The following is a 57,509-nucleotide window of genomic DNA, read 5'->3' as shown; positions in this document are numbered from 1 at the left end:
CGTTTCCCACTTACCGAGTTTTTTTATGAATACATTCTATAGAGCAGTCAATAGCAGCGATCGCTGTTTTGAAATAATTAAGACAGGCTGGTTGTTGTTTGTGGTGAGGATATGAGTCAAGATCGCAAAACATCAGGCCGTTGGTCTGCATCAGAATCCTTGGAGTCAACAAAGGATACTTCGTCGCTGGTGCGGCTACCAGCAAGGAAAAACCGGGCTGAACGACTTAAAGAGCTTCGAGAATTGGTTACTTCGGGAAAACTGCCGGGAGGGCATCTGGAACTACCGCCGAATTTGTCTGGGGAAAACTCGCAGCCGCCGGGGGAACACAATCCGTTGTGGCGGAACTGGTCGAATAAGTGGCAGTTTTGGCTGGCGCTGAGTTTGATGCTATCGGTGGGTATGGGGTTTGTGGCAATTGCCTCTTTACTCAACCTGACCTCGCAGTCCAATTGCTCAAAGATTTTTTGGCCGACGGCTTCTGCTAACGATCGCTTTTTTTGCGCTCAAGAAGCAGCAAGCAAGCGGACGGCGGATGATTTGCTCAGGGCGATCGAATTAGTGAATGCTTTGCCACAAGACCATCCGCTGCGGCCGAGAATTAACACTCAAATCGATCGGTGGTCGGAGGATATTATTAGGCTGGGAAATGCTAGTTTCCAAGAAGGAAAGCTGGAGGAGGCGATTGCGATAGCGAACAAGGTTCCTAAAAACGTTCCCGCTTACCCGAAGGTGGAAAAGCAGATTGAAAAGTGGCAGTCGATATGGAGCGATGCAGAGAAAATTTACCGCACGGCTGAAGACCACTTGCGTCAGGAAGAGTGGCCGCTGGCTTTCCGCCAAGCTACTCTGCTTTTGGATTTGGGAAATACTTTCTGGGAATCGGCTAAGTACGAGGAATTGACTAAGCTAATTCAGACGACTCGGGCTGAGGGCAATAAGTTGGTAAAAGCCCGGAATAAAGCCTCCGAGGGAGGTCTCGACAATCTGGTGACGGGCATTAAGCTGGCTGAGGGAATTGATCAAAACAGTTATTTGTATCAAGCTGCCAATAAGGCGATCGCGGAATTTAGCAAGAAAATTATGGAGATCGCCCAAAAACGCTTGCAGGCTGGGGATTGGCAGGAGGCGATCGCGATCGCAAACAAGATTCCTGAGTCGGCAAATTTAAGGGAACAAGTACAAGATTTTAATGAGTTGGCGAATGCTACTTCTCAGGCTTTGACTGGCTCTGTTGAGGGTTTCTCCAAGGCGATCGAGATTGCTCAAAAGTTGAAGTCCGGCCGCCCTTTATACAAGCAAGCTCAAGATTTAGTCGGCCGCTGGCAACAAGAAATGGCTGATATAAAAGTTTTGGATATGGCAAGCAGGCTGGCGGCGCCGGGTGGGGTCAATGATTTGAGGGCTGCGATCGCGCAATTGCAAACAGTCCCGGAATCAAATCCCCGCGCTTCGGAAGCTCGCCGTCAAATTAGCACTTTGAGCCGTCAAATCGAGCTGCTGGAAGACAGTCCGTATTTGCAAAGAGCGAACGATTTGGCGAGTACGGGCGATCCGAATGCTCTGGAAGCGGCCGTTGCTCAAGCTTCTCGGATCGCTAGAGGTAGGGCGCTTTACGTGGAAGCTCAAACCAAAATTCAAGCTTGGATCGAGAGGAGACAGCGGCTTGTTGACCAGCCGTTTTTGGATAGAGCTCAGCAGCTAGCGGCGGGCGGCAATTTGGCGGGGGCAATTGAGATGGCCCGCCGGATTCGATCGGGACGGGTGCTTTATGAGGAAGCTCGATCGAACATTCGGACTTGGGAGGCTCAATTTCAGGGCGAGCAAGGTTTGCAGAACGCCCGTCAAACCGCCCGATCCGGGACTGCTGACGCTTTGCAAACGGCAATTGGGCTGGCAAGTCAGGTTCCGGAGTCGAGTTCGCTCCGGTGGCAGGCGAGTGAGGCGATTGATGAGTGGAGTCAGCGGATTTTGGCGCTGGGTGTGGAAGAGTCGTCGTCGGATCTGGCTGGGGCGATCGCGACTTTGAAGAAAATTCCTTCGGGTACTCGGGCTTTTGAGCAAGCTCGATCGCAAATCAAAGTTTGGGAGGAGTCGCTGAATTCTCGGGATGCGGAATCTCCGGCTCCCGAACCGCCGGAAACTGAGCCTCCGACCAGCTCTAGGAGTCGCTAGGTTAACTGGTTTGCCCGACATTGGGCGGGGGTTTAAACCCCCGTCTCACAGCTTGCATTCGGTTAAAACTCACATCTTGCACCATTGTCAATAAGCCTTTTATGAACAGGCAAGATGCCTGTTCCACAAAGAGTGAATTTTCTTGTGGAACAGGCATCTTGCCTGTTCTTGAGAATGCTGCAAGATGTGAGTTAAAACAAACTAAGAATTCATCAATTGCCAGCGGATTTGACAAGATATCCTTAATCGTTAATCGCCAACATTTAAAAATTGGTAAATAAATTCTTTGTATTCCTCTTTCACGGGGAGCTCTTCATCGACTTTGAGTCGCCGCCGCACTGCCACAACTTCTTTGCGTTCGATCGGGTTATAACCTGGTTTATCGTATTTTTCCCAATAAACTCCCGTTCCCCGGCGCTGCCAAGCCGGCAGTTCGTTAAAGTTAATTCCGTTTTGAAACAGCAATTCGTTTTTGAAAGCCACCGATTGTTTGTCTAATATAACTGCTGCATTTTCACCCGTTTCGCCATTTTTTCGCAGCATCCAATAACTCCAGCCATTCAAAGCGCAGCGCGCTGCATCTGCTTGGCGCCATAGAAAATAATCTACTACTTGCGATTTGTTTGCTGCAGAACAAATGCGGCTGTCAAAACTGACGGCTGTTTGGGCGGCGCGAGTGAAAGTTGCACTGGCAATACTGGCAGAAATAGAGACAATTTTTTCTAAGCTGCGGTCAAATAAATCCCAATCTGGAGGAAACAAAACTGAGATTTCGTCACTTTCGGTATAAGCGTAAATGCCGTCTAGTTCTGACAGGAGCGCTTTGGCAGTTTCCACCATTAATTCGTGGAATTTTAAGTCGAAAGGCTTATCAAAACTGGAGGAAGTAAATTTGGAAAAGCTGCGACCGTCGGCGCGAATTACTGTGTGAGTTCCCGGCAATAAACGCAGGCTGTGAAAATATTCAAGCTCGCGCATTTTTTTTTCAAATGTCTGATTGTCCATGAATAACTTCCTCTGCGGGCCAGGTTTTTACTTCAAAGGTTAAGTTTTCTGCTATGCGGGCCCAAAACAGCCGTTCAAACCCTTCGCCGTAACTGGGAAATACCATTTTTTTTATAGTAGCATAAATTGCTATGTCGGGAACTTGAGATTTGCCCGATCGCTTTTGATTTCGAGCTAAACAGTCGCTGACTGTAGATTCAAAGTAGTAACCGATGATTTGGGCATTATAGGTGCGACCCATATCAATCAGCGGCTTGCGATCGAGAACTTCGGGATTGGTATTATCAACTGCGACTGAATGACCTGCTTGCAGTGCATTTTCAATTAATTGAATTTGTCGGCGCGATTTATTTTTATTGTTTCGCATTAAATCTTTGCTGACCAAAACGTGCGTGGCAGCTAAATAGTCGCGAAAAAATGTGCTTTTTCCCGATGCTTGCAATCCCATTAAAATGACTAATTCCATGAGAGGCTAAACATCCGCCGGATTCAGGTGCATCATTACCCAAGTGGTGTAAGTGCCGATCGGACTCCAAAGTATGTAAGGTAGTAATAACAGGGCGGCTGGCTCGGAAACTGGCAACACAGTTAAAGCTAGGATTACGCTTAAAATAGCGCCCGTTCCGCCGATTATTGTGCCGACTTTTAGGCTCCTAACTTTGCACATAACCGACGTGTAAGACATAGTTACTATTTCTAAAAGCAGGTACAAACCCATTCTCAGCCAAGTCTCCTGAGTTCCTGGTTGTTTTTCCCAGACAATCACTGCTGACCAAGCTGCACAAATAAAAATTACTGTCCAAATTAGGGGAATTGCTCTTTCAAATACTAGCCATCTCGGACGCTGCAAGCGGTTGAACCATTGGATGTCCCTGGGCGGGATTAAGCTAGCAGCTAAAGCTACTACAAAGGCGACGCCTCCAATTACCATCCAGGATTTAATCATTTTTTTACCTTGGGCGAGGTTGACAGGTTCAATTCTGCAGATATTATCTCTAATTTGGGCGATCGCGCAATCTGTCCCTAGTTATACTAGATTGAACCCAGTCGCAAAACCCAACATCAGTTGACAAGTAATTTAGACTTCTGGGAAACCTCAATTTATTCTCTTCTATTCCCCTTCATAATATAAAAAATGTGACCGAAAGCATCCAGGATACAAGCCCCCGGGTTCATCCGTCCAGAAATAAAAAACCTGTATCCGATGAAACTTGCCCCCCAATTTACAGCATATTCCATATATGTGTAGCACAAAGAAACCGGGTTTCGAGCAACAGAATCAGTTTAGAGTCTAGAACTGTAAAGAAACCCGGTTTCTGGGGTGTATTTCATAAGTCTGGAATCTGCTGTATCTGTGGGGTCAATGCTTCAATTCTTTAATCTAAAATCTAAAATCTAAAATCTAAAATCGATTGACTCTTGCTCCCTCCCCTTGACAAGGGGAGGGTTCTGGTCTGCTTTTCAGTAAATTTGACCAGTAAATTGAACGAAAAGTCTCTTAGCCTTTCACAAAAATCGGCTGCTAGCCGAGCCGATGATGCTGTTCTAATTCTAAACTAGAGTCATCCTCTTTTTTGGGAACCAGAAGCGTATTTTCGCTGCTCGGTTGCAACACAGCTTTAATCACTTGGAGAAAACGGTTAGGCTTTTTAGTTTGACCGTTGAGAGTGCGGCGGTCTTTCACTTTTTGAGAAAGATGCCGCATCACAGACAAATCGAGTTCATCTATGAAATGGTCTGCTATACGTTCTCCCATTAAATCTATAGCTTCAGCATACTGATCTGTCAGCGTTTCTATGGCATCGTATGCTTCGTCAGCAACTTGACTTGCTACTGTTTTATTTTGGTCGCCCGGTGTCTGGGAATGGGTTCGGCGGCGGTCTAAAAGACTTTGGTAGTCAGCAATGCTCATTCCCAAATTGTAAAGATGGTGATGAGCGTGATCCATCAAATCTACTTCACTGGGATAGAAGAAACCGCGAGTGCTGTTAATGCCGTGCAGTTTTGCCCAACGCCGCAGATTTGTCTCATCTTGCAGTTGGTATCGCTCTAACATTTGAGCTGTATTCAGCTCTACTTCTGGCGTAACTTTGAAATCGCTCATCGGTAAATCCTCGCTGGTGAGTAAATAAATAAAATTGAAACTTAGAATCTGTGATTGGCGTACAGTCTGAAAATCACGATCGATCCTGTGACGGCATTGAGGGAAGTCTTGCGGGCATTTGCTAGCCGTCGATCGTGCGATCGTGCGATCGTGTCAGAGGATTTCAGGGTAGGGTACTTTTGGGCTGTGTCTCGATCGCATCCGGGAGCAAGCACACAGGGTTAATAATATAGCTGATTTAAGGTTTCAACAACCGTTAAAAATAGTAAAGTTTGATTCTTAGGGTTGAATTTTTAGTAATGTTGAGCTATAATATTCTCAATTACCGTGCAATTAGTAATTTTAGTAGTTGCAAACGAGATTCTTAGTATGCCTGTATACGATTATTTGTGTCCCGAAAACAACCAGCAGTTAGAAGTTTGGCACAGCATGAACCTGGAAGTTTCGACTTGGGGTCAACTGTGCGAGTTGGCTAAGCGCGAACCCGGCGAGACTCCCGCAGATGCTCCAGTACGCCGACTGCTGAGCGCTCCGAGGTTGATGAAGCCGACATCGGACACCGATTATAAAAATCAGGGGTTCAGCAAGTACGTGAAGCGGGATGAAGGGGTTTATGAAAATGTCACGGCTAAGGATGGTGAAAGCCGTATTGTCAATCGAGATGGCAAGCCGATTAAAGACTGAACTCGGTAATTGGTAATTGGTAATCGGTAATTGGTAATTGGTAATTGGTAATTATTCCTAATGACTAATGACTAATGACTAATGACTAATGACTAATGACTAATGACTAATGACTAATGACTAATGACTACTGACTACTGACTACTGACTACTGACTACTGACTACTGACTTCTAATATTATTAGCCAAACCAATCTTTCATTTTTTGTTTGGCTTGTTCTTTAGTATCAGCATTAATGTATACTGAAACAGTAGCTATGGCCGCCAGTAACACTCCCAAATCGTCTGTAAATCCGATGCCGACTAATATATCGGGAATGGCATCAACAGGAGATATAAAATAGGTCAAAGCTCCAACTACAACTCCTTTTGCCCAAGCAGGCACGTTGGGGTTCTGAGCCGTATAGTAGAGAATCAAAGCTTTTTCAACTACTTCTCTTCCTGCGGTTAAAGCAAAGTTTTTAAGTTTAGTCCAAAAACTTTCATCTGAATAGTTAATTTTGGGGTTGCTGAGGTTTGTTGTGGTTCCTTTCCGGTCGATTAAATCGAGAGGAATACCCTTAGTTTTAAGCTGGGAAACAGCAGACTTGAAGGAGGCTGAAACCTGATTTTTATTAGGGGCAGCCTCCTGTATTTGTTTCATGTCTGCGATGAATTCCTGCATGGCTGGGATTTGCAAGTCAGAAACCGCCAGCAGTTTTTTTGCGGATTGGATAGCCTCGCTTTCTGCGGGATGCAGCGTCTTATTTGCCCCAGCAATGTTAATTAAAAAATACATGACTCCCAAACGCAGCGGTTCTTCTGACTTGCTGAGTGTTTGCAAACAGTCGCCCAGTGATGGGGGACTGGCTGTGTAGGATTGGATTTGAGTCTTTGCAGAGTCAGAAAATTTGTCTAAATTTATGGTTTTAAACAACAAATCTAGTTCGTCAATATCAACGGAACCATCGGCGGCTGCGATCGCAAACAAAGAACCATAAAAAGCTAAAAGTTCGCTTTCTGAGGATGTGGCAAAAATATCTCTCTCGGACACGATGCTACTCCGATCGATAACGACGCTTTGCATTTTACCACAAAAGTCAGCGGGCCATGATTGCAGAAACCGGCAATAATTTTAGAGAGCATGACACAATGGAGAATTTTTTATGAAAGTTGCGATCGTCGGCTGCGGCTATGTGGGTACTGCGACAGCCAAACATTTACGCGACAAATCTGATTGTACCGTGACGGCGACAACTACGACGGCGACGCGAGTAGTTGAGTTGGAGGGTGTCGCGCAGCGGGTAGCCGTGCTCAAAGGAAATGACAAAGATGCAATGACGGCTGTACTGCAAGAACAAGATGCTGTTATGCTGTGCGTCGGTGCTCCAAATCCTCATACTTATCGGGAAAGTTATATAGATACTGCGACAACTTTAGTATCGGTTTTACAGCAGATACCGACAGTAAAGCAGGTTATTTATACGGGTACTTATTCTGTGTATGGCGATCGCCAAGGTGAATTGGTAAATGAAGAATCACCCGTAGCGCCGGCTAATCCAAACGGTGAAATTCTCGCAGAAACAGAACGGATTTTATTAGCAGCATCGAGTCCCAATCTTCACGTCTGCATTCTCCGTTTGGGAGGAATTTATGGGCATGGCCGAGAATTAGTTAAAATCTTTGGAGGCTGGGCTGGGAGCACTCGTCCCGGTAGGGGGGAAGATGCTACTAATTGGGTGCATCGAGATGATATTGTTGGGGGGTTAACCTTTGCTTTGGAAAATCGATTGCAGGGAATTTACAATTTAGTCGGGGATGTGTCGCTATCCAGTGGTGAATTGCTCGATCGCATTTTTGAAGCTAATAATTTGCCTAAAGTTTCTTGGGATGGAAGTCCTAGCGTGCGGCCTTATAATGCTAGGGTGTCGAATCAAAAGATTAAGGCGGCTGGTTATCAGTTTATCCATCCTGAAATTAGGGAGTTTTAATAGTCCTGGGCGCAGCACCTAATTATGTAGGGTGTGCACGGCGCACCTTGCTAGAGAATATTATATTTTCCCTTTAACCCAAGTTCTAAAGGATTTCAGCAAAGCAATTTCTCCTATCGTTTGAGTGCGACTGAAAAACCCAGCCATTTCTGCTGCCGATACAAAGGGAAAAGCAATACTAAAGTCGCGCTCAATATATTCAGTTTCTACCAACTGATAAAATTTCAAAACTCGCCCGTTATATAGCCAGAGTTCCGGGACGCGAAGTGCGGAGTAAATGGCAAACTTATCAACTGAACTGCTGGTAATATCTATTTCAATTGCTAAGTCGGGCGGTGGGGCAGTTTCTAAATCTAGTTCTTGCCTGCCTCTAACTGCTGCTTCATTTTGGATATAATAACAGTTATCTGGTTCTATGCCTTTTTTGGCATTTTTGAGTTTGAGAGTAGTTGAGCCAGCACTTTTAATTTCAATGTCGAGTTCTTCTGCTAAAGCCAGGATGAAATTACCGAAATTGCTCTTGTAGTTCTCATGTTCAAATAGTGGCGCCATAATTTCCAGTCTCCCTTCATCGTAAGCTATGCGATAACCTCGCTTATCGCCTATTTCTTTGAGCAACGTTTCAAAGGTCTGCCAGCTAATGTTTTCTAGCAGTGTTCTCTGTTCGGCTAAACTTGAAGTAGTAGCAATCATCTCAAAATCTCCTTGAGCTGAGAAAACTCTAGTTTTATTTTACCACAGGCCCAGATACTATCAAAAAGGGGGTTCTTTTTTTGAACCGCAGATGCAGGCGGATAGACGCTGATGAACGCGGATGGATGAAAGGGCGATCGCACTTCACTTAGGTTGTGTTAAATCTTATTTGATGACACCGCTAATTCTTTCTCTTCTTCCCAAGACAGTGATATTTGAAGTTGTCCTGATACTGTAAATCTGTGAGCTGCCAACAGTGCCGTCTCTAAATTTACACACATCCGGGCGGAATAATTACCTTCTTGTCCGCCGATAACTAGCTTTTCTATTGCATCTGGTTTTGATGGCTCTACTAAATTATGGAAGCTAACGTTATCAAAAGTTACGTTAACAATATATTTGCCGGATTCGCCGCCACCAATGCTCATATAACACTCGTCATCTGCACCCAAGGTAACTAAAGTTTTAGTTTTCCCATTTAACTCGCGGATGGCTTGTTCTATTTGACTCCAAGTAGGACTTTCTATTAAGTCACCTTCATCCTGGTTGCCCACCCAATTTTCTGCTGATAGGTTTAACACAAACATTATCGCCTCCTTATATTTGGGATTGCGATCGCTCTCTTCTTCATCCGCGTTTATCCGCGTCAATCCGCCTTCATCTGCGGTCAAAAAAAGGGCGATCGCTTCTCAATTTCTACCCGCGCACCATCACCTACCAAATTACCCCATAATCCCACCAAAAAAGTCGATCGTCTCTTTCAACGCTTTCACAAACACATCAATTTCCTCGCGAGTATTGTAAAAATACAAACTCGCCCGCGCCGTAGATGAAACGTTCAAATAGCGGTGCAAAGCTTGCGTGCAGTGATGCCCGGAACGAATCGCGACTCCCTCCTGGTCTAACATGGTAGACAAGTCTTGAGGGTGAATTTCTCCGGCTGTAAATGCCGCTAATGCAGCCCTACCTTCGCCGTTGCTGTCTGGCTGCGGCCCGTAAATTTTGATTTCGGGAATTTGCCGCAATTGTTGGAACATATAAGCATTCAATTCTGCTTCGCAAGCGTGAATCTTATCCATGCCAATGTTACTAAGATAATCGATTGCTGCACCAAGGGCGATCGCCTCGCCGATTGCAGGTGTGCCGGCCTCAAATTTGTGCGGCAAATCGGCATAGGTGGAATATTCTAAAAACACGTCAGCAATCATCTCGCCGCCGCCGAAAAACGGAGGCATTTCTCTCAGCAAGTCCAGTTTACCGTACAGAAAACCGATGCCAGTCGGAGCGCACATTTTGTGACCGGAAGCAACCAGCCAATCGCAATCAATTGCTTGCACATCTACTATCATGTGCGGCACGCTTTGGCAAGCATCAATTAAAACTCTTGCGCCGAAACTGTGGGCAATCTTGCAGATTTCTTTGACTGGACTGATGCAGCCCAAAGTATTAGAAACGTGAACGGTTGACACCAATTTAGTTTTATGGGAAATTAGCGTTTTAAACTGTTCCAAATCAAACTCGTTAGTTTCCGTTAACTCCACAAACTTCAGCACAGCACCGGTTCTTTGAGCAATCATTTGCCAGGGAACGAGATTGCTGTGGTGTTCCATCACCGACAGGATAATTTCATCTCCGGCTTGCAGATTGCTCAAACCCCAAGAATAAGCAACCAAATTAATCGCTTCGGTAGCGTTGCGAGTATAGACAATTTCTTGCCGCGACGCCGCATTTACAAACGCCGCAACTTTGTCTCTAGCACCTTCGTAAGCATCAGTCGCTTTGGCGCTGAGAGTGTGAGCGCCGCGGTGGACGTTTGCATTGTATTGTCCGTAGTAATCGCGCCAAGCGTTGAGCACAGCTAGGGGTTTTTGAGAAGTAGCTGCATTGTCTAAATAAACTAGCGGTTTACCGTTAACTTTTTCATTCAAAATTGGGAAGTCGCCGCGAACTTTTGATGCAAGTGTTTTTTCTTGAATAAGTGTCATAATTTTTGAAGTTAGTATTGTTGTGGAACTCGCTTATAAGGCGTATTCTGAAACCCGGAGATCCCCCCTAACCCCCCTTATTAAGGGGGGGACAAGAGTATTCTCAAAGTCCCTCTTATCCAGGGAGGGACAAGAGTATTCTCAAAGTCCCCCTTCTTAAGGGGGATTTAGGGGGATCTCCGGCTTTGATTGCAAAGGTAATAAAACACCCTCCCGTCTGTTGCTAATTCCTTTATCCTTGGATAGCCATGCAGGTTGAAAGCATTTTCGCCACCCCAAGAATCGGTAATTGATTGAGCATTTCCGCCGCAAAAGCATCGATTAGCAAATAGCGACTTCTTTCTAAATCCAAACCGCGACTTTGCAAGTAGAAAAGTTCATCATCTTCTAATTGACTGACAGTTGCACCGTGGGAACATTTAACGTTGTCGGCGACAATTTCCAACTGCGGTTTGGTGTCTACGCGAGCTCTCGGCGACAGCAACAAATTCCGGCTCAATTGTCCGGCATCTGTCAATTGGGCGGCTTTGCGAACGAAAACTTTGCCGTTAAATACAGCGCGAGCTTTGTTGCCGACAATGCACTTGTGAAGTTGGCGACTTGTACCGTGAGGGTGATTGAAATCGATTACACTGTGAGTGTCCGACAACTGTTCCCCAAAGGCTACGCTTAAGCCGTTTAAAGTTGTTTCAGTGGCTTCGCCGCGCTGAAAAACTTCTAAATTGTGGCGCGATATTTTGCCTCCCAAGCTGATAGCATGACAAGTATAACGGCTATTACGAGATTGCTCGATCGCACTTTTGCCGATATGAACAACTTCCCCACCTTCCCGCTGCAGCCGAACGTGATTCACAGTAGCGTTTTCGCCGACAATAACATCCGTTACAGCATTCGTAAATGCAGGGACATTACCGATAGTTGCGTAATCCTCAACCAGCGTCACATTGCTTCCAGGCTCAGCTATGACCAAGCAGTGCGGCTGGGACATCATGGGAGATGCACCTGGCGCTGTCAGGAACAGCAAGTGAATTGGAAGGTCGATCGACATATTGGCCGGCACGAACACCACCGCAGAATCGGCTAAACCCGCAGTATTCAGGGCAGTAAACACCTCAGTTTGCTGTCTGTGCTTGCTCAAAACATCGCTGATGCGCCCTTGATATTTTTCGGGTACATTGGATAGATTACCTGCGTAAAAGTCGAGCGGCAAATTCGGAAAAACCGACGACTCCACCGTTGACAAATCCGGCGCATAAAACCCATTGACAAATACCAATCTTAATGGTAAATCTGCCTTGTTTTTCACTGGCATAATGATATCAGCCAGCTTAACTTTTGACTGATTGCTCTGCGGTATATGAAAAGGAATTTGCAACACCGACGACAAATCAGTAAAGCGCCATTCTTCATCCCTCACCGTCGGAAAAGTCGAAGAAAGCACGTATTGATTCGCCACATCCCGCAAATCCTGCAACCCGTAAGCCGCAATTTTGCTATTAGCAACCTCCAACTTGCGGCACTGATTCACCAAATCAGCCAAAAACATTTCCCTACTCGCAACTTGCGTATTCATCATCGCGCGCCTACTCCTGCTGCTTCCTCTTCCACAACCCAGTCATAACCGCGCTCTTCCAATTCCAGCGCCAACTCTTTCGGGCCAGTCAAGATAATTCTGCCGGCTTCCATGACGTGAATAAAATCAGGAATAATGTAATTCAGCAACCGTTGATAGTGAGTAATCACCAACATCGAATTTTCAGCATTTGACAAATGATTCACACCGCCGGCGACAATCTTGAGAGCATCGATATCCAAACCAGAATCAGTCTCATCCAAAATAGCTAATTTCGGTTCCAACAACGCCATTTGCAAAATTTCATTCCGCTTTTTCTCGCCGCCGGAAAAACCCTCATTTACGCTGCGGCCTAAAAAAGAATCATTCATCTTGACAATATCCAGCTTGTCCTCGATTAAATCTTGGAAATCAAAAGCATCCAATTCTTCCAAGCCGCGATGTTTGCGGTGAGAATTGTAAGCCACGCGCAAGAAATCCAGATTGCTAACGCCGGGAATTTCCAAAGGATATTGAAAAGCCAGAAATACGCCAGCCAAAGAGCGTTCTTCCGGCGGTAATTCCAGCAAATTTTGACCCAAAAAAGTAACTTCTCCGCCCGTTACTGTATAAGCAGGATGACCGGCTAATATTTTGGATAAAGTGCTTTTTCCCGAACCGTTCGGGCCCATAATCGCGTGAATTTCACCCGATTTAATTTCCAGATTCAAACCCTTAAGGATTTGGGTATCTTCCACATTCGCAGTTAAATCGCGGACGGATAGCACCACTTGACTATTTTCTACAATCATCTATTTTTGTCCTTTTCCTCAATGCACTTTACAGTTTTTTGGCTCGTTCTTCTCGTTCCTAGGCTCTGCCCATTGGTGACAATTTAACGTTAAACCGATAGTCCGCCAGGGAATGAATTCCCTGTCTCAAAGCTAAAGTCCTCTGAAGAGGACTGAGAAGAAAATTTTTAAACTCATTAGTCCTGTTTAGAGGAGTTTAGCTATTAGCCAAGGAATTCATTCCCTGGCGGACGGGGAGCTTAAGTTGTCACCGATGGACTCGGCCTGGAAGAATTTCTTGCCCGCGAAAATTATCCGACACTTCCTTCCAGCTTCAGACTCAACAGCTTATCAGCTTCCGCCGCAAATTCCATCGGTAACTGATTGAAAACATCTTTACAGAAACCGCTAATCATCATCGAAATAGCATTTTCTGCGGAAATTCCCCGCTGTGCGAAGAAGAACAATTGCTCTTCCCCAATCTTAGAAGTAGAAGCTTCGTGTTCCACTTTAGCAGTATGGTTCTGCACTTGAATATAAGGGAAAGTATTCGCTTGAGCGTTATCCCCAATCAGCATGGAATCGCACTGAGAGTAATTACGAGAGCCTTTAGCATTCGGCCCCATTTTTACCAAACCGCGATAGCTGTTGGATGAATTTCCGGCAGAAATTCCCTTAGAAATAATCGTGCTGCGAGTGTTTTTGCCAACGTGGATCATTTTGGTACCGGTGTCAGCTTGCTGCTTGTTATTTGTCAACGCTACCGAGTAGAATTCGCCCACCGAGTTGTCGCCGACTAACACGCAACTGGGATATTTCCAAGTAATCGCGGAACCGGTTTCTACTTGTGTCCAAGAAATCTTAGAATTGACTCCTTGACACAAACCCCGTTTGGTTACAAAGTTGTAAATGCCGCCTTTCCCGTTGGCGTCCCCAGCGTACCAGTTTTGCACTGTGGAGTATTTGATGTCGGCATTGTCCATTGTTACCAATTCGACTACGGCGGCGTGCAGTTGATTGGTGTCAAACATCGGCGCGGTGCAGCCTTCTAGGTAAGACACAGAACTGTTTTCTTCTGCGACAATTAGGGTGCGCTCGAACTGGCCGGAATCTCCGTTATTGATCCGGAAATAGGTTGACAGTTCCATCGGGCATTTTACGCCTTTGGGAATGTAAACAAAGGAACCGTCGCTGAATACGGCGGAGTTGAGGGCTGCAAAAAAGTTGTCGCCGACTGGTACGACGCTGCCGAGATATTTTTCTATTAATTCGGGATAATCTTTGACGGCTTCTGAAATGGAACAGAAAATAACACCATCTTTGGCTAACTTTTCTCTAAATGTTGTGGCAATTGAAACGCTGTCGAAAACGGCATCGACGGCGACATTTCCGAGCCGCTTTTGTTCGGATAGGGGAATGCCTAGTTTCTCGAAGGTTTCGAGCAGTGTCGGGTCTACTTCGTCCAAACTGTTGAGCTTTTTGGGCTTTTGTTTGGGGGCGGAATAGTAGATAATTTGTTGGTAGTCGATCGCGGGATAGTTGACGTGGGGCCAGGTGGGCTCGGTCATTGTCAGCCACTTCCGGTATGCTTTGAGGCGGAATTGCAGCATGAATTCCGGTTCGTTTTTCTTGGCGGAAATCAGGCGGACTACATCTTCGCTCAAGCCGCGGGGGATGGTGTCTGATTCGATGTCGGTGACGAAGCCGTATTTGTAGGGCTGGTTGACTAAGGTTTTGACTGTGGTAGAACTCATTATTTTGCGTGTTCAGTGTTCTAGATAATGCTCTCTGGATGGCAGACGGGGCAATGCCTGTCAGGGCTTGAGCGAGTTCTGCTGGACTGCTCTGGGAAGTTAAACAACAGATTTGTTGCTTTACTATATTTTAAGCTACATTAACAATAGTGATATTGTCAAAGTCAAATTAATAATTTTTTGTGAAGATGATGGAGACTACTCAGCAGACTTCCACGAAACAAGACATCCTGCAATATTTGCTCAAGGGGGGGCAGGGGACGGCTATTGAGTTGGCGGAGTCTTTGGATATCAGTCCGCAGGCGATTCGCCGTCACTTGAAGGATTTGGAAGCGGAGGGGCTGATTCAGTATCAGTCGGTTCAGGCTGGGATGGGGCGGCCGCAGCACATTTATGAGCTTACCAGTCTGGGGCGCGATCGATTCCCGAATCGTTACGGTGATTTTGCTGTCTCTTTTCTGGATACGTTGGCGGAAACCGTCGGCCGCGAGCAAGTGATTACTATCTTGCAAAAACAGTGGCAGCGCAAGGCGACGGAGTATCGGCGGCTGGTGGGTGCGGGTTCGCTGCAAGAGAGGGTGACTAAGTTAATGGAACTCCGCAGGGCTGAAGGTTATATGGCTGAGTGTTATCCTGTAGAATCTGTAGAGGTTGGGATGTGCGATCGCGCTGGTTTGGGCGATCGATTTGTGTTGATGGAACACAACTGCGCGATTTCTAATGTTGCTGAAACTTTTCCGAGTGTCTGCGGTAATGAGTTGGAAATGTTTGCAGCGGTTTTGCCGGATTGTATTGTGGAGCGAACTCACTGGATTATTGATGGGGAACACCGCTGCGGTTATTTGATTGCCAGAAGGAAGGAAGAAGGAAGAAGGAAGAAGGAAGAAGGATGAGGGAAGGCACTACACGGATTTTGACACGGATACACGGATGGGTGTTTTTACCAATTACCAATTACCGACAGCACTACACGGATTTTGACACGGATACACGGATGGGTGTTTTTTGCTTTTACCCATTGCCAACAGCACGATACGGATTTTGACACGGATACACGGATAGAAGTTTTTACGGATTACCAATAACAAATAACAAATAACAAGTAACTAATAACTATGGAACCGCTAGCAGATTTTTTAAAGCCGGAAGAGTGCGCCGAAGTTGATATGGCTCTGCTGTCGTCGAAGGAAAAGTTTTCGGCGCGGCTGGCAATTTATGCTTTGAGGGTGCTCAGGCAAATAGCTGGGGAGACAGGTTTGCCGGTGGGTGAGGTGACTAATGGGCAGGTGATGGATTGGATTAAGAATGATGAGAGTGTTAAAGGGTCGATCGAACTTGATGCGAGTTTTGAAAACTTTTTTACGAATTTGGTAATTGCGTCTTTGCGGCCGTTGAGGCAAATTGCGACAGAATCGGGAGGGTCGATCGAACAATTAACAGTTAAGCAGGTCGTGGCGTGGTTTGTGAAGGACGGGAAGATTCGCAGAGAACAGGGAACCGAGGCGGCGTTTTTGGACTTGTGAGTTAAAGGTCGATCGCTCCCACTGGCAAATAATACGTCAAACTCGGCTATTGGGGGCGGTTTCGGGCGATCGAAAAAAAACTTTTGACAAAGGGGTTGACAGACTAGGGAAAACTTGATAAGGTAATTAAGTCGAGCGAAAGAGATGCAGCGCATCAAGCTTAGCATTAAGCTAAACGCAGACACAGGATTAAAAGTTTTCAAAGCTTTCCTGGTGCTTATGATGTAATGGAACCACTCCGATCCATCCCGAACTCGGTTGTTAAACGTTGCTATGGCGAAGATACTCGGCGGGTCACTGCCCGGTAAAATAGCTCAGTGCCAGGTTAATAATAAATTAAAGCTCTTTTCCCGCAACAACGGAAAAGGGCTTTAGTTTTTTGGTGAGTTATTAAGCATCTACACCACAGCAAGTCTTGGGCCCTTTGTAGAAATCTCAATATTCTGGGTCAGCAGCAGATTTGTGGTTGATCGAACTTGATGCGAGTTTTGAAAACTTTTTTACGAATTTGGTAATTGCGTCTTTGCGGCTTTTGAGGCAAATTGCGACAGAAGCTCGGCTATTGGGGGCTGTTTCGGGCGTCGAAAAAAAGTTTTGACAAAGGGGTTGACAGACAGGGGAAAACTTGATAAGGTAATTAAGTCGAGCAAAAGAGATGCAGCGCATCAAGCTTAATGCAGACACAGGATTAAAAGTTTTCAAAGCTTTCCTGGTGCTTATGATGTAATGGAACCACTCCGATCCATCCCGAACTCGGTTGTTAAACGTTGCTATGGCGAAGATACTCGGCGGGTCACTGCCCGGTAAAATAGCTCAGTGCCAGGTTAATAATAAATTAAAGCTCTTTTCCCGCAACAACGGAAAAGGGCTTTAGTTTTTTGGTGAGTTATTAAGCATCTACACAACAGCAAGTCTTGGGCCCTTTGTAGAAATCTCAATATTCTGGGTCAGCAGCAGATTTGTGGTCGATCGAACTTGATGCGAGTTGTGAAAACTTTTTTACGAATAGGGTGGTGGCGTCTTTGCGGGATGAGAGGCAAATTGCGACAGAAGCTCGGCTATTGGGGGCGGTTTCGGGCGATCAAAAAAAAGTTTTGACTTTGGGGTTGACAGACAAAGGAAAACTTGATACAGTAATTAAGTCGAGCGAAAGAGATGCAGCGCATCAAGCTTAGCATTAAGCTAAACGCAGACACAGGATTAAAAGTTTTCAAAGCTTTCCTGGTGCTTATGATGTAATGGAACCACTCCGATCCATCCCGAACTCGGTTGTTAAACGTTGCTATGGCGAAGATACTCGGCGGGTCACTGCCCGGTAAAATAGCTCAGTGCCAGGTTAATAATAAATTAAAGCTCTTTTCCCGCAACAACGGAAAAGGGCTTTAGTTTTTTGGGGAGTTATTAATCATTCTCTTTATGGCTTGGCGGTTGAAACCGCTACTAAACAAACGAAGTCCGCCTCCGAGGACTAAAGAATAAAGAGGTTATTAAATCAGGATTTGGTATCATCTCCTGCAAGCATCGCTCATGAACTAGCTCTTGCACAACCATCCGCCTTGGACTAAAGTTAGTTTATGGACTTAGTTTTTTAAGAGCATGGAAACTGTAAATATCCATGTGAATTAGGAATTTAAAATTTTAATTTATTGGACAAGAAAGAGTGAAACCTATTAGATTAAGTAATCATGCCCAGGAACAAGCGATTGAAAGAGGTACCAATGAAGCCGAAATTATTGATACCATTATGACAGGTAATCGACAACTTGCTAAAAATGGTAGGTACAAATATCAAGCTACTTTTCAGTATAATAATGATTGGCAGGATAAGTTCTATTCTCTCAAGAAAGTAGTACCGATGGTTGCCGAGACTGATACTGAGTTAGTTGTGATCACAGTGTATACATTTTATTTTTGAGGTAAAAGTTTATGAAGATTAGTTATGATTCCGAAATTGATGCTCTCTACATTAGGCTTGTAGAAGGTAAGCATCAGTGTCGCACTTTACAGTTAACTGACGAAATTGCTTTAAATATTGGGGAAAATGAGTTATTGGTAGGGATAGAAGTTTTAGATGCTACACAGGTTTTAGGTAGTGGAAATGTACCTAATGTAGTGCTAGAAAATATAGCTTTTACTGTAGCTTAAATAGGGAAAGCAATCGCTACCTGTGTCAATCTAAGTAAGGATGAGTGGAAAAATGATCCGTACTTTTGATGCAAAATCTTATACAGATTTACTTGTTCGCTATCAACCAAAACCGATCGCAAATGAAGCAGAAAACGAGGCCGCGATCGCTCTCGCTTGCGAACTGGAACACCGCCCTCTGCGATCGCTGGAGGAAGAGCTATTTCTGGAGCTTTTGATAACGCTGATTGAAAAATTTGAATCTGAAAATTATCCGATTTCTGCCGGAAATGCTGCTTCAATGTTGCAACATTTAATGGATACGAGAGATTTGGACAAATCCGATCTGATTCCTGTTTTGGGAACGGAAACAGAGGTTGAGAAAGTTTTTGTTAGCGGAAGGGATCTCGAAATAGATGAAGCCAGGAAGTTAGCAGAGTTTTTCCACGTTGATATTAGTTTGTTTCTCTAATCGCGAGCTGCTACTTGTTGAGTAGGAGTTGCTAATATTCGCTCTCCGGTTGATTAATCATTAGTTTTAAGCGATCGACCTCCTAGAACCATTTTGCCCAAGCTTTAGCAATATCGTCTGGGAGTTTGGGTTCAGCTATTCTATTTTCCTGCTGGTGCATCACAAAGTCGAGGAAGTCGTTGATTTCGGGCAAAAATGATTCGGGAAGTTGCTGCAATTTAGCGATCGCTATATCACAAATAGTCATCATAATTGCCTTTTTCAGTCGTATTTATTTTAACACAATCATAACAACATCGTGCTTATGATGTAATGGAACCACTCCGATCCATCCCGAACTCGGTTGTTAAACGTTGCTATGGCGAAGATACTCGGCGGGTCACTGCCCGGTAAAATAGCTCAGTGCCAGGTTAATAATAAATTAAAGCTCTTTTCCCGCAACAACGGAAAAGGGCTTTAGTTTTTTGGGGAGTTAGGCGAAGAGAGAAAGTGAACATTACAAATAAAACCTCATCGCAGATAACCTCAAAAGTCGAACAGAAAACCTTTCGGCGGTGGGGCGCATTGTGTTAGGCAGCATCACGGATTTGCTGCTTGACAAGGATTTGAATCACAAACTCCGTTCCCTTACCAGGTATTGAGAAGCAATCTAATTTACCGCGATGTTTCTCCGTGACAATCTGATAGCTAATCGGCAGCCCCATGCCCGTTCCCTTACCGACAGACTTTGTGGTGAAGAATGGATCGAAGAGGCGTTTCTGAACAGATTCAGGCATTCCCATCCCGTTATCAGAAATTGCAATTTTTACCCACTTTGAATCAATCATGGCAGTCCGAATGGTAATCAGGTTGGGATTTTCCTTCAGTTCCTGATAGGTTCGTTTGACGTTGGCTTCTTCGAGCGCATCAATGGCATTTGCCAGGATGTTCATAAACACCTGATTGATTTGACCAGGATAGCATTCTATGAGCGGTAGATTACTATAATCACGAATTACTTGAATCGCTGGACGCTCTGGTTTATCTTTCAAGCGATGCTGCAAAATCAACAACGTACTATCAATGCCCTCATGAATATCAACGGCTTTGAACTCAGCTTCATCCATTCGTGAAAAGTTGCGGAGTGACAACACAATCTGGCGAATGCGATCCGTGCCGAGTTTCATGGAGTCGAGGACTTTAGGTAGGTCGGCTTGGATAAACTCCATATCAATATCTTCCACCTCAGCTTGGATTTCGGGTGCAGGGTCGGGATAGTAATTCTGGTAGAGTTGCACCAAACCTAATAAATTGTGGGCGTATTCCTGCACATGAGTCAAGTTGCCGTGAATGAAGTTGACTGGATTGTTGATTTCGTGTGCTACCCCTGCCACCATTTGCCCCAAAGCAGACATCTTTTCGCTTTGCACCATTTGAACATGAGTGCGTTGCAGTTCCTCTAAGAGTTGTTGCAACTGCGTATTTTTGTCGCTGAGTTCTTGGGTTCTTACCTCGACTTGAGATTCAAGGGTTTGGCTGTAGTTTTCGAGTTGTTCGTTGGCTGTTTTCTGTTGCTGTAACAGTTGTTGAACAGCGCGAATTAATTGGTTAAAAGCATTAGCAAGCGTTCCAATTTCATCATCTTGTTCAACAGTAGCTTGTAACTCAAAATTAGATTCTTCAGTAGTTCGTCTGGCAACGCGGGTCAGAGATTGAATGGGTTGGGCAATTGCTCGGCTGGTCAAAACTGCTAAAAGAATGGCGATCGCCACAGACAATCCAATACTCGCAGCCACAATTTTCTCTGAAACTGCGTTCGCTTGCTGTTGCGAGCTTTCTCCTTCTTCAAGTTCCTGGTAAGCTCGGTCAATTAAACCCACTAGATCATCCGAGATACCGTCAAATTCAAGTGCCAAATCGCTATTTGTAAATTCCAATATTAGCTTTTGGGCTTGCTCAACATCAGCGGGTAATGCGAGATTCAGGTTGCGAATTCGTTCAACTCGGTGTTCTAATTCCTGTGAGTAGCGTTGTGGTACGCGGTCATGGGTTTGCAAGAAGGCTAGAATCGTTGCTTGGTGCACACGATCTTGTAGGGTCGGAGACTTTGCCACAAATTCCTTAAGTTCTATCCAAGTTTCTTGGATTCCAGCTTTATGCTTCAGCAGGTGAGCATATTCATGCTGAAATTTTGCTGGGTATTCCGCTAGAGGAATGAGTTGTTGTTGGTGGGTTCGGGTTTGGAGAACACGAGATTGTAGACGATGCAAAAGTTCCACTTCGTTGCGTAGGTGTTCTTCTTGCTCTTCAGCCTGTTTTTGATAGTAACGCCCAACTCCAAAACCAGCAATTGTTCCACACACAGCAATGCTGAGAGCAAGAGTGTATCCTAAACCGATCTTTTGCCCAACTCTGAGACTGGATAACCGTTGTCCTAAACTCTGGTGCACCATATAACCTTCTCTAGCCCTACAGGAGATTTGCTTGACCAAGTGCCCCTATTTGCTCATTTTAAGCCTTTAAGCTTGAAAACGGAAAACTCATATGTTTAGGATAGGTTTTCCCTTACAGCCTTTACCTCTTGAATTTACGCTTTTCTAAAGGCTCTACCTAAATCGTACAGAACCCCGAAGTAGCTGGCCACCCCGCCACTTCCAAAGTTACCCCCAAACGCCGAATATCTTTTTTGCATTCTAAATTAGCACAACTATCCAAATTCCACCCGATCAAATTTGGTGCAAACTTCCCCTCAGCGCTAGTTGCCCACCGTAAAGTCTCTGGCTAGTCTTGAGTTAGATGAACTGCCTTTCCCGGCTCAAACCCCCCTTACGACCCAACTTCGCTACTTGAGACTGGTTTGGAAACTATATGCATTGGGTACTTCATTAATAAATTTGATGCACTAATTCTATCGTAAAATAAATTATATTTTGAGGTAAAAGTTTATGAAGATTAATTATGATTCCGAAATTGATGCCCTCTACATTAGACTTGTAGAAGGTAAGCATCAGTGTCGCACTTTACAGTTCACTGACGAAATTGCTTTAAATATTGGGGAAAATGAGTTATTAGTAGGGATAGAAGTTTTAAATGCTAAACAGGTTTTAGGTAGTGGAAGTAGACCTTACGTAGAGCTATCAAATATAGCTTTTACTGTAGCTTAAATAGTAAAAAGCGATCGCTCTTTTTGGAGCGCTTGTCTGGAGAGCGTTTTTCGCACAGATGTATCCTATAATTTAACCATTACAATTAGACAAAATTTTATCCTTTAATTTACTTATAGCGGTTCTCAAAAAAGTGAGGTATGCCCTATGCCCTATGCACTATGCCCTATGCCCTATGCCCTATGCCCATGAGTACGTCATCTTTCTGAGAAAGGCTATATAATTTAAATTTTGCTTTTGACAGTGGAGACTTCCAAATATTTATCAATTGCTGAGATAACGGCAGAAATTTCAAAATTTATGAATGCATCAATCATCTCCTCCATTATCAAACAAACAAAAATTTTAACCTTACCAGACAATCTCGAAATTCCTTCCCCTACCGAGGGATGAGGCAGCCTAACGATCATGGTCAGCGACTGTCGTATTTTTGGCAACCTCACCAGCCGATTGCAGTAGTCCGCTGCACCAAAGTTGTTAGCTTGCACTCAATACTTGTTTGCTAACACGAGATAGCTACCATACACAGCCATAAGTGGGAAATACCAACCCAAATACCGTGATACTTTTCCTGAGCCATAAATTTTAACTCCTGAGTACCCGTGCGTTTGTAGCCTAAAGCGTAAAACTTTCGGAAAATGCTGGGTCAGATGACTGGTACCATAAACCGATGCTCCACTAATTTTACTTTTGATGTAATTAGGATTCGGAGTCGTAAGCAGTAGTCTTCCACCAATCTTTAAAACTCTTTGAAACTCGCATAATGTTTTGTCTACGTCAGCAGGGTACAGGTGTTCAAGGAACTCACCAGCGACAATAACATCAACAACTTGATCTTCAATAGGTATATCTGTTGATAGACCATATACTTTTTGCGAATAGCATTCGGGAAGAGCATCCAATCTTTCCTGTACACAGTCAAGCCCCAATAGCGTAAGGTTTGGGTTTAGCTCCTTGAGGCGTAATCCACCTCTACCAGTGTTGCACCCTACATCAAGGACTTTTATGGCTTCTTTCGGGAATAAATTGAAAAACTGCTCATATCTTTCAAGGGTGAAAGGATCGTGTTCAGAAACATCTTGTTGGATATTCTGAACTTCATACTTCTCGTGCCGATTGACCATGTTTTATTTCTCCAAAATGAACAGAAAAACTACCTTGGTTCCCGAAATAGATATATAAGCCTGATTACTTCACCAAAAGCCAAAAACACCGCTCTATAATGACCTCGCGCCAACTTAAGCATGAACACTCAAAGATCCGTTTCAGGCGCACCCCCACCAACATCTCAGCAGGCTAACTATTCGTTGTGTCGCAGTTGCGGCATCACACCCAATTACAGGCTATAAAACTGGAAACATTGCTAGTTTACCACCGCAAAGCATCCGCTTGCTTTCGAGTCACATGAACCGCTTTCTCGGGCGCAAACTCTTTTTGCGACCAAAGGAAACCTGTCCATCCAATTAAAGCACCGACACCCAACTTTGTCAACTGATGGACTACCAAACTGCGCCGTTTGAGCAAACTGTTAGGGGTGGATATGGTGTTGCATAAAAGAGGTGGCGAGACTCAAATGCGATCGCGGCAATTGTTTTGGAAGTTGCATAAAATTACCAGATCGACTATTGTTCCTAATAGATATCATCCCAAATCTGGCTTATGACTTACGCATAAATACCAAAGAAACCGGGTTTTTTACCAGCGTTAAAGGCTCAAATCTAGTGTTTTCGTAAAAAAATCGGTTTCTGCGTCCCACCGATCGCCCTAAACTTGATATAACAACAAACAAAAACATGACAGCAATATTACCGCCTTGGATAGTTTTAGACTCCCTATTGCACAACTGGCTACTAGAAGATATCGGTAGGGGTGATCGCACAACATCAGCCTTATTTCCCGCAAACAGCATCCAGGGTACAGCTAAATGGATTGTCAAAGAAGCTGGAGTCATTGCTGGATTGCCGATCGCCGATCGCACATTTAAACTTTTAGACAGCAGCCTCAGTTTCATCCCCCAAGTACCAGAAGGGAAACTGTGCGAAAAAGGAGAAGTAATCGCCGAGATTTCCGGCAATTTCGATGCGCTGCTAACCGGAGAAAGAGTAGCATTAAACTTGGCAATGCGTTTGAGCGGCATCGCTACTTTAACTCAGAAATATGTTGACAAAATTGCCGATTTGCCCGTGCAATTAGTGGATACGCGCAAGACAACGCCGGGATTGAGATTGTTGGAAAAATACGCAACTCAAGTCGGCGGTGCTTGCAATCACCGGATGGGATTAGATGACGCGGTGATGATTAAAGATAATCACATTGCGGCGGCTGGAGGAATTGCAGAGGCGATCGCCCTAATTCGCAATTCTATCCCCTATCCGCTGACGATCGAAGTCGAAACCGAAACTCTCGCTGAAGTAGAGACAGCTTTGCAGCACAAAGCGGATATTATCATGTTAGATAATATGTCCTTTGATTTAATGCGGCAGGCAGTGGCAATAATTCGCCAAAAGAGCGATCTGGTAAAAATTGAAGCTTCCGGCAATGTTACTTTAGAAACAATTAGAAGTGTAGCCGAAACCGGAGTTGACTATATTTCTACCAGTGCTCCGATTACGCGATCGACTTGGCTGGATTTGAGTATGAAAATTAATAGTTAGTTGACTGTTGACTGTTGACTGTTGACTGTTGACTGTTGATTATTTGTTGGTGTGAATAACCAACAAATAATCAATGCCCAATGCCCCATGCCCAATGCCCAATGCCCAATGCCCAATGCCCAATGCCCAATGCCCAATTACTTCGAGATAAAATGAACCCAAAAATTTCCGTCAGGTATACAGAGGCTGCGGATTAAGCGGTAAGTATAGTGCAAGTAAGCACCGCTGACACTTGTATCGTAGCCAGTTCGGAACCACTCGCCATAGGGATCGTGGACGAAGAATCCCTCGCTGTCGTAGCCTGATGCAACTATAATGTGACCGAAAGACGTGAAGTATCCGTGGATGACAGCGGGATTTCCGCTGGCTAGCCAATCTTGAACGTCATCAATAGTTGCATTCTCGGTAAAGAAATCTTGAGCGCCGTAATCTCTAACAATCTTTGCTAAATCGTAGGGATCCCAGCGACTGTAACCTTTGGCGATCGCATATTCGTAAAGTTCGTCTTCATATTGCCCGGTTTGTTTGCGCCGTGGCACCTTCAAAAAGTCCAGACACATCGCTAATGAAGTTACATTGCAAGAACCTGTAGGATTGTTCAAGTTATCCAGTTGCGATCGATAAGGAATGCCAAGCCTGACAGTTGGGGGATTCGGTTTCGGAAAAAGCAGAATGCTGTCTTGAGTAATTTGAGCGTGTCCTCCGAAAACATACCAAACCCCTGAACCTTTGAAAGACTCGTTGCGGAGAGCAACTCTGATGTGACCGCGAGCCGGAGCAAAAGCCAGGATCTCCAACTCTTTTCCTGCTGGTATTACTTGTTTTTCCGAGTCCTGAAGTTGAGAAGACGCCACCGGTTTTGATTTAAAAATGGTGTCTCTGAGCGTTTTCAGGATCAGGGGCTGTGTGGGAATGTCCTCTGGTTTGGTTTCGATCAGCTTTTTGGCTGTGACTGCTCCCAAAAAACCCGCTTCGCCGCACTTCATCAGAGTTTGAAATCGGTGGAGGGTGGCGGTAGAGAGAGGGCCAAAAATTCCGTCTACGGGAGGCTTCAGTAAACCCAGGTCAATGAGGCGGCTTTGAATTTGGCCACTGAGTTCGTCGTCTGCAGCAATTGCTTTGGCATCGTATCTAATGTTTGAGTTGAGAAAGTTTTGTAATTTCATGCTTGCGTGCCCTGTCAGTCGATTTTAGATTTTAGATTTTAGATTTTAGATTTTAGAATTACGACCGCAGATAAATCCGGTGGCCCCATACCAAATTGCTCGATTGTCAATAATACCCTGTTTATCGTCTCATAAAATTACGGTAATTTTGCCGCTCAATCGATTTTAGATTTTAGATTTTAGATTTTAGAATTACGATCGCCGATCGATCCGGTTTCCCTAGACTAAATTGCTGGCTCGTCAATAATTCCCAGTTTATCGTCTCATAAAATTACGGTAATTTTGCCGATCGCCCGTACCTTAAAGGCTTCATACTAATTATTGGATACAAAACCTTCAAGGCGAGAGCCGATCGAATTTCACGCACTATTGACTAAAAATCCCTCGTGCGCGTTGACATTGTTTCTGCCGAATTCCGAATGCTGTTGGATGACTCAAAAGCAGAAGGATAGCAGAATTGCCCTGTTGAGGCGAAGTCCGATTTATGCTTCGTCGGGGCGAATTACCACAACACCCATCGCGTCGGGAGACAGATATTTGACAGCGGCTTCTCGGAGATCCTCGGCAGTCTGAGCTTGGATGCAGGCGGCATAGTTGAGGGCGGGAGCGATATCTCCTACCATCGACTGATAGTAACCGTACAAATTTGCTCGATCGCTCGGAGTTTCGTTACCAAAGATAAACCGATTTGCTACTTGAGTGCGGATGCGGGAAATTTCGGCATCTGTCACCAGTTCAGTTTGGAGAGTGCGGATGTGTTGGACGATCGCAGCTTCCACTGCTGGCAAGTTTTCTGTTGCTAGTTGAGCGGAAATTGAGAATACGCCGCCGAGTCGCTGAGTCATGTTGCTGACCGAAATTGACGAAACTAGCCCTTTTTCTTCGCGCAAATCCTGAACCAAGCGAGTTGTGCGGCCGTGACCCAATATTGTCGCCAAAACGTCCAGGGCATAAGTTTCGGACATTTCCATGAAACCTGGCACTCGCCACATCACGATCAGTCGGGCTTGCTGAAGGGCAGAGTCTACAAATTCGCGGCGGACTGTTTCTGTAAAGGGCGATTCTTGACCGTAGTTCAGGATTTGGGATTCTGGGTGAAAGTTTGCGACAGCAGGCACATTTATTTTGTTGTTTTGTGCTGTACTTTTTGCTGCAAAACTGTCTGCGACAATTTCTATTAGTTGATCGACTGGCAAATTGCCGACAGCTACGGCTGTCATCGCCCCTGGGTGATATCTGCTGCTGTGGAAATCCCGCATTTGTTGCGCTGTCAACTGTTCGATTACGGCAGTCGGGCCGAGTACCGGTCGCTTGTAGGGCAGGACTTCAAAGGCTAATTCCATCGATCGCTGATAGGTGCGGCGGCGGGGATTGTCTTCCGATCGTCTAATTTCTTCTAAGACTACCAGCCGTTCGCGATCGAAGGCGTCGTCGGGAATGCTGGCGTTGAGCAACACATCGACTTGCAGGGGAGCTAGTTCAGCAAAATCTTTAGGAGCTGTGGTGATGTAATAGTTAGTGTAATCTTGGCTGGTGGCAGCATTGGTGACAGCGCCACGTTGCTCGATCGCGCGCTCAAATTCGCCACTGGGAATGCTGGGAGTTCCCTTAAAAATCATGTGTTCTAAAAAGTGAGCCATGCCGTTAATGTCGTCTGGTTCGACGGCTGAGCCTAAATTGAGCCACACGCTGAGGTTAACAGCATCGACCGGCAAGTGTTCGGCTATAACGGTGAGGCCGTTGGGGAAATGGCGGATTGTTGGGGCGTTGAGGGGCGATCGGGCGGAGGTTTTGAGTAGGGTTGATGTCATTGTGCTTTTAAATTTATCTTGTTCTCTATATCTTAAAGGGTCATCCGATTTTAGATTTTAGATTTTAGATTTTAGATTGATCCCACGGCTGATGGTTGCTGGGGATGTTGTCGGGGGCGATCGCGAGCGTTAATTTATCCTAATAGTTGCTTAATTCCTCAGTTTTTTTGTGATAGCAAAAGATGGAAAATCGAAGATGGAATAAAAACTTAATATTTCCACAAGCAGCTTTTCAACGATTTTGGCGATCGACTTCGGGGAAAATCGGCTTAATTTTGACTGTAGCGCTGATGATCTCGGCACTGTTGGCACCCCTACTTTCCCCTTACGATCCGGCGGTCGATCGAGATTATTTGTCGCGCTTAGTGGCTCCTAGCGCTAAACATTGGTTTGGCACCGACGGTTTGGGGCGAGATTTGTTGGTGCGGGTGTGGCACGGATTGGGGATCTCTTTACTTGTCAGCCTGGTTTCTGTGGGTGCGGGTTTAATTGTGGGAGCGCTTTTGGGGCTCGTGGCCGGGTATTTTCGGGGGTTGCTGGAAATTGCGATCGGCACTTTGGCGGATATTTTGCTAGCTTTTCCTTCGATTTTACTGGCGATCGGCGTTGTTACCGTCACCGGGCCGAGCCTGCAAAGCGTAATTATCGCCGTCAGCCTCGTGCAAATTCCGATTTACATCCGCTTAACTCGTAGTATGGTGCTGTCTCTGCGGGAACAAGAATTTGTTTTGGCTGTCAAGGCCTTGGGCGCCAGCGACTTGCGGATTATTTTTCGCCACATTTTGCCGGGAAGTCTCGCGCCTCTAGTTGTACAAGCAACTCTTTCGACTGGTACGGCGACACTAGAAGCTGCTGGTTTGGGTTTTTTGGGTTTGGGCGCACAGCCACCGGTTCCTGAGTTGGGGACAATGCTTTCCGATGCTTTTAAAGGCGGATACGCTCTTTCTTCTCCTTGGACGATCGTGTTTCCAGGTTTACTGATTACCTTGACTGTTCTTGGTTTCAACCTTTTGGGGGATGGCCTGCGAGACGTTTTAGACCCCAGAGGGAATTAGAGGGGAAGTGGGGGAATTTATATTTTTGCGTTTTGCCTTCTGCCTTTTACCTTCTGCCTTCTTCCCTCTGCGCCCTCTGCGCCCTCTGCGGTTCATCCCCTCTTCCTTCCTCCTCCCTCTAAAATCTAAAATCTAAAATCTAAAATCGACCGACTTGACTGCTGTCACGATCTACGCGAAACTTTACATACAACTGATGTATTGCTTCTACCTATTAATAACTTATGTTAAGTTGTGACTCAAAACCTATCAATTAGTCAAAATTGATATAGCGCTTTGTCAGTCAGCCAACTCTCAAGAAGCTACTTCAGGAGGCATCGTCCCTGGCTTGCTGGTGTCGGTGTCTGTTCTCAATATTCCTATTCAGTCAGCCCGGATTATGGAAACACTAGAGTTTGTGATCTATCCAGATGGCCGCGTACAGGAAACCGTCACCGGCATTGTCGGTGCTTCCTGTGCTGAGGTAACGGCTGCAATTGAAGCTCAGCTCGGCGTGGTGCTTCACCAAGAGTCAACATCTGAATATTTCACGCAAGCGCTGCATCAGTCAGCCGAAGCGACGGCCCAAGTGGCTTTTAGCGATTGGTAATTTTTTTTGTTGAGTTCACTTAAATTTTTTTGGAATCACCATGTCACACTTTAGCCAAATTAAGACCCAGATCCGCAATTTGAATTCTTTGGAAGCTGCTTTAACTGACTTGGGTATCGACTGGAAGTCTGGCCCGACTGAGGTGCGCGGCTATCGCGGCCTAACCAGCACCGCTGAGGTCGTGATTGAGCAAAAAAACGGCTACGACGTAGGTTTTAGCTGGAACGGGACTGAGTATGAATTGGTGGCTGACTTGCAGTTTTGGCAGCAAGCTTGGTCTGTAGACCGTTTTCTGAATAAGGTGACTCAGCGCTACGCTTACCATACTGTGGTGAATGAAAGCGCTAAGCAGGGTTTCCAAATTTCTGAGCAAAAGCAAAATCAAGACGGTTCGCTCCGCTTGGTGGTGCAACGCTGGTGCGCTTAATAATTTTTCGAGATTTTTGCAATCTTGTCTCATCAAAGTCCGCCTGCGCGGACTTATTTACTATTGTGGGGGTCTAAATGTCTGAGCTTTCTGGACTCGGAATAGATACAGCAATCGATCGCTCTGGTTTAGAGCCGGAGTTGGGGGGATTTTTGCGGGATGCGCCCGATCGCTCTGGTTTGGAACCGGAGTTGGGCGGCGCGTTACGCCAAAAAGGTGTCTATGTTGATGAGATTACCTGCATTGGCTGTAAGCACTGTGCTCACGTTGCTCGCAATACTTTTTATATTGAACCGGATTACGGTCGATCGCGCGTAGTTCGACAAGACGGGGATTCTGAAGAGTTGATTGCTGAGGCGATCGACACTTGTCCGGTGAATTGCATTCACTGGGTTGATTACACCGAACTCAAGAATCTGGAAGAAGAACGCAAGGATCAGGTGATTCCTGTAGTTGGTTTTCCGGTGGATATGGCGACAGTTAAGGCCGGTATTCGCCAGCGACAAAAGAATAAGTTGGGCGATCGTAAGTTCAAAGGTACCCATTGAAATCCCCAATTCACATCCACAGCTTGAAACCTGTGGCTCAAACAACAAAAACAGCCCGCGCGGGCTGTTTTTATACAAAATATAACTTTCACGTTTTCGATCTCTTAGTCCGCGAAGGCGGACTTTGTTTGTGTAGAAGCGGTTTCAACCGCCGAGTGATGCCTCGCAGATTATTTCAAAGGATGGTGCTCAGCGAGAATTTTCTCAACTCTAGCTTCGTCGATTCTGGCAGTTAATGTTGATGCCTCGTTGTTATCGCGAATGGTTTTTGCTAAAGTAAAAGAGGAGCCGACTGAAAAAGTTAAACCCATACCCATAAAAGCTTTTTGCCAGGGGTCTACCTGTAAATAAATGATACCTACAGTAGTTGCGGACAGGGCAACAATAAAAGAAACCCAGCACTGAAGTATCCAAGCATTAGTATCTTTTTGGCGTAGGATTTGTTTCTGCATAGTGCCTCTAAGTCAAATATATCTTTTGGTTGATTAACTTAAAGCATAGAGAGTGCGACTGAAGCGGTCAGGAGAGCAGGGGACAGTTTCGATAAGTGAACAGTGCGATCGGGCTTTTGACTAAAAATTAGAACGCTGTAGATAGGGTTTAAGGCTCAAGGAAGACTGGGTGGGAGTAGACAGTTGGGAAACTGGACTAAGGGAGATTGATTTAGTTGGATTTGATGTATTGCTTATGGGCGATCGGGGTCTATTGGTGTGGTTTCAGGGGTGAGTTGTTGTACACATCCTGTTTGATGGTTGGGAGTGCTGGTTTTAGTTGAGCTTTTGGGAGGGTAAGGGAGAGGAAGGGGCGATCGCTTTTCCTTGGGGGTGGGATGTGAGGGGCGATCGCCTTTTGAGGAAAGGATGAGGTTCGTTAAAGTGCTAATATTTCTTCTAAAATTGCACTCATGTTAACTTTCATTCGATCGCTTATCTGTTTTTTGATTTCTGGCTCGATCTCCGCTTTATCAAGAGCTTTTAACTCTTTCAAAAGTTTGGCAGTTTCCAATCTAATCCTGTGAATTTTCTCTGGCTTATCGCCATTAGTTATAATTAAATCCACAATAAATTCGCTGATGTTTGCTATATCACCTTTGATTAGTTCCCCATCATAAAAATTTTCTTTTTCTGGTCTTGCTGCTCCCAAAACAGAGCCCTCGTCATTAGCTTTAGCCTTTTCAAAAAGTAGAGTGTTATTCTCTATTGTGCTACTTAAGTTAATCAGGCTTTCACCTATTTGTTGGAACCGGCTTGCTGTTTGGCATTTTGGTTGGGTGGGGTCTTGCTCACAAGTTGGGGAACTCATACTTAATCCTCCTTTTCGATTAATTTAAATTTTTACACATATTGGAGTAATCAGACAAAAAATTGCAGCTTTGTGTTAGTAATTCATCTAGATTATACCTCTTCTTAATTTTCCGTTTATTTCCTGATATTTCCCAGATTCTAACTGTTCCGTCATCACTGGCAGAAGCAATTGATTCAGAATTTAGAGGATTAAAGCTTACTCGGTTGACGGCTTCAGTATGTCCAGCCAAAATGGTTAATGGTTGCGCGAGTCCTATTTTATTATTTTTCCATTGATTCTTATTTAATACCTCATCTACCTTCCAGATTTTGATAGTGTTATCACTACTAGCCGAAGCAATGTATTTACTATCATGACTAAATTCAGCATATAGTATGCCATCTTTAGGGCTATCAATGAGACCTATTAAATTTCCTGTTATATCCCATATTTTTATTGTTCCGTTGCCGTTTTTGTTTTGAGAAGATACAATCATATTTCCATTTTTATTAAATCTAACTGACATCACAACTGATTGAGTATTTCCTATAGTTTTGATTCCTTTCTTGCCTGGATTTTTCATGTCCCATAGGCTGAACTCATAATCTTTATTGCCTGTATAGACAAGCACAGAATTTTTAAATGGTTGTAAATCCAAACCCCTAATTTTATATTCACTCTTATTTAAAGAATTGGGAGTTGGGAAAGTTTCCAGAGACCTACCAGTCTTGACATCCCATATTCTTATAGTTCCATCTTGACTAGAAGAGTAAATTCTCTCGCTTTTTTCACTAAAGCTTACATCATAAACAATATTATTTGTATGACCTTTTAGGCTGTGTATAAGTTGTCCTTTATTACTCCAAATATTGATTGTACCATCAATACTTGCTGATGCAATAAATTTACTATCAGGACTAAATCTTACACTCCAAATTTTATCCTTGTGTCTTTCATTTGGAGAAAAAAGCATTTTTCCGGCTTGGCTCCATATAATTATTTTTTTATCTACTCCACCAGAAGCAATCATTGTCCCGTCAGGACTAAAATTAACACTATATACTCCTCCCGGATGTGCTTTTAATTGATTGCGCTCGTGTACTTTGAATATAACTGACTGAATTTGTTGTAATTCCTTTGGGTCTTCTCTCCTTTGCTTTTTCATTTCCTTGAGCGCTTCCACACTTGCTATCAATGCGTCAAGCTGAAGATTTTTTTCTAAAAGCTGTTGAGCTCTGCCAATTAAAAGGCTCACCTTGCTTACTTCCTGTTCTCTCTTCTGACCTGCAAGTACGTTTGTCAGCAATCCCAAGCCAAGAGTAAAAGTTAGAAGGATACCAGATGCGATCGCTAACCTCGTTCTGTGCTTTTGAACTCTTACTCTAGCTTCTGCCTCTTTCACTCTTGCCGTTTCTGCATTCGCTTTGTCCTCGGCCGCGAGCGCTCTTTCCATCTGAGCTATAGTTTTAGCTCTTTCCTCTTCAGCTCTTGCTGCTTCGACTTTAGCGTTAGCTTCGGCAAGTTCTCGCAGTTGCCGCTCTTGTTCTAATTGAGCTTGAATCTCCCGATCGCGCCTACCCACACTCTTCCGCAAAAACTCCCTCTCATCCCCAGTCCAATTCGGCTGCACCCTCTTCTCCCACTCCTCAACCTCCGCCAATCGCGCACCAGTCAACAGCGCATCATCTGACTTGCGATAAGTTTCTTCCCACTCCCGACAAGCTATCTCTAAGCGCCGAGAAATCCGAATATTCTCCTGATCCTCTTCAATCCAATCACTCAGTAATTTCCACCGGCACAACAGAGCTTCGTGAGCTACTTCTACCGTGTTTTCATCCACAATAATTAAACGCTGCTGCGCCCCAGCCAACACCCCAATTACCCGATCTAACTGCTCTGGAGAATCCGCGATCGCCCTTAGTCTATCCCAATCAACCCGGCGGCGCGTTACCTCATTACCTTCACCCAACTGCACCAATTCCATAAACAGTTTGCGTACAAAAATGCGATCGCCCTCACTAAGACTTTGGTAGATCACATTAGCTCGATTTTCCAAAGCCCCTTGAACACCGCCAATTTCTTCATAGCCTTTTTTTGTCAGTAAGGGCTCTGGTGATTCTGGTTTTTCTATGCAGACTCGCCACAACTCCTTCAAAGCATATTGTAACAACGGTAATGTTCCCGCTTGACCGGCCACATCTTGGGCAACTTGCGATACTAACCCTCGCTCAAATTTTACCCCGTGCAGTTCGGCTGGTTTCTCGATCGCCTCTGGCAACTCTTCAATCCCTAGCGACTTGACAATATAAGTTGTAGTCGGAATGTGATTAATCAAATTTAAAACTTCTGGATAATTAGCGCAGCGAATTAAAAAATCTCCACGAAGTGCAATAATCATCCGACTCTTTCGCTCAGTATCCTTCATCTCCTGTGCGATCAGGCGGATAAAACCCTGTCGCTCGGCTTCATCTTCACAGAGAGTAAATACCTCCTCAAACTGATCTATAAAAATTACAAAAAGCTGATTCTGCTCTCGATGTCGAGCTAGAATATCCACCAGTTTTCCGAGGGGGTGCTTACCAGGAGTAAAAGATTCAACCGGCCACTGACTGCTACCAGGAATTCTATCCCGACTTAAGTCTGGCAGCAATCCCGCTTTTATTAAAGAAGATTTGCCCGAACCAGAGTAGCCGATAACAGATAGAAAACGGCTATTTGTAAGGTGAGTAATCAGCGTCCGAACTGCTTCATCCCGCCCACAAAAATACTTCTCTTGTTCAGCTCCAAAAGCTGAAAGTCCCAGATACGGATTTTGGCGATCGAAAGTAATTTCAGTAGCCGAAGTCTCTAGTTGCGGATACGTTACCAGAGTAATGCAGCGGCCCCAGCCCATACGAATCGCTTCTTGCCCCCACTGAGTGCCCTTAAGTTCATTGCTGATATAATCAAATAGGCGATCGCCACTGACCTGCCCATTTCTACTAGCATTTTCCGATGCCAAACCCTTCAGCAAAGCTCCTGTAAAAATGGCGTGCGCTTCCCCAGCCAAAGCTTTTACAGTCTCAAAACTCCGGCAAGCCGTAATTAAATAATAATCCTTTTGTGTACTGAAAGCGGTTAAAGTTTGTTGCACTAGCTGACTTTCAAGAAAATATCCACTATGACAGCAGTCCAACAACATTACCAAACTGCTCAAATCCGACTTCTTAATTAGCCGATTGAGGCTTGACAAATCAATCCCGTGTTTATAATTGACCACCTGTCTTCCCACCATTTCCACTTGACAGTCGGAAGTAGCCAATGCTCCTTTTTGCTCCCCCAAGTTATCAAAAAAAGTCAGACCGTGACCGGCAAAATAAATCAGTACATCACTTTTCGTACCTTGTTCCAAGAGCAAAGTTTGCAGAGCTTCACATACCTCATCAGCAGAAACACTTTTTTGCGGTGCTACTTCAAAACGTTGGGTCTCAGCGTTCCAGCGATGTGGCAGTCGAGTAACAGTATACTCGCCATGTTCCTCTAATACCCGTGCAACAACTTCAGCATCAGTAGCCGCTTTAGAGAGGGGTTTGAGGTTGGAGCTTTGATACTGAGCAATACCAATAACAAGGGCGTAACGAGCCATTTAGTTCAACCTGGATTTAAAAAAATACTGCCTTAGTTGACACGCACCCTAAATAGCTGTTTTAATTCTATCGCTAGAATAACTCAACTTTTCGGAAGCAAGCTCGATCTTTCAGCAAACTCTACAAAAACTTAACAAAAGGTAACATTATGTCAGAATTACAGCGTTTCGCTTTTAAAGAAAAGGGTGAAGTGTACGAAGTCACAATTGACGAAGCCACAACCTCAGAGGACGATAGTCCTTTTGATGAGGTGAGAGACGTGCGAAGCGATGCACTTAATCGGATGCAGCAAGCTCGCCTGCTAATTCGCAATTATGCTATGTATGCTGTGACGGCTTTTAAAGACTTCGGTGCGGCTGAGGTTGAAGAGGTAACACTTAAATTTGCCATCAAAATGGGTGGAAAAGCCGGCATCCCCTACATTACGGAAGGTTCAGCAGAAAGCAACTTAGAAGTTGAGGTAAAGTGTAAGTTTCCTAAATCTGCTGCAAGCGAAAAGTCTTAAACAGTTTTTAATCCTTAATCCCAGCTAATTAAGTAAACCCACCTAACAACACAGAATACGCACTTTCTCTTAGTCCGCTTGGAGTGGACTTCGTTTGTAGAGTAGCGGTTTCAACCGCCGAGTGATGCGCTCCTTCAATACCCCGATACCCGACTTCTGCAAGAAATCGGGTATCTAAAAGCGCTACGGATTACTTATTTTTCTGCTGAGTCTTCGCTTGTTCGATCGCAATTTCCCTCACTGCTTGCAAAGAACTCAAGTTCGATGAGCCCTCAATCGCCTTCACCGCCAAATCTTGCACCTGTTTCAAAGCAGAATCCAATTGTTTCGACAAGCTAGCAAGGCGCGCATCTTGATTTTGAATTGTCTGCAACATCCCTTGAATTTGCAGTTCATAATTTTGCTTTTGCCCTTCGATATCTTTAGCAGACAAATCAGCCTTAACTTTAGCTTGATAATTGCCAATATTGCGGCCGTTATCTTTCCCGTTCTTGATATTAGCTTCCAGTTCTTTCGGGAAAGCTTCTACCTTAGCTTTAACCTCAGCATAAAGTTTTTCCCGTTCCGAAATAGATTTTTCGCGTTCCGCCCACTGTTTCTCCTGTTCTTGCTGAAACTCTTCAATTTCTTGATACAGCCTTTTCTGGCGCTGTTCGTATTCTTCGATGTCCAGATTTCGCTGAAGATTCAACTCATAATCATACAACTCTTCATCCCGCTGGCGAGCTTTTTGGTGATGCTCATTGCGTTCTTTAATAGCCAACTTGTGGAGTTCCTGCTCTTTTTCCCAAGCTTGCCGGCGTTCCAACAATTCCTGTTCAACAGTTTCGCGCTGTTCGCTGAGTTCGCCAGCAAAAGTTTTCGCGCTTTCTTCATACTGTTGAATTAAATTGTCCAGCGTATCTTCTGCAACATCTTCTAAACTGTGCAACTCTTGCAGTTGTTGAATTTCCTCGCCCACAGTGCGCCGCAATTCTTCGACTTTAGCAGCTTCCGAAGTTAATTTCTCCGACAACTCACTGACAGCGCCACCAAAGCCAAATTGCAGCAAAATCAAATTGTCGATTGTAGACTGCATTTTTTGTGGATTTTGAGTTAAAGCCATTGGTTTTTGTGCCTCCACAATAGGTTTTTCGGGGGCTGCTGTTTGCTTTTGGGAAGCGTTTAGCTGTTGGATTTGCGATTCTAGCTGCGCTTTTTCTTGCGCTGCTTCCTTGTACGCTTCTAAAATTTCAGCTTTGGTGCTTTTGTCGCTAACTCTTTTGTTCATGACTTTTCATTCCTTAATAGTTGGGAAAATTTCTGTCATTTTTCCGTAAGGTGGGCATTGCACACCTTACTGGGTTTTAAGCTTTGCTGGCAAAAGCTTTCATGGCCAAATCTTGCGCTTGCTTCATCGTGGCTTGCAGTTGCGCGGAAGTTTCGGCGATTTGTTCGGTTTGTCGTTCAATAGTCTGCTGCAAAGATTGCGTTTTCAATTCATATCCTTGCTTAGTGCTTTCCCATTCTTTATCCACTAAATCTGCCTTGACTTTAGCTTCGCGGGAAACTTCTTGAATTGCTTCTTCTTTGGCTTTGACATAAGCCTGTTTGAGTTCTTCTTCAAATCCGGCGGCTTTTCTTTGATTCTCTTCAAACTCCGCTTGATTGTCGCTGAGGACTTTTTCCCGTTCCACCCAATTTTTCTCTTTTTCGCGAGTAGATTCTTGCAAGTCCCGTTCTAGTTTGCGCTTCGTTTCTTCGTATTCGTCGGTTTCGATTTTGCGAGTGCGCTGTAATTCGTATTGATAATCTGCTGTTTCTTCTTGGCGCTTTTTAGTTAGGAGTGCAGTTTCTTCTTGAACTGCTGCATCAAATTCTTGCTGTTCTTTTTCCCAAATTTTGCGTTTTTGGGTCGTGTCTTTTTCGATAATTTCGCGTTGGTTAGCAGCGTTTTGTTCGAGCAGTGTCAATTTTTCTCGGTGCTCTTGAGTTAAAATGTGGAGGGCGTCTGCTACAACTCGGATTTGCTGCAACTCTTGCAATTGTTGGGCTTCGATTTCGATCGCGCGTTTTAATTCGTCTAATTTGGAAGATTCCGCCTTCAGTTTTTCCGAAAGTCCGCTGATGATGCTGCCGAAATCTAATTGCAAGTCAGCCAAGCCTTTGACTATGCTGTCAATTGTGTAGGTGGAAGCGACTTCGAGGAGTTGTTTGTTTTTGGCTTTTTCGGCTGACTGTTCTTTGGTTTCGACTTTGGATTCGATCTTTTTCTTGTCGGCTAAAATCTGCTGAAAGTTTTGCAAAATTTGGGCTTTGCTATCCTTGGCAGTTGCTATTGTCATAATGTTTGCTTCTCCTGATTCTAAGTTTTAGACACTTGTGACTGAAACGTTTTTAGTTATTCTAAGTTGCGGAGTTGGCTGAGAATGGAACGGTACTTGCTGGCTGCGTCGGGTTTTTCTTCGGGATTATCGCTGGCTAGCATTTTGAGAAGTTTCCAGCAGCGATCGCACCGATTTCCTTCCCAGCAGGCGCACTCATCAATTATACTCAAAAGTGCGCCTTTTAGCAATTGATTTTCGGCTAACAAAGCTCGGTAATTCCGCTGGACTGATTCGGCAACTAAAGTCATGTGCTGGAAGCCTTCGGTGAGACTTTCGATGTCGTTAACTGCATCTGTCCGAATTTGGTCTAGCAGCTCAAGATTCTCTCTCAAACGGCTTTCTTGCAGGTTGGGTTTGGTTTTCAGCTTAGTTAATTTCTTCATTTCACTCTGTTGTAACAGTTATGGCAAAGGCGCGATTAAATCGCGCCTTTACAACAAAATTAGAACAAGTCAGCAGTTAATTGGTCTTCGGCTGGCGACAACGACATAGCGCTGTTAGAATTCAAAGCCCTAGCATCGCTTTCACCGCTAGCGTGAGCCGCCATCAAGCGCGCAACTTCCTGGGGAGGGAGATTATCCAAACACACCATTTGCCGCGTTCCTTCTAAATCGATCATCCGAGATTGATTGCTCATATCGGACAAAATAGCTGCTGCTTGGTCGATAATTGCCCAGTTGCTACGCTCCATCCACGACCATTTTAAACTGTAATAATTGATTGGTTTAACGAATCCGCTGTCGTCGGGTTTTTCACCGGAATGCTGGGTAAACTCGGGAATGAAAATACCTGTAGCAGGCTCTACTCCGCGAGATTGAACTGAGGCAACTAAGCCGTTAAAATCGCTCAAACTGCGGTTTTTGATGTATGTCACCATGACTACTCCTTGTGGCAATTCGCCGGTTTCTGCGACAAACCACAGTTGACCCCATAGTGTGTGGGAAGTTTGACCGAGGGAGCCGAAGAATTTGGAGAATTTGAGGATTGTCATTGAGCATTTTGAACCGTAGTCGGTGTCGCCGATCGCCCATTGGCCAATCTGACAGTTGTTTCGGACGGCGATCGGGATTTCTGGTACTAGCAAAGCATTGCTCGGTTTGGCACCAAATACTGAAAATGTAGGTCTTTCTTGTGTTTTAGTAGTCATTGTTCGTTTTTCCTTAGTTATTTATTGCTTTACGGGGAATTGGTAATTGGTAATCAGTTAAATCTCGTACATTGCTCGTGGCAGAACTTCGATTACCGAATGAGATGTGTTGTCGCTTTTGGTTCTGGATAGGTATACTCAAGCATCGCCTCTTGTTGAGCTTTGATAATCCGCAGCGCGGCGAGCAAATGCTCTAACGTTTCTAGGTGCGCTGGGGTGAAGTGGATGCTGAAGCCTTCGCCATCCCGCGCGTAGCCGGGACAAACCAGTGAGGCTGAGCTTTGTTCTTCGTGGGTGGCGATGTATAGCCAGTCATCGTCTTCGAGCTTGTAATGCGTGTCTGTCCAGGTTCTCAGCATTTGCGATCTGCTCCTCCTTATTTGCTGCGTACAAGCGTTTTGACGCCCAGCGCTTCTCACTCCTCTGAAGTTGACGACGCTATATGTAGCGTGTGGGCTGGGCTAATTTGCACCCTTAACCCTACCAGTCAGGCTCCCCTAGTTGATTAAACCGTCAACTAACCTCATGGTAGCGCGGGTTGATTTTCCCGTCAAGTATTTTGTTGAACTTTTCATCAAAACAGGCTAGAATGCTTGTCAGGAGGCAAAAAACCGTGGAACAAACATTTGGAAGACTGATCCGTCAAGCTCGCAAGGACAAAGCTTACTCACAACGTGAGCTAGCTGCTATGCTAAGTGTGGACTTTACTTATTTGTCGAAGTTGGAGAACGATCGAGCGGATTATGCGCCAAAAGAGGAGGTAATCCGAGCGTTAGCGCGGAATCTAGACATAAACGAAGAGGAATTGATTTTCTTGGCGGGGAGGCTGCCGCAGCAGTACGAAGCGCTGCTGAAGCAGAATCCGAAGGAAATGCAGGCTCTTTTCCGCCGGATGCAAGAAAATCCAGATTGGCTCAAACAGTCTTTTGAAGCGTAAGAGAGGCCCCTCATAGTGAGTATTTTTAAGCCGTATTGCTTCTATCCCAAAGAATCGATCGAGCGTTTGGCAAATGACATCTTGATGCAGATGCAGAAAACGCAAAATTTTGCTCCGAGATGGCCTTTTGATGCGACAACGGTTGCTGATTTTCTGGATTTAGGCGTAGTTTGGGAGTGCATTGAGCCGGATGAAGAAGGTGCGATCGCGGCAAGGATTTTGCCGCAGCAGCGGTTAATCGAAATCAACGAACAGATTCTCGAAAAACCGCCGGGCTTCATCGAATCGACGATCGCCCACGAAATCGGCCACTGGGTGCTACACGTCAATCAAGACGAAGCAGACGGCACTGTGGAACAGTTGGAATTAAACTTAGGCAATGAAGGAAAAACGGCGTCTGATGTCGAGGAACCGTTTGTTTGTCGGGGTGCGAGTGCGGATAATAAGGTTTTGTCGATCGAATGGCAAGCGCAATATTTTGCAAGCTGTTTGTTGATGCCTCGGTGTATTTTGGAGGAAAAAAGACAGGGACGGGATTTAACTAAGTGGTCGCATTTATACAAAATGAGAGATGAATTGGGAGTGAGCATTTCCAATTTAACAAACCGCTTACAAGAATTCGATTGGATTTACATTCCCAAGGGAACGCGCGAGATTTATGCCGGGAAAGATGCGGCAAACGGACAGCAGCGGTTGTTTGGATAAAAGTGCGATCCTCTTCGAGGGCTGCGCTAACGAATTGGAGATTTGAGATTTGGAAGCGATTCTCAAATTTTTAGGGGTGTGAGGAATGACGGAAACAGATTTAGAGAATAGTGAAGAAGACCGAAACTGGAGACAAGACAAGCTGCTGACTATTGATGAAATCGAGAGGCTTCAGAGAGGGGGTGAAAACATTCATTTACTCAAAGGTAAACGCAATGCTTCAAAAAGAGACCTCTACAAAGACACAGAAGGGAATATTTATGTTAAACCTAAAAGTGGTATTGGGGCCGGTGAATTCACGGATTTGAATATTAATGATTTTTAATTAATTAATTAATCAAAGAGGAGCGGGCTGATGGAGTCAGAAATTTACTCTTACTTTATGTTGACGGGAATGGAATTCGATCCAGATGAAGTGACTGTAAAGGTAAGCATCAATCCAACTGAAACTTGGAGGAAAGGGGACTTAATTAATCCTAGGGGTACTAGACGGCATCAGGAAAATGGTTGGAGCGTGTATTCTAAAATTGAAAAATCTGCTGACTTAGAAGAACACATTAATTCGGTTTTAGAACAGCTTCAGCCCGGGTGGGTTCCTTTGCTTGAGTTGTGCAAGTGTTATGCTGCGGAGATTGCTTGTGTCATTTATTATCGAAGAGGCAGTGTACCAGCCATACATTTCGATCGAGATATTGTCGCTCAAGCAGCTAAACTGAATGCAGAAATCGATGTTGATTTCTATGTTTTGCCAGAAGAAAGTACATCGGACAAAGCAGTAAGTAGGTAAGGCGATCGCCATTTATGCTCATTGCTTCCTCCTGTGGTATAGTGTGAATGAAAAAAATCAGGGCTTACGCATGGGGGCTAGAAACCCGGTTTCTACGAGTTTTGCATTTACTCAGGAGAAATAGACAAAGAAACCGCGTTTCTGAGGTCAGGGTGCGTAAGTCCTCAACATTTATACTGTTCAAATTATGCTGACAAATATCAGTCTCGTTCTCGAAGCTTGTGAGGAATTAAATATCCCTTACGAAATCCTGCATCCTTCCCAAAACTTGATTAGACTCAAACAGGGCGGCGAAGAATATTATTTTGTCAATTACATGACGGCATTTAACAGCGCGTCAGTAGCAGAGATTTTTAAAGACAAAGAATATACCTATCAACTATTAAACGGTAATATAAATACTCCCAGAACTCTCGGTTTTGTCTCGCCTCACTGCGAGGAGAAGTATAAAAAGTATTTGAGTTTCCCAGATATTGAATCAATAGTTTTAGAAGTAAACAAAAAATTCGATTTCCCGGTGATTCTCAAAAGAAATCGCGGTGCTGGTGGCAACAATGTTTTTTTATGTAAAACTAGAGAGCAAATTAAAGAAGCCCTAGAAATTATATTTAACGTCAACAGCAAAGATTATGACTATGTGGCCCTAGCTCAAGAATATATCGAAATTGCCCACGAATATCGGGCTGTATTCTGCAAAGAAAAGCTAGTTTTGCTGTACGAGAAAGACAAATCTCAGGCTAAATTTGCGGGCAATTTAAGCCCGCTGCACTGGGAAGGTGCAAAAGCCAAACATATAATTAATCCCACTCTAATGTCTGCAATTGAAGATTTTGTTAAACCTGTTTTTGAGGAAATTTCGATTAATTATGCTGGGCTTGACATAGCAATCGATAAAAAGGGAGCCTATTGGTTAATTGAAATTAACTCAAGTCCTAATTACGATATTTTTGTCAGAGATAACGATCGCCAAATTGTCGTAACAATGTTTAAAGGCATTCTGGATACCTTAATTGTTAACAAAAAGCCGTAAATGCTCGATTTTAAAAGGACATAAACTATGGACAGTCAGCAGCTTAGAAAACTCATCAGCCAGCCCGAAGGTTTGAAATTAGATTTCAAACGGGAACTGCACAAACTAAAAGACCCCAATAAAGATGATGCCAAGAAGCAATGCGATGAGTTCATCAGAGATATTCTATCACTCACTAATGGCAATGTTAACACCGCTGAGCAAAAAGGCTATCTAATTATAGGGGTTGGGGATGAGTTAAGGCCTGATGGTACGAGAGACTTATTTGATGTTAGCAACCTGCTAATCCCCAAACAAATTCTGCAAAGGGTTAACCCTGCCTGTGAGCCTCCTATTCCAGATGTTCACTGTGAAACAGTTGAGATAGATGGCAAAAATATTTTCGTGGTTTCTATCCCGCCGAGTCCCCATTTACACCGGACGATCAGAGATTTAACAACACGGAGTACAACTTATCCTGCTGACACTGTTTTCATCAGGCGAAATGAGGAAATATTTCCGGCAACTCCAGAAGAGTGCGATGTTATTCTGAGGGAAAAGGAGCGAGTCTTTGCCAAACCGAGGCGTGAGAAATACGATAATCTTACTCGCAGCAGTGTGGTGGAGTTTGTAGGGCGAGAACAGGATATTGAAAAGCTGGATGAGTTGTTTCAGCAACAGAATAATCTTCCTGCTGTCGCGATTATTGGCATGGGCGGGGTTGGCAAAACAGCACTTGCCGATCGCTATGGGCAGCGACATTTAGAGGGGTTAGGTGACGGTGCCGGCGGTGTTTGTTGGATTGATGTCAGAAATGGAGATGTAGGGCTTCAAATTGTTAGTTTTGCGCGGAGTCTCTTAAACCTGAAGCCGCCAGAGGATTTTGATTTACCAAATCAGTTGAGGTACTGCTGGCAAAATTGGCCATCGGGAGATGTGCTGATTGCGTTCGATGATGTCACAGACTACAAGCAGGAGGTAAAGCCTTATTTGCCACCAAAATCATCTGGGTTTAAGGTGCTGATTACATCGCGGGAACAGTTGGGGCGAGGTTTGGCGTATTTGCCATTGGATGAACTGAAAGCAGAGGCGGCACTGAGACTGTTGGAAGTGCTGATTGAAGATGGCGATCGCTTTCAACAGGAATTAGATGTTGCCGAACAAATATGTGAGTGGCTTGGCTATTTGCCCTTGGGGTTGGAATTAGTGGGGTGTTATCTTTATAATCGCCGGGATTTGTCGTTGGAGGCAATGCTGTCTTTACTGGAGGAAAAGCGACTCAGACACATAGCTGTCCAAAAACCTGACCCGACAATGACTGCCCAATTGGGGGTAGCTGCTGCCTTTGAGTTGAGTTGGGAGCGATTATATGAAAACGCCCAAAAATTGGGCTGTATGCTGAGTTTATTTGCCTTAGCTGACATTCCTTGGTGGCTAGTGAAAGGAGCATACCATTATCTGCTCACCTCAGAAGATGAGGAAATTGATTTAGAACTTTTGGAAGAAGCTAGAGCTGATTTATTGAATTGCCATCTGCTAAAGTATACGAGTGATACAGCCTGTCGTTTGCATCCCCTAATTCGAGAATTTTTGAGGGGGAAGCGAGAAGAGTCAATAGAAGTGAATGAACTTAAAGAAGCATTTGTAAACGCCACATGGGCAGTAGCGGATCAAATCCCTGATTCACCCACTTATCAGCAGATTCAAATAGCTGCCCCTGCTATTCCCCATGTGGCAGAGATAGCCAAAGACAAAGAGTTAAGGGATTTACTGAATGACAAGTATTTAACAGTGCCTTTTGTAGGCTTGGGTCGATTTTATACAGGTCAAGGATTATACGATCAAGCATTACCTTGGTTTGAGCAATGTCTATCCGTAACTCGATCGCATTTTGGGTCAGAGCATTCCCAAGTGGCAACAAGCCTCAGCAATTTGGCTTGCGTCTACAAAGCTCTAGGTCGCTATAGGGAAGTTGAACCCCTATTAGTAGAAGCTTTGGAACTAGACAAACGCTTACTCGGAGAACAAAATGTTTGCGTATCAATCAGTTTAATCAATCTCGCTAGCCTGTACAACCTTCAAGGTCGTTATGATGAAGCTGAAACTATGTATTTGCAAGCCTTATATCTAAGCAAATACTGGCGTGAAGAAGACACTAATCTTCTCATAACCTGCTTGAACCATCTGGTAGCACTATATTTTGAACAAGATGAATATGAAAAAGCTGAATCTCTGTTAATGCGATCTATAGAGGAGAGCAAAGATTTTAGCAATGTTAACCACTTGCCTAATTTACTAAGCTATATAGCACGTATTTGCAAGCATCAGCAACGCTACGCTGAAGCTGAAAATTTTTATAAGCAAGCCTTGGAAATAACAAAGCAATTACTGGCAGAAAACCATCCTGATGTCGCAACACACCTGAATAATCTAGCACTGTTATACCTTGAAAAATATCATCCCAGTGAAGCAGAACCCTTATTAATCCAAGTTTTGGAAATGAGGAAAAAAATATTGGGAGAAGACCATCCCGATCTGGCAATAACTCAGCATCATTTAGCACATTTATATGATACTCAATGTCGCTATAATGAAGCAGAGCCTCTGCATTTACAAGCTTTAAAAACAAGAATTTACTGGCTAGGAGAAGAACATCCTGATGTTGCTATTAGTCTAAATGATCTAGCTTATTTATATTACTGTCAAGGTCACTACAGCCAAGCGGAGCCTTTGTTTGTAAAAGCATTACAAATTAGAGAAAGCTGCTTGGCAAAAGACCATATTCAGGTACAAATTAGCCTCAAAAATTTGGCTTGTTTTTATTTAGATCGGGATCGCTATAGTGAAGCGGAACCGCTAATGCTACGACTTTTTAAAATTCTTCAGCGAAAGTTAGGCTCTAAACATCCTGAAACTATTGATTGTCAGGAAAGCCTTGAAATGCTTCGCCAACGCCTCAACTACGCAGAGATAGACTTGGCAAATTTTCAACATAAAGGTAAGAAAGGAAAATCTCCTAAAAAGCGAAATAAATTCTGGGAACTGTAAAATTTATACAATACTGTTTGGGGCGGTGCGTGAGTGCAAATAGTCTCATCATCTAGATTCAAATATTTATTGCTCTCACGCACCCTACAGCTACAAACCTTAGATTACATCCTCTCCAATACCTTAATCCCCAACAACTCCAAACCCAACTTCAAAGTCCTCGCCGTCAAATCGCACAAAATCAACCGCGAAGTCCGCAACGGTTCCTCAGCTTTCAAAACCGGACATTGCTCAAAAAATTGATTGAACTTTTGGCTCAATTCAAACAAATACTGACAAATTCGATTCGGCAACAAATCGCCGCCAACCGCATTTATCACTTCATTCAACTGCAATAAATGTTTGGCTAAAACCAACTCTGCATCAGACTGCAAGATTACTTTCGCACCAGCATCTAAATTATCAAAATCAATCTCACCTTTGCGGCGAATTCCTTGCACGCGCACGTAAGCATACAGCATATAAGGAGCGGTATTTCCTTGCAATGCGAGCATTTTGTCGTAACTGAAAATATAGTTGCTGGCGCGATTTTGACTTAAATCGGCATACTTAACGGCACTCAAACCAACTGTTCGAGATACGTTAGCAATAAATTCCTCAGTTTCTTGTCTTTCTTCGACTTTTAATCTCTCTTCTAAATCTTGGCGCGTGCGGACGATCGCCTCATCTAACAAATCCTGCAACCGCACTGTTTCCCCAGAACGAGTTTTGAGTTTTTTGCCGTCTTCTCCCAATACCAAACCGAAGGGAATGTGGACAATTTCGACATCTTCAGGAATCCAACCGGCTTTTCTGGCTACTGCAAATACTTGGGCAAAATGGTTTGCTTGTCCTGAATCTGTGACATAAATTAACCGCTTTGCATTGTCTTTTTGGATGCGGTAGCGCACTGCTGCTAAATCTGTTGTGGCGTAATTGTAGCCGCCGTCGGTTTTCTGCACGATTAGCGGCAGTGGTTCGCCTTCTTTGTTGGTGAAACCGTCTACAAAAACGCATTTCGCGCCGTCACTTTCTACTAGCAAACCTAAGTTGGTTAAATCTTCGACTACAGCGGGCAATAGAGGATTGTAAAACGATTCGCCGCGTTCGGTTAATTTGATATCGAGCAAGTCGTAGATTACTTGGAATTCGCGGCGAGATTGATCGCACAGCAATTTCCAAGCGCGGCGGGTGTCTTCGGCGCCTGCTTGCAGTTTTACTACTTCTTGGCGGGCGGTTTCTTTGAAGGTTTCGTCTGTGTCAAAGCGCTGTTTTGCTTGGCGGTAAAATGCGACTAAATCTCCTAAGTCTAGGGCGTCAGCGGTTGTGAGGGCTTCGGGGTGAACTTCGCGCAAGTATGCGATCAGCATTCCGAATTGCGTGCCCCAGTCGCCGATGTGGTTGATTCTGAGTACGTCGTGGCCTTGAAATTCGAGGGTGCGGGCGATCGCATCTCCGATGATTGTCGATCGCAAATGTCCGACGTGCATTTCTTTGGCTATATTCGGACTCGAAAAGTCGATCGCGATTGTCTGAGGCGTTTTCGCCGGTTCAATCCCCAAACGCGAGTCGGCGGCGATCTCACTAATTTGCGCTTCCAAATAAGCCGGTTTCAGCTTCAAATTGATAAAACCAGGCCCGGCGATTTCTGGGGTTTCGCAGATGTCAGTAATATCTAGGTTTTCGATGATTGTCGAGGCGATCGCCCGTGGGGGCTTTCCTAACTTTTTCCCCAAACTCATCGCCGCGTTGCATTGAAAGTCCCCAAAGTTGGGATTGCTGGCGGCGGCTAGCATCGGATCTGCACCTGCATAACTTTCGCCGAATGCAGCGGTGAATGCTTTTTCAAATTTTGCTTTTAACTGTTGAGCGATCGAGTTCATCTTGAATATTTTGATTGGATGTTTATTGTGAACCAACCTGACGGTCAACTGAGTACAGTTAGACCGCAGGCTTCTTTTTCCTTTTTTGCAAAGGCTTTTTTGAGTGACGGAGTTCCCCCGCCACTTTCGTAACTCAGACCAATCTTTCTAATAAGTTTAGCTGAGTTTTCATCTCGATCCAAAGATTCTCCACACTGACAGGAATGCCACCGCTCCGATAATTCTTTCGGAACTTTATTTAGGCAGTTCCAGCAATGTTGAGAAGTTCCCTTCGGATCAACAAACAAAACGCTTTTACCCAATTTCCAGGCGACATATTTTAGGACGCTAGCGAATTGCCCATGAGCAGCATCAAGCATGGATTTATTCAAGCCACTCTTAGCTGATTGACCGTTGGGCAAATAAACCAAATTACCATCCTCAATATCGGTCTTGGGCTTGGCGCGTCTAGTCAGATTTTTGACACTCAAGTCTTCAACAGCTAAAACTTCACATTTCCCGAACAGATCATGTGCCGTTTTAAACTGAAAATCCAATCTAGCTCTGGCTACGAACTGATGAAGTCTAGAAATCCTGTCCTTGATAACTTTCCAAGGCTTAGAACCCTTAACTCGGTTAGCTAGCTTCGCTTGAAGTCTTGCCAGCTTCTGGGCAGACTTCCTCAAAAATCTAGGATTCTCAACTCTTTCGCCATTAGAAAGATAAACGTAATTAGTTATTCCTAAATCTATACCAAAAGTTTTTTCATCAGTCGGTTGAATTTCTGCAACCGTTACAGGAACCGTCTTATCTTCTAGCGTCAGGGAAATATACCACCCATCCGCTTCTCTAATAACTATACCCGTCTTAACCTTGAACCCTGTTGGTATGGGGCGGTGGAAAACCATAGGTACTTGACCTATCTTTGCGAGGTTAATACAAATCCTATTTTGCTCGTCCTTGACAATATTTAAATTGTCCAACTGAGGATAAGTGAAAGATTTGTAGTAGTGAAACCCTTTGAACTTGGGTTTGCCCCTACGATTGCCATTTTTATCCGGCGTGGTGAAATTTGAAAAGGAAGTTTCCACCCTGTTGACGACATCTTGTAAAACCTGTGAATCCAACACTTTATAGTCAGGAAATAGTTTTTTAGTGTTTTTCATGTCGGCAAGCTGTATGGTTAGCCACTGCACATAACCGCCTTCAATGTTCGAGAAAATGTCACCCTTTTTAGTCAAAGGATTACCTAATTCATCCTTTTTTCTACCATCCCTAGTCTGCACTCTCGCCAAAGGAATGTTTTGATAAATCTCCTCAATAGGGACTATCGAAACAATCAAGGAACAGGCGTTGACGGGCGTTCTCGTGGATTCCCACCATCTGAATCTTTCGCCAAGTCGGTAGTTGTACTGCCGACGACAGAGTTCTAGATGAGCCACAATTGTTGCTAATTGGGTTTTTGTGGGTTTGAGGCGGTATTTGTATGTTACTTGCATTGGAAACTTCTTTTTTTCGACCTACTTTAATGTACCATTTTTTCGATTTAATAGTTATAAAGTACATCAAAGTTAAAGGTACTCGCAATGTCTAATTGTCGGTTTCCGTACCTACACCCGACGAGCCTTTCATCACGCGGGCGTAATTCATTCGGGGTACTTCGCGTAGCGCTCAGATGCGTCCCCTCTGAATATACAGAGGGACTTCCCGGCTGGTAGTTAAACTCTAGATTAAGCACTTTGTGGCAATAATACTCTTACTACTTAGGTAATTTCCCTCTGGTTCTCTCCCTCTGGGCCTATCCCCCTCTCCTCACCTAGTAGGAAATTTTGTACTTAGCTTTGAGCTGCTGATGCAATCAAAATCACTGGCCGTGATAGCACACAGTACATTTTATCACAGTTGCGATCGCTACACAAATTAAAAATTATCACATCAAGTCCATGATCTCGATCGCTAGATCATTTTGTTAAATCGCTTACATTAAGGTATGTTAAAATTTTTTCAATGCTCCCAAAAATCCTACGAAAGGAAGTAGTTATGTTATCTCAACCAATTTTTGGCGATCGCTCTCTGACAATCGCCTTTTATCAAGCAGTAATCGCTCGCTTCTACGACGGTTTCAGTCTCTCCGCCCAAGCACTATTACGAGAGTGTACGCTTGGCTTCGCCCCTTGTCCCGATGGAGTCAAAACCTTTTTCATCATCGCGCCGAGTCTCGATGCAGCAGAGCAACTAATGGAAAAAATGGACAGTATTTTGGAGCGAGTTGCCGAACTCATGGCTGGAGTCGGACAAGTTGCCCTGTGCATAGTTCCCCCCGGCAGCGAAGCAGAGCAACCGATAGATCTGCAAGACTTAGAAAAAGTTCCCCCAGATTGTCTGGCTTGCAAATTCTTTACAATTATATGGGCCGATGCTGCGGCCGATCGGTAAAATTGACAGTTAGCAACCAGCAACTCAAGACGGTTCGGCCCAAGCTGTGCTCGTGGTGGCGCGGGGTAGATTGTCTGTTAGTTAAAATCCCTGGAATTATCGGGCAAAGCGTGCAGGTAATTTAGAGCGTTTGCAAGGTTGCACTCGCAATCTTTGGCAAGTGTTAAACCAGACAAAATATATATCAAAGGCCCGCTTGTCAGTCGCTCAGATTTTTACCTGCCGGCTCAAACAGCCGTGCATCTACTTTTTACATTCCCAATAAAGGAAATCAAAAAGCCGCATCAACTCTCCTGGGTGTCTCGCTTCAAAAGACAGCAGCAGGAATTAGGCGGTATCGCTGGAAAAGAGATTTTTGCGAAATATCTGCTGAGGTTCAGAATAAGCAGAAATCTTCTCAAAAATAGATAAGAGTTCCGCAGGTTTACCTCAGAAACCCGGTTTCTACCCCCGCGCTTCATATTCGCGGTTCGCGAGGAAATTGACAGAAAATAGACTGTTTGTGGGAGAGTCAATCGATTTGAGATTTGAGATTTGAGATTTGAGATTTACCCCACGGATAAATGCGGGGGCTTGAGGATTTTAGATTTTAGATTTTGGATTGATTCTACGGATAAATCACGTGGCGGGTACCACCTTTGAAATTCCTGGTCACCAGCTAGAAACAGAGCAAAGCTTTACTCAAAAAAAGAGCAGTTTCCCAGCCACACCCCTGGCAGTGCAGAGCGATCGCACCACAGGCTCATAGAATTTGTTAAAAATTTCAGTTGAAAATTTAAATTATTAAATTTTATGCCTAACATTGGCGATAAAATCTAAGATTGAAATTCTCAAATCGGAAATCAAGGCATCATGGTAAAACTGACACCCAATCCCAGCTTTAGTTTAACAATTCGGGTTGCTCTGCCGAACCAGCCGGGAATGCTGGCAAGAGTCACCAGCGCGATCGCATCTGTCGGCGGCAACTTCGGCCAAATCGACTTGATCGAGCAAACCCGCGCCACTACCGTTCGCGATATCACCGTCGATGCTTACAGCCTCGAACATAACGAAGAAATAGTCCAAGCAGTTAAAGGACTGCCAGATATTAAAGTGCTCGAAGTGTACGATCGCACTTTCAACTTGCACCGCGGCGGAAAAATCAGCGTAGTGAGCAAAATTTCCCTCAAACGCCAGTCGGATTTGGCAATGGCATACACTCCAGGAGTGGGCCGCATCTGCACGGCGATCGCCAATGACCCGCAACAAGTTTATAACCTCACAATCAAACAAAATACTGTTGCCATTGTTACCGACGGTAGCGCAGTTTTGGGACTGGGAAACCTCGGCCCTGCCGCCGCACTGCCAGTCATGGAAGGCAAAGCCATGCTATTTAAAGAATTTGCAGGGATTGACGCCTTTCCTATCTGTTTGAATACCCAAGATACTGAGGAAATTATTCGCACAGTGCAGAATATCGCCCCGGTTTTTGGCGGCGTTAACCTCGAAGATATTTCTTCTCCCCGCTGCTTTGAAATCGAAGCAAGATTGCGGGAAACCTTAGATATTCCGATTTTTCACGACGACCAGCACGGCACTGCGATTGTTAGTTTGGCAGCATTAATTAATGCCTTGAAAATCGTCAAAAAGACCATCGCAGAAGTGTGTATCGTGATTAACGGAGCCGGTGCGGCCGGAGTCGCGATCGCCCGCTTGCTGCGTAAAGCAGGTGCCCAAAACATCATCATGTGCGACTCCAAAGGCGTCCTCTCCCAAGACCGCACGGATATGAACCCAGAAAAACTAGAATTTGCCGTGGCTTCGAGCGGTACTTTGGAAGATGCGATCGCCGGTGCCGATGTATTTTTAGGAGTCAGCGCTCCTGGCGTGCTTACCCGCGCGATGGTGCGTTCGATGGCCGAAAATCCCATTGTTTTTGCAATGGCAAATCCCATTCCTGAAATTCAGCCAGAATTAATTATGGAAGATGCGGCGATCATAGCAACCGGACGCAGCGATTACCCGAATCAAATTAACAATGTTTTGGCATTTCCGGGGATATTTCGAGGTGCTTTGGACTGCAAAGCTGCCACGATTACGACCAGTATGTATTTGGAAGCAGCTTATGCGATCGCCTCTTTAGTCAGTCCTTCTCAGCTTGACAAAGAACACATTATACCGTCTGTTTTTGACGAAAGAGTTGCCATTGCTGTCGCCGGTGCAGTGCAGTTGGCCGCCCGCTCCGAAGGTATCGCCCGCGATTAATAGAAGGAAGTTCGGCAACGGATTATGTAACGGATGTAACGGATGTAACGGATGTCCGTCGGAAGAAGGAAGAAGGAAGAAGGTTGGAGGGAAGATACCATGTATAAATTAATGGTGTTTGTACCAGTTTTGTACTTCTTCTTTTGTGATTTTTCGGGTTTCTTCTCATTCCCTCTTTCTTCCTCCCCGTTGATTATTACTCACTTTTGTTTCCCCATCTTGTCTTTTTCCTCAACATCCATCCGTTAAATCCCGATCGCGCGATCGTTGCCGAACTTCCCTCGAACCTCGAACCTCCAATCTCTTCCTTCTTCTCTCCAAGCTCAGCATCTATCCGTTACATTTGTTAAATCCCGTAGAGGGATCGTTGCCGAACTTCCTTCTTATCTCTTCCTTAATCAAGGATAAAACTCACAACAATAAACAAGATAATAAAGATATAATTAAATCACCCAAGTCCCGCTAGGTCAGATGCAAAGCCAGTTAGGAAAAGCCAAGCGCCCTCGCTGCAACCGCCCATTGTTAGAACTGTGCCCGATCGGGCTGGCATTGTGCCGGACGGACGGGACTTTTCTCGACGTAAATCCAGCTTTTGCAAATATTATCGGCCGCACAGTTGCAGAAACTCTCCACCTCAACTATTGGGAAATTCAGCAAACACAGTGCGCGCGCCCAGAAAAATATCTAGAATGTCAAGCAAAAAATAGCCACGCGCACCTGTGCGAAGCAGCATACAAACATAAAAACCAGCATCTCGTACCCGTGCGAGTTTCCGAGCGGGCAATTGAAACGGAGGGACAGTGCGCGATTTGGCTAAGTGTTGAAGAAATCTTTAATAATCGGGATCAAAATAGCGCTCCGCTGGAATCAGCGCCGCCGCACAGCAATTCACATCTAGAAAAATTGCTGGCCAAGCAGACTGCCCAACTGGCAAAAACTCAGAAGCTACTCGAAGAAAAAATCGCCGAACTGGAACAAACTCAAGACAAATTGCGTCTCCAAAGTCAAATTATCGACCAATTTCACGAAGCGGTGATTTCTACAGATATGGACGGCTCGATCGCCATTTGGAATCAAGCCTGCCAAAAGTTATACGGCTATGAAGAAACTGAGGCTATCGGACAGCACGTTTCTTTAATTTACCCGCCAGAACAGCACGAATTTTTGTTAGAGCAAGTCATCAAACCGCTACAAGAAAAAGGTGAGCATGAAATTGAAGTTATCACACGCCGTAAATCTGGAGAAAAATTTTCCTCGCACCTGATGCTGTCGCTATTGAAAGACAAAACGGGAGAAGTTGTGGGGATGATGGGTTCTTTCACAGATCTCAGCATTTGCAAAGCTTTAGAACAAGAATTAGCACAGAGACAAGCACTATTTGATGCCTTTTTGAAGGAGGCGCCTGCGGGACTTTGCATTTTGGACTCTCAACTGCGGTACGTGCAAATTAATCAATTTCTCGCAGAAATAAATTGCCTGAGTCCAGCAGAACACATCGGCAAGACTGTACGCGATATATTGCCGAATATCGCTCCAATAATAGAGCCTTTGTACGAACAAATTTTGAGGACGAAACAACCCTTAATTAATATCGAGATGAGTGGTGACAATCCCAGAAAGCCTGGGTTGATCCGACACCTGACAGGCTCTTATTTTCCCCTGCTCGACAAAGATGGGGAGGCGATCGGCATCGGTGCAGTTGTAATTGACATTAGCGATCGCAAACAAGCAGAAGCTGCGCTGCAAAAAAGCGAACAGCTTTACCGCACTATGGCAAGCAACTTTCCTAACGGTGCGGTGATGTTGTTCGATCCAGAAATGCGCTACACGCTGGTAGAAGGTACAGAATTAGCAGCCGTGGGGCTTTCCAAAGAATTGATGGAAGGCAAGACAATCTGGGAAGTATTCGAGCCAGATTTTTGCGCTGCTGTCGAGCCAAATTATCGGGCGGCACTGGCAGGAGAAACAGTTGTTACAGAATTTATTTACAGCGATCGCATCTACCTCGGTTATACTTTGCCAGTCAGAAACGAACGGCAAGAAATAATCGGCGGATTGCTAATGACTCAAAACATTACGGCTCGCCAATTAGCAGAAGAAGCGCTCAGGGAAAGCGAGGACAAATACAGGTGCATTGTCGAGACAGCAGACGAAGGAATTTGGATGATAGATACGGAGGGTAAAACTACTTTTGTCAACAAAAAAATGGCCGATATGCTCGGCTGCACTCCAGAGGAAATGATCGGACAGTCGTTATTTGCTTTCATGGATGCAGAAGGCAGGGCGATCGCACAAATCAGTCTAAAACGCCGCCGTGAAGGAATTCGCGAACAGCTCGATTTTAAGTTCCGTCGCCGAGACGGCAGGAACTTGTGGGCGATGGTTTCTACTAATTCCTTGGTAGACAAACAGGGACGCTATGTGGGTGCTTTGGCAATGGTTGCCGACATTACCGATCGCAAGCAAACAGAAGCCGCATTGCAGCAGTCGGAAGCCAAATTTCGATCGCTCTACGAATTAACCAGTTTGCCGGTTTTTATGTTATGTGACAATGCCATCACCGATGCCAACACAGCCACCCTACAACTATTCGGCTGCACCGCCGCGCAACAGTTGTACTGCCAAAACCCTGGCAAACTCTCACCTCCTTTCCAACCCAACGGCAGAGATTCTTTGAGCTTGGCCCACGAAATGATAGCCATCGCCTTTGAGCGGGGAAAGCACCGTTTTGATTGGGTTCATCAGCGCTTAGACGGTACTGATTTTCCCGCAGAAGTCGTGCTGACAGTCATCGAGGTTGGAAATGAAAAAATGATCCAAGCAGTTATCCAAGATTTAACGGATCGCAAACTTGCAGAAGAAACTTTAGTGCGATCGGAACAAGCGCTCAGACAACAAGCTCAGCGAGAATTACTGCTCAATCAAATTGCCAACCAAATCCGCACTTCTTTAGATTTAGACACAATTTTAGCAACAGCAGTTCAAGAAATTCGCAATCTGATGCACCTAGATTGGTGCATCTTCACTTGGTATCGCCCCAACACCAATCCTCCGCTTTGGGACGTAACTTACGAAGCGAAGAATGCAGATTTGCCGAGTATGCTTGGCACTTATCCTGTAGACGACAAATCTAGTCTCGCAGTGCGACAGATTTTGCGGCGAGAAATTCTGCGAATTGATGATGTCAGCACTTTTGAAGATGTAGAATTGCGCGAACTTTTCCAGGCTTCAAATTTTAACTCAGTGCTGTCGCTGCCCATTCATACTGCAGCAGGCGATATTGGGGTGATTACCTGCTATCAGGCTATGTCCATGCGAAATTGGAGCGAATCGGAAGTCGAACTGATGCAAGCGGTGGTCGCTCAAATTGCGATCGCGATCGACCACGCCGAACTTTACACCCAAACGCGCACAGCGGCCCGATTAGCTCAATCTCAAGCTCAACAGCTAGAACAAACTTTACACGAACTCCAACGCACCCAAACTCAATTAATTCAAAGTGAAAAAATGTCGAGTTTGGGCCAGTTAGTAGCAGGCGTCGCCCACGAAATTAACAACCCGGTTAATTTTATCTATGGCAATCTCAGCTACACCAGCGAATACACTCAAAATTTGCTAAAAATGCTGCAACTTTACCAGAAGGAATACCCGCAGCCTAGCGCCCGAATTGTAGATGCAAGGGAAGACTTTGAAATTGATTATCTTATTGAAGATTTACCGAAAATTTTAGCATCTATGAAATTCGGAGCCGATCGCATCCGCGACATAGTTTTGAGCCTGCGAACTTTTTCAAGACTTGACGAAGCCGAAAAGAAACAAGTTGACATTCACGAAGGCATTGAAAGCACGCTGCTGATTTTGCAAAACCGCCTGAAACATAAAGCCGATCACCAGACAATTAATGTCATTAAAGAATACGGTAATTTACCTTTAGTTGAATGTTATCCCGGTCAGTTAAATCAAGTATTTATGAATTTGTTGAGCAATGCGCTAGACGCATTGGAAATGGAGATGAAGAAATCCGATCGCACCGCCAAAAATCTCGCAATTAGGATTCGCACCCAAGTAACCGACAATAACAGCGTTGCCATATGGATAGCTGACAGCGGCCCTGGGATGAGCGAAGATGTGAAAAAGCGCTTGTTTGACCCGTTTTTCACTACTAAACCCATCGGCAAAGGAACTGGCTTAGGATTGGCAATTTCGCACTCTATAATAGTAGAAAAACACGGCGGCAAGCTTTCTTGCATTTCTGTATTGGGAGAAGGTTCCGAATTTGCGATCGAGATTCCTCTGCGGCAAAAGATAAATTAAACTTAGCGTGTAATTTTTAGTAAGGAATGAGAATTAAATAACTTCCACAATTTTGTGGGATGGGCGTCCCGCCCGTCCTTATTATAGTAGAAAAACATGGTGGCAAGCTTTCTTGCAATTCTGTATTGGGAGAAGGTTCCGAATTTGCGATCGAGATTCCTCTGCAGCAAAAAATAAATTAAACTTATCGTGTAATTTTTAGTAAGGAATGAGAATTAAATAACTTCCACAATTTTGTGGGATGGGCGTCCCGCCCGTCCTTTTTGCACGGGCGGGACGCCCATCCCACAATAACAATTAAAATTGTAAGTTATTTAATTCGCGCTCCTAATTATAGTTTTTTTGTACCTATAAATTTTACGTAAACCCGATCGCACCTTGGCGTCTCCACACCAGTTGTCGGTAGATATCCGCTATTTTCGTACATTTTCACAGCTTCTTTGAGAATGCTAGCAGTTTCTATCCAAATTTCCTCAAAGCCGCGAGCGATAATTTTACTTTCCAATTCTTGCAGTAAAAATTTCCCCAAACCCTGTCCTCTTGCTGCTGGCAAAATATACATTTTGCGAATTTCCACAGCATTATTTCCTCGCTCAATCGGATAGTAAGCCGCCGTACCCACTATTTTATCCTGCCGTTCAACTACCCAAAATTCCCCGCCTTGATTATGATAATGAAGTTCTACATCATAGACATCTCGATCTGCCCCGTGAGGTTCGCATTTTAAACCGTACTCTGCTAAAACATCCCTAATTAAATAGAACGCCTCAGCGCGATCGCGCGTTTCCCAGGAACGAATTAAAAAATCCAGATGTTGGGTTTTCATTTGTGGTTGCAACGTATATTTATTTTTTTACTCTAGTAACTGTAAAATTAGTCATTTTTTGTGTTTTACAGTCTTTTTTACAGTCTTTAAGTGCACCTATAGCTGTTCTCAAGCGTTGTGAGGTATGGGGTGAGTCCTATGCCTATGCCCTATGCCCTATGCCCTATGCCCTATGCCCTATGCCCTATGCCCTATGCCCTATGCCCTAT

Annotated in this window: 56 protein-coding genes, 4 rRNA genes and 1 pseudogene; 30 read left to right on the top strand and 31 right to left on the bottom strand. The window is 44.6% G+C overall.

Annotated elements, in window-relative coordinates:
* Positions 1-111 precede the first annotated feature (111 nt).
* Positions 112-2,175 carry a hypothetical protein gene (locus QUA16_RS10470; RefSeq protein ID WP_333103278.1) on the top strand — a complete coding sequence of 688 codons (2,064 nt, stop codon included), beginning with the start codon at positions 112-114 and terminating at the stop codon, positions 2,173-2,175.
* A gap of 1 nt (position 2,176) precedes the next feature.
* Here the strand turns inward: QUA16_RS10470 and QUA16_RS10465 are convergent, their stop codons facing one another.
* From QUA16_RS10465 to QUA16_RS10440, 6 genes are all read right to left on the bottom strand, one after another.
* Positions 2,177-2,332 (bottom strand): hypothetical protein, encoded by a 156-nt coding sequence (locus QUA16_RS10465; protein ID WP_333103280.1) that lies wholly within the window; start codon positions 2,330-2,332, stop codon positions 2,177-2,179.
* 92 nt (positions 2,333-2,424) lie between these two features.
* Positions 2,425-3,180, bottom strand: coding sequence for a tRNA(His) guanylyltransferase Thg1 family protein (locus QUA16_RS10460; RefSeq protein ID WP_333103281.1), 756 nt, complete (start codon positions 3,178-3,180; stop codon positions 2,425-2,427).
* Positions 3,161-3,646: an AAA family ATPase gene (locus QUA16_RS10455; RefSeq protein ID WP_333103283.1), complete on the bottom strand. Its 486-nt coding sequence runs from the start codon at positions 3,644-3,646 to the stop codon at positions 3,161-3,163. The genes QUA16_RS10460 and QUA16_RS10455 overlap by 20 nt, the downstream gene beginning before the upstream one ends.
* A gap of 6 nt (positions 3,647-3,652) precedes the next feature.
* Positions 3,653-4,126 carry a TspO/MBR family protein gene (locus tag QUA16_RS10450; RefSeq protein ID WP_333103284.1) on the bottom strand — a complete coding sequence of 158 codons (474 nt, stop codon included), beginning with the start codon at positions 4,124-4,126 and terminating at the stop codon, positions 3,653-3,655.
* A gap of 576 nt (positions 4,127-4,702) precedes the next feature.
* Positions 4,703-5,284, bottom strand: coding sequence for a hypothetical protein (locus QUA16_RS10445; RefSeq protein ID WP_333103286.1), 582 nt, complete (start codon positions 5,282-5,284; stop codon positions 4,703-4,705).
* A gap of 41 nt (positions 5,285-5,325) precedes the next feature.
* Positions 5,326-5,499: a hypothetical protein gene (locus QUA16_RS10440; RefSeq protein WP_333103288.1), complete on the bottom strand. Its 174-nt coding sequence runs from the start codon at positions 5,497-5,499 to the stop codon at positions 5,326-5,328.
* 154 nt (positions 5,500-5,653) lie between these two features.
* Between QUA16_RS10440 and QUA16_RS10435 the strand changes: the two genes are divergently transcribed.
* Positions 5,654-5,968 carry a zinc ribbon domain-containing protein gene (locus QUA16_RS10435; protein WP_333052014.1) on the top strand — a complete coding sequence of 105 codons (315 nt, stop codon included), beginning with the start codon at positions 5,654-5,656 and terminating at the stop codon, positions 5,966-5,968.
* 181 nt (positions 5,969-6,149) lie between these two features.
* Here the strand turns inward: QUA16_RS10435 and QUA16_RS10430 are convergent, their stop codons facing one another.
* The gene (locus QUA16_RS10430) at positions 6,150-7,034 is read right to left on the bottom strand and encodes a DUF1232 domain-containing protein (protein ID WP_333103289.1); all 885 of its coding nucleotides are present in this window, start codon (positions 7,032-7,034) and stop codon (positions 6,150-6,152) included.
* A 79-nt stretch (positions 7,035-7,113) separates the two neighbouring features.
* Between QUA16_RS10430 and QUA16_RS10425 the strand changes: the two genes are divergently transcribed.
* Entirely contained in the window at positions 7,114-7,938 is an 825-nt protein-coding gene (locus QUA16_RS10425; protein WP_333103290.1) for an NAD-dependent epimerase/dehydratase family protein, read from the top strand.
* Between the two features lie 60 nt (positions 7,939-7,998).
* Here QUA16_RS10425 and QUA16_RS10420 read toward each other — a convergent pair whose 3' ends face one another.
* The 6 genes from QUA16_RS10420 to sufB all read right to left on the bottom strand — a co-directional run bounded on the left by QUA16_RS10420 (position 7,999) and on the right by sufB (position 14,713).
* The gene (locus QUA16_RS10420) at positions 7,999-8,631 is read right to left on the bottom strand and encodes a Uma2 family endonuclease (RefSeq protein ID WP_333103292.1); all 633 of its coding nucleotides are present in this window, start codon (positions 8,629-8,631) and stop codon (positions 7,999-8,001) included.
* A 158-nt stretch (positions 8,632-8,789) separates the two neighbouring features.
* Entirely contained in the window at positions 8,790-9,302 is a 513-nt protein-coding gene (locus QUA16_RS10415) for an Imm1 family immunity protein (protein WP_333103293.1), read from the bottom strand.
* A 51-nt stretch (positions 9,303-9,353) separates the two neighbouring features.
* Complete coding sequence (locus tag QUA16_RS10410) at positions 9,354-10,616, bottom strand: SufS family cysteine desulfurase (RefSeq protein WP_333103295.1); 1,263 nt, start codon at positions 10,614-10,616, stop codon at positions 9,354-9,356.
* Between the two features lie 232 nt (positions 10,617-10,848).
* Complete coding sequence (gene sufD, locus QUA16_RS10405) at positions 10,849-12,192, bottom strand: Fe-S cluster assembly protein SufD (protein WP_333103297.1); 1,344 nt, start codon at positions 12,190-12,192, stop codon at positions 10,849-10,851.
* Complete coding sequence (sufC, locus tag QUA16_RS10400) at positions 12,189-12,980, bottom strand: Fe-S cluster assembly ATPase SufC (protein ID WP_333103298.1); 792 nt, start codon at positions 12,978-12,980, stop codon at positions 12,189-12,191. Before sufC ends, sufD begins: the two co-directional genes overlap by 4 nt.
* Positions 12,981-13,270: 290 nt before the next feature.
* On the bottom strand, positions 13,271-14,713 hold the full coding sequence (gene sufB, locus QUA16_RS10395) for a Fe-S cluster assembly protein SufB (RefSeq protein WP_333103299.1): 1,443 nt from the start codon (positions 14,711-14,713) through the stop codon (positions 13,271-13,273).
* A 188-nt stretch (positions 14,714-14,901) separates the two neighbouring features.
* Between sufB and sufR the strand changes: the two genes are divergently transcribed.
* The 9 genes from sufR to QUA16_RS10350 all read left to right on the top strand — a co-directional run bounded on the left by sufR (position 14,902) and on the right by QUA16_RS10350 (position 18,832).
* Positions 14,902-15,606: an iron-sulfur cluster biosynthesis transcriptional regulator SufR gene (gene sufR / locus QUA16_RS10390; RefSeq protein WP_333103300.1), complete on the top strand. Its 705-nt coding sequence runs from the start codon at positions 14,902-14,904 to the stop codon at positions 15,604-15,606.
* Positions 15,607-15,828: 222 nt separating this feature from the next.
* Positions 15,829-16,236, top strand: a complete 408-nt coding sequence (locus tag QUA16_RS10385; RefSeq protein ID WP_333103301.1) for a hypothetical protein — start codon at positions 15,829-15,831, stop codon at positions 16,234-16,236.
* 209 nt (positions 16,237-16,445) lie between these two features.
* Positions 16,446-16,562 (top strand): 5S ribosomal RNA (gene rrf, locus QUA16_RS10380).
* 382 nt (positions 16,563-16,944) lie between these two features.
* Positions 16,945-17,061, top strand: a 5S ribosomal RNA gene (rrf, locus tag QUA16_RS10375).
* Positions 17,062-17,195: 134 nt separating this feature from the next.
* Complete coding sequence (locus tag QUA16_RS10370; protein WP_333103303.1) at positions 17,196-17,411, top strand: hypothetical protein; 216 nt, start codon at positions 17,196-17,198, stop codon at positions 17,409-17,411.
* Positions 17,412-17,456: 45 nt separating this feature from the next.
* A 5S ribosomal RNA gene (rrf, locus tag QUA16_RS10365) occupies positions 17,457-17,573 on the top strand.
* A gap of 323 nt (positions 17,574-17,896) precedes the next feature.
* The gene (locus QUA16_RS10360) at positions 17,897-18,151 is read left to right on the top strand and encodes a DUF4258 domain-containing protein (RefSeq protein ID WP_333103304.1); all 255 of its coding nucleotides are present in this window, start codon (positions 17,897-17,899) and stop codon (positions 18,149-18,151) included.
* An 11-nt stretch (positions 18,152-18,162) separates the two neighbouring features.
* Complete coding sequence (locus tag QUA16_RS10355) at positions 18,163-18,381, top strand: DUF2283 domain-containing protein (protein ID WP_106332875.1); 219 nt, start codon at positions 18,163-18,165, stop codon at positions 18,379-18,381.
* Between the two features lie 40 nt (positions 18,382-18,421).
* Positions 18,422-18,832, top strand: coding sequence for a transcriptional regulator (locus QUA16_RS10350; protein ID WP_333103305.1), 411 nt, complete (start codon positions 18,422-18,424; stop codon positions 18,830-18,832).
* 82 nt (positions 18,833-18,914) lie between these two features.
* Here the strand turns inward: QUA16_RS10350 and QUA16_RS10345 are convergent, their stop codons facing one another.
* Positions 18,915-19,082 carry a hypothetical protein gene (locus tag QUA16_RS10345; protein ID WP_333103307.1) on the bottom strand — a complete coding sequence of 56 codons (168 nt, stop codon included), beginning with the start codon at positions 19,080-19,082 and terminating at the stop codon, positions 18,915-18,917.
* Positions 19,083-19,126: 44 nt separating this feature from the next.
* Here QUA16_RS10345 and rrf (QUA16_RS10340) point away from each other — a divergent pair.
* Positions 19,127-19,243: ribosomal RNA gene (gene rrf, locus QUA16_RS10340) — 5S ribosomal RNA — on the top strand.
* A 158-nt stretch (positions 19,244-19,401) separates the two neighbouring features.
* Here rrf (QUA16_RS10340) and QUA16_RS10335 read toward each other — a convergent pair.
* A complete protein-coding gene (locus QUA16_RS10335) occupies positions 19,402-21,264 on the bottom strand; it encodes an ATP-binding protein (protein WP_333103309.1) in 1,863 nt (620 codons plus the stop codon).
* A gap of 157 nt (positions 21,265-21,421) precedes the next feature.
* Positions 21,422-21,577: pseudogene (locus QUA16_RS36885) on the bottom strand (DUF6753 family protein); the annotation flags it as partial.
* 179 nt (positions 21,578-21,756) lie between these two features.
* Between QUA16_RS36885 and QUA16_RS10330 the strand changes: the two are divergent.
* A complete protein-coding gene (locus tag QUA16_RS10330) occupies positions 21,757-21,975 on the top strand; it encodes a DUF2283 domain-containing protein (protein WP_333103310.1) in 219 nt (72 codons plus the stop codon).
* 488 nt (positions 21,976-22,463) lie between these two features.
* Here the strand turns inward: QUA16_RS10330 and QUA16_RS10325 are convergent, their stop codons facing one another.
* Complete coding sequence (locus QUA16_RS10325; RefSeq protein WP_333103312.1) at positions 22,464-23,099, bottom strand: class I SAM-dependent methyltransferase; 636 nt, start codon at positions 23,097-23,099, stop codon at positions 22,464-22,466.
* Positions 23,100-23,768: 669 nt separating this feature from the next.
* Here QUA16_RS10325 and nadC point away from each other — a divergent pair.
* On the top strand, positions 23,769-24,629 hold the full coding sequence (nadC, locus tag QUA16_RS10320; RefSeq protein ID WP_333103313.1) for a carboxylating nicotinate-nucleotide diphosphorylase: 861 nt from the start codon (positions 23,769-23,771) through the stop codon (positions 24,627-24,629).
* Here the strand turns inward: nadC and QUA16_RS10315 are convergent.
* From QUA16_RS10315 to QUA16_RS10305, 3 genes are all read right to left on the bottom strand, one after another.
* Entirely contained in the window at positions 24,626-24,766 is a 141-nt protein-coding gene (locus tag QUA16_RS10315) for a D-galactonate transporter (protein WP_333103314.1), read from the bottom strand. The genes nadC and QUA16_RS10315 overlap by 4 nt on opposite strands.
* Positions 24,767-25,795 (bottom strand): C39 family peptidase, encoded by a 1,029-nt coding sequence (locus tag QUA16_RS10310; RefSeq protein ID WP_333103315.1) that lies wholly within the window; start codon positions 25,793-25,795, stop codon positions 24,767-24,769.
* Between the two features lie 482 nt (positions 25,796-26,277).
* Positions 26,278-27,606 (bottom strand): pitrilysin family protein, encoded by a 1,329-nt coding sequence (locus QUA16_RS10305; RefSeq protein WP_333103316.1) that lies wholly within the window; start codon positions 27,604-27,606, stop codon positions 26,278-26,280.
* A gap of 182 nt (positions 27,607-27,788) precedes the next feature.
* Here QUA16_RS10305 and QUA16_RS10300 point away from each other — a divergent pair, with 182 nt between their 5' ends.
* The 4 genes from QUA16_RS10300 (at position 27,789) to QUA16_RS10285 (ending at position 30,225) form a co-directional block, all read left to right on the top strand.
* A complete protein-coding gene (locus QUA16_RS10300) occupies positions 27,789-28,661 on the top strand; it encodes an ABC transporter permease (protein WP_333103317.1) in 873 nt (290 codons plus the stop codon).
* 379 nt (positions 28,662-29,040) lie between these two features.
* On the top strand, positions 29,041-29,250 hold the full coding sequence (locus tag QUA16_RS10295) for a DUF2997 domain-containing protein (RefSeq protein WP_015176940.1): 210 nt from the start codon (positions 29,041-29,043) through the stop codon (positions 29,248-29,250).
* A gap of 40 nt (positions 29,251-29,290) precedes the next feature.
* On the top strand, positions 29,291-29,677 hold the full coding sequence (locus QUA16_RS10290) for a DUF1257 domain-containing protein (RefSeq protein ID WP_242716193.1): 387 nt from the start codon (positions 29,291-29,293) through the stop codon (positions 29,675-29,677).
* Between the two features lie 77 nt (positions 29,678-29,754).
* Entirely contained in the window at positions 29,755-30,225 is a 471-nt protein-coding gene (locus QUA16_RS10285) for a ferredoxin (RefSeq protein WP_333103319.1), read from the top strand.
* A gap of 170 nt (positions 30,226-30,395) precedes the next feature.
* On the opposite strand, the gene QUA16_RS10280 is transcribed toward QUA16_RS10285, so the two are convergent.
* The 3 genes from QUA16_RS10280 to QUA16_RS10270 form a co-directional block, all read right to left on the bottom strand.
* Complete coding sequence (locus tag QUA16_RS10280) at positions 30,396-30,677, bottom strand: YiaA/YiaB family inner membrane protein (RefSeq protein ID WP_333103320.1); 282 nt, start codon at positions 30,675-30,677, stop codon at positions 30,396-30,398.
* Positions 30,678-31,095: 418 nt separating this feature from the next.
* Positions 31,096-31,527, bottom strand: a complete 432-nt coding sequence (locus tag QUA16_RS10275; RefSeq protein WP_333103321.1) for a hypothetical protein — start codon at positions 31,525-31,527, stop codon at positions 31,096-31,098.
* 19 nt (positions 31,528-31,546) lie between these two features.
* On the bottom strand, positions 31,547-35,134 hold the full coding sequence (locus tag QUA16_RS10270; RefSeq protein ID WP_333103322.1) for an nSTAND1 domain-containing NTPase: 3,588 nt from the start codon (positions 35,132-35,134) through the stop codon (positions 31,547-31,549).
* Between the two features lie 149 nt (positions 35,135-35,283).
* Between QUA16_RS10270 and QUA16_RS10265 the strand changes: the two genes are divergently transcribed.
* Complete coding sequence (locus QUA16_RS10265) at positions 35,284-35,640, top strand: CU044_2847 family protein (protein WP_333103323.1); 357 nt, start codon at positions 35,284-35,286, stop codon at positions 35,638-35,640.
* A 190-nt stretch (positions 35,641-35,830) separates the two neighbouring features.
* On the opposite strand, the gene QUA16_RS10260 is transcribed toward QUA16_RS10265, so the two are convergent.
* The 5 genes from QUA16_RS10260 to QUA16_RS10240 all read right to left on the bottom strand — a co-directional run bounded on the left by QUA16_RS10260 (position 35,831) and on the right by QUA16_RS10240 (position 39,512).
* A complete protein-coding gene (locus tag QUA16_RS10260) occupies positions 35,831-36,910 on the bottom strand; it encodes a hypothetical protein (protein ID WP_333103324.1) in 1,080 nt (359 codons plus the stop codon).
* Between the two features lie 76 nt (positions 36,911-36,986).
* Positions 36,987-37,964 carry a hypothetical protein gene (locus QUA16_RS10255; RefSeq protein ID WP_333103325.1) on the bottom strand — a complete coding sequence of 326 codons (978 nt, stop codon included), beginning with the start codon at positions 37,962-37,964 and terminating at the stop codon, positions 36,987-36,989.
* Positions 37,965-38,020: 56 nt separating this feature from the next.
* Positions 38,021-38,389: a hypothetical protein gene (locus QUA16_RS10250; RefSeq protein ID WP_333103326.1), complete on the bottom strand. Its 369-nt coding sequence runs from the start codon at positions 38,387-38,389 to the stop codon at positions 38,021-38,023.
* 59 nt (positions 38,390-38,448) lie between these two features.
* Entirely contained in the window at positions 38,449-39,153 is a 705-nt protein-coding gene (locus QUA16_RS10245) for a hypothetical protein (RefSeq protein WP_333103327.1), read from the bottom strand.
* Between the two features lie 92 nt (positions 39,154-39,245).
* Positions 39,246-39,512, bottom strand: coding sequence for a hypothetical protein (locus QUA16_RS10240; RefSeq protein WP_006634886.1), 267 nt, complete (start codon positions 39,510-39,512; stop codon positions 39,246-39,248).
* 254 nt (positions 39,513-39,766) lie between these two features.
* Between QUA16_RS10240 and QUA16_RS10235 the strand changes: the two genes are divergently transcribed.
* From QUA16_RS10235 to QUA16_RS10210, 6 genes are all read left to right on the top strand, one after another.
* Entirely contained in the window at positions 39,767-40,090 is a 324-nt protein-coding gene (locus tag QUA16_RS10235) for a helix-turn-helix domain-containing protein (protein WP_006634885.1), read from the top strand.
* A 15-nt stretch (positions 40,091-40,105) separates the two neighbouring features.
* The gene (locus QUA16_RS10230) at positions 40,106-40,795 is read left to right on the top strand and encodes an ImmA/IrrE family metallo-endopeptidase (protein ID WP_242716182.1); all 690 of its coding nucleotides are present in this window, start codon (positions 40,106-40,108) and stop codon (positions 40,793-40,795) included.
* Positions 40,796-40,880: 85 nt separating this feature from the next.
* The gene (locus QUA16_RS10225; protein ID WP_333103328.1) at positions 40,881-41,120 is read left to right on the top strand and encodes a polymorphic toxin type 33 domain-containing protein; all 240 of its coding nucleotides are present in this window, start codon (positions 40,881-40,883) and stop codon (positions 41,118-41,120) included.
* A 30-nt stretch (positions 41,121-41,150) separates the two neighbouring features.
* The gene (locus QUA16_RS10220; RefSeq protein WP_333103329.1) at positions 41,151-41,582 is read left to right on the top strand and encodes a DUF4279 domain-containing protein; all 432 of its coding nucleotides are present in this window, start codon (positions 41,151-41,153) and stop codon (positions 41,580-41,582) included.
* Positions 41,583-41,769: 187 nt separating this feature from the next.
* On the top strand, positions 41,770-42,612 hold the full coding sequence (locus QUA16_RS10215; protein WP_333103330.1) for a YheC/YheD family protein: 843 nt from the start codon (positions 41,770-41,772) through the stop codon (positions 42,610-42,612).
* A 27-nt stretch (positions 42,613-42,639) separates the two neighbouring features.
* A complete protein-coding gene (locus QUA16_RS10210) occupies positions 42,640-45,639 on the top strand; it encodes a tetratricopeptide repeat protein (RefSeq protein ID WP_333103331.1) in 3,000 nt (999 codons plus the stop codon).
* Positions 45,640-45,743: 104 nt separating this feature from the next.
* Here the strand turns inward: QUA16_RS10210 and argS are convergent, their stop codons facing one another.
* Positions 45,744-47,501 carry an arginine--tRNA ligase gene (argS, locus tag QUA16_RS10205; RefSeq protein WP_333103332.1) on the bottom strand — a complete coding sequence of 586 codons (1,758 nt, stop codon included), beginning with the start codon at positions 47,499-47,501 and terminating at the stop codon, positions 45,744-45,746.
* A gap of 44 nt (positions 47,502-47,545) precedes the next feature.
* On the bottom strand, positions 47,546-48,979 hold the full coding sequence (locus QUA16_RS10200) for a transposase (RefSeq protein ID WP_333103333.1): 1,434 nt from the start codon (positions 48,977-48,979) through the stop codon (positions 47,546-47,548).
* Positions 48,980-49,520: 541 nt separating this feature from the next.
* Here QUA16_RS10200 and QUA16_RS10195 point away from each other — a divergent pair.
* From QUA16_RS10195 to QUA16_RS10180, 4 genes are all read left to right on the top strand, one after another.
* Positions 49,521-49,916 carry a hypothetical protein gene (locus QUA16_RS10195; RefSeq protein ID WP_333103334.1) on the top strand — a complete coding sequence of 132 codons (396 nt, stop codon included), beginning with the start codon at positions 49,521-49,523 and terminating at the stop codon, positions 49,914-49,916.
* Between the two features lie 622 nt (positions 49,917-50,538).
* A complete protein-coding gene (locus tag QUA16_RS10190; protein ID WP_333103335.1) occupies positions 50,539-50,664 on the top strand; it encodes a hypothetical protein in 126 nt (41 codons plus the stop codon).
* Positions 50,665-50,768: 104 nt separating this feature from the next.
* Positions 50,769-52,160, top strand: a complete 1,392-nt coding sequence (locus QUA16_RS10185; RefSeq protein WP_333103336.1) for a malic enzyme-like NAD(P)-binding protein — start codon at positions 50,769-50,771, stop codon at positions 52,158-52,160.
* A gap of 471 nt (positions 52,161-52,631) precedes the next feature.
* Positions 52,632-56,474 carry a PAS domain S-box protein gene (locus QUA16_RS10180; RefSeq protein ID WP_333103337.1) on the top strand — a complete coding sequence of 1,281 codons (3,843 nt, stop codon included), beginning with the start codon at positions 52,632-52,634 and terminating at the stop codon, positions 56,472-56,474.
* A 331-nt stretch (positions 56,475-56,805) separates the two neighbouring features.
* On the opposite strand, the gene QUA16_RS10175 is transcribed toward QUA16_RS10180, so the two are convergent.
* The gene (locus tag QUA16_RS10175; RefSeq protein ID WP_333103338.1) at positions 56,806-57,300 is read right to left on the bottom strand and encodes a GNAT family N-acetyltransferase; all 495 of its coding nucleotides are present in this window, start codon (positions 57,298-57,300) and stop codon (positions 56,806-56,808) included.
* Between the last annotated feature and the right edge of the window lie 209 nt (positions 57,301-57,509).

Source organism: Microcoleus sp. S13_C3 (assembly GCF_036700905.1).
Taxonomy (GTDB): Bacteria; Cyanobacteriota; Cyanobacteriia; order Cyanobacteriales; family Microcoleaceae; genus Microcoleus.
The sequence above is the reverse complement of the archived record's forward strand: the minus strand, read 5'-3'. Positions and strand labels throughout refer to the sequence as shown.

Coding starts and splice junctions, on each gene's coding strand:
- QUA16_RS10250 (WP_333103326.1), bottom strand. CDS start 38,389: ATGAAGAAATTAACTAAGCTGAAAACCAAACCCAACCTGCAAGAAAGC.
- QUA16_RS10220 (WP_333103329.1), top strand. CDS start 41,151: ATGGAGTCAGAAATTTACTCTTACTTTATGTTGACGGGAATGGAATTC.
- QUA16_RS10335 (WP_333103309.1), bottom strand. CDS start 21,264: ATGGTGCACCAGAGTTTAGGACAACGGTTATCCAGTCTCAGAGTTGGG.
- QUA16_RS10285 (WP_333103319.1), top strand. CDS start 29,755: ATGTCTGAGCTTTCTGGACTCGGAATAGATACAGCAATCGATCGCTCT.
- nadC (WP_333103313.1), top strand. CDS start 23,769: ATGACAGCAATATTACCGCCTTGGATAGTTTTAGACTCCCTATTGCAC.
- sufC (WP_333103298.1), bottom strand. CDS start 12,980: ATGATTGTAGAAAATAGTCAAGTGGTGCTATCCGTCCGCGATTTAACT.
- QUA16_RS10270 (WP_333103322.1), bottom strand. CDS start 35,134: ATGGCTCGTTACGCCCTTGTTATTGGTATTGCTCAGTATCAAAGCTCC.
- QUA16_RS10345 (WP_333103307.1), bottom strand. CDS start 19,082: ATGATGACTATTTGTGATATAGCGATCGCTAAATTGCAGCAACTTCCC.
- QUA16_RS10385 (WP_333103301.1), top strand. CDS start 15,829: ATGGAACCGCTAGCAGATTTTTTAAAGCCGGAAGAGTGCGCCGAAGTT.
- QUA16_RS10255 (WP_333103325.1), bottom strand. CDS start 37,964: ATGACAATAGCAACTGCCAAGGATAGCAAAGCCCAAATTTTGCAAAAC.
- argS (WP_333103332.1), bottom strand. CDS start 47,501: ATGAACTCGATCGCTCAACAGTTAAAAGCAAAATTTGAAAAAGCATTC.
- QUA16_RS10225 (WP_333103328.1), top strand. CDS start 40,881: ATGACGGAAACAGATTTAGAGAATAGTGAAGAAGACCGAAACTGGAGA.
- QUA16_RS10460 (WP_333103281.1), bottom strand. CDS start 3,180: ATGGACAATCAGACATTTGAAAAAAAAATGCGCGAGCTTGAATATTTT.
- QUA16_RS10185 (WP_333103336.1), top strand. CDS start 50,769: ATGGTAAAACTGACACCCAATCCCAGCTTTAGTTTAACAATTCGGGTT.
- QUA16_RS10265 (WP_333103323.1), top strand. CDS start 35,284: ATGTCAGAATTACAGCGTTTCGCTTTTAAAGAAAAGGGTGAAGTGTAC.
- sufB (WP_333103299.1), bottom strand. CDS start 14,713: ATGAGTTCTACCACAGTCAAAACCTTAGTCAACCAGCCCTACAAATAC.
- QUA16_RS10420 (WP_333103292.1), bottom strand. CDS start 8,631: ATGATTGCTACTACTTCAAGTTTAGCCGAACAGAGAACACTGCTAGAA.
- QUA16_RS10310 (WP_333103315.1), bottom strand. CDS start 25,795: ATGAAATTACAAAACTTTCTCAACTCAAACATTAGATACGATGCCAAA.
- QUA16_RS10470 (WP_333103278.1), top strand. CDS start 112: ATGAGTCAAGATCGCAAAACATCAGGCCGTTGGTCTGCATCAGAATCC.
- QUA16_RS10450 (WP_333103284.1), bottom strand. CDS start 4,126: ATGATTAAATCCTGGATGGTAATTGGAGGCGTCGCCTTTGTAGTAGCT.
- QUA16_RS10215 (WP_333103330.1), top strand. CDS start 41,770: ATGCTGACAAATATCAGTCTCGTTCTCGAAGCTTGTGAGGAATTAAAT.
- QUA16_RS10330 (WP_333103310.1), top strand. CDS start 21,757: ATGAAGATTAATTATGATTCCGAAATTGATGCCCTCTACATTAGACTT.
- sufR (WP_333103300.1), top strand. CDS start 14,902: ATGATGGAGACTACTCAGCAGACTTCCACGAAACAAGACATCCTGCAA.
- QUA16_RS10355 (WP_106332875.1), top strand. CDS start 18,163: ATGAAGATTAGTTATGATTCCGAAATTGATGCTCTCTACATTAGGCTT.
- QUA16_RS10210 (WP_333103331.1), top strand. CDS start 42,640: ATGGACAGTCAGCAGCTTAGAAAACTCATCAGCCAGCCCGAAGGTTTG.
- QUA16_RS10195 (WP_333103334.1), top strand. CDS start 49,521: ATGTTATCTCAACCAATTTTTGGCGATCGCTCTCTGACAATCGCCTTT.
- QUA16_RS10280 (WP_333103320.1), bottom strand. CDS start 30,677: ATGCAGAAACAAATCCTACGCCAAAAAGATACTAATGCTTGGATACTT.
- QUA16_RS10445 (WP_333103286.1), bottom strand. CDS start 5,284: ATGAGCGATTTCAAAGTTACGCCAGAAGTAGAGCTGAATACAGCTCAA.
- QUA16_RS10260 (WP_333103324.1), bottom strand. CDS start 36,910: ATGAACAAAAGAGTTAGCGACAAAAGCACCAAAGCTGAAATTTTAGAA.
- QUA16_RS10410 (WP_333103295.1), bottom strand. CDS start 10,616: ATGACACTTATTCAAGAAAAAACACTTGCATCAAAAGTTCGCGGCGAC.
- QUA16_RS10180 (WP_333103337.1), top strand. CDS start 52,632: ATGCAAAGCCAGTTAGGAAAAGCCAAGCGCCCTCGCTGCAACCGCCCA.
- QUA16_RS10240 (WP_006634886.1), bottom strand. CDS start 39,512: ATGCTGAGAACCTGGACAGACACGCATTACAAGCTCGAAGACGATGAC.
- QUA16_RS10295 (WP_015176940.1), top strand. CDS start 29,041: ATGGAAACACTAGAGTTTGTGATCTATCCAGATGGCCGCGTACAGGAA.
- QUA16_RS10200 (WP_333103333.1), bottom strand. CDS start 48,979: ATGCAAGTAACATACAAATACCGCCTCAAACCCACAAAAACCCAATTA.
- QUA16_RS10305 (WP_333103316.1), bottom strand. CDS start 27,606: ATGACATCAACCCTACTCAAAACCTCCGCCCGATCGCCCCTCAACGCC.
- QUA16_RS10275 (WP_333103321.1), bottom strand. CDS start 31,527: ATGAGTTCCCCAACTTGTGAGCAAGACCCCACCCAACCAAAATGCCAA.
- QUA16_RS10465 (WP_333103280.1), bottom strand. CDS start 2,332: ATGCCTGTTCCACAAGAAAATTCACTCTTTGTGGAACAGGCATCTTGC.
- QUA16_RS10435 (WP_333052014.1), top strand. CDS start 5,654: ATGCCTGTATACGATTATTTGTGTCCCGAAAACAACCAGCAGTTAGAA.
- QUA16_RS10430 (WP_333103289.1), bottom strand. CDS start 7,034: ATGCAAAGCGTCGTTATCGATCGGAGTAGCATCGTGTCCGAGAGAGAT.
- QUA16_RS10290 (WP_242716193.1), top strand. CDS start 29,291: ATGTCACACTTTAGCCAAATTAAGACCCAGATCCGCAATTTGAATTCT.
- QUA16_RS10245 (WP_333103327.1), bottom strand. CDS start 39,153: ATGACTACTAAAACACAAGAAAGACCTACATTTTCAGTATTTGGTGCC.
- QUA16_RS10175 (WP_333103338.1), bottom strand. CDS start 57,300: ATGAAAACCCAACATCTGGATTTTTTAATTCGTTCCTGGGAAACGCGC.
- QUA16_RS10425 (WP_333103290.1), top strand. CDS start 7,114: ATGAAAGTTGCGATCGTCGGCTGCGGCTATGTGGGTACTGCGACAGCC.
- QUA16_RS10325 (WP_333103312.1), bottom strand. CDS start 23,099: ATGGTCAATCGGCACGAGAAGTATGAAGTTCAGAATATCCAACAAGAT.
- QUA16_RS10455 (WP_333103283.1), bottom strand. CDS start 3,646: ATGGAATTAGTCATTTTAATGGGATTGCAAGCATCGGGAAAAAGCACA.
- QUA16_RS10300 (WP_333103317.1), top strand. CDS start 27,789: ATGGAAAATCGAAGATGGAATAAAAACTTAATATTTCCACAAGCAGCT.
- sufD (WP_333103297.1), bottom strand. CDS start 12,192: ATGATGAATACGCAAGTTGCGAGTAGGGAAATGTTTTTGGCTGATTTG.
- QUA16_RS10350 (WP_333103305.1), top strand. CDS start 18,422: ATGAGTGGAAAAATGATCCGTACTTTTGATGCAAAATCTTATACAGAT.